The sequence below is a fragment of the Rhizobium sp. ZW T2_16 genome, assembly GCF_044987325.1.
In the GTDB taxonomy this organism is placed as follows: Bacteria; Pseudomonadota; Alphaproteobacteria; order Rhizobiales; family Rhizobiaceae; genus Neorhizobium; species Neorhizobium cellulosilyticum.
Genome location: NZ_JBJDRG010000007.1, coordinates 55,096 through 110,841, shown reverse-complemented (window position 1 = coordinate 110,841; position 55,746 = coordinate 55,096). Strand labels below are relative to the sequence as shown.

General features: G+C 60.2%; 56 protein-coding genes. 18 read left to right on the top strand and 38 right to left on the bottom strand.

The features are described from left to right. The first annotated feature begins 123 nt into the window (after positions 1-123). On the top strand, positions 124-1,059 hold the full coding sequence (locus ACI3K0_RS18300) for a tyrosine recombinase XerC (RefSeq protein WP_183828374.1): 936 nt from the start codon (positions 124-126) through the stop codon (positions 1,057-1,059). A 95-nt stretch (positions 1,060-1,154) separates the two neighbouring features. Beyond that, positions 1,155-2,222 (top strand): TraB/GumN family protein, encoded by a 1,068-nt coding sequence (locus tag ACI3K0_RS18295; protein ID WP_404945878.1) that lies wholly within the window; start codon positions 1,155-1,157, stop codon positions 2,220-2,222. Between the two features lie 12 nt (positions 2,223-2,234). Here the strand turns inward: ACI3K0_RS18295 and ACI3K0_RS18290 are convergent, their stop codons facing one another. The 15 genes from ACI3K0_RS18290 to sdhC all read right to left on the bottom strand — a co-directional run bounded on the left by ACI3K0_RS18290 (position 2,235) and on the right by sdhC (position 18,603). Then, on the bottom strand, positions 2,235-2,723 hold the full coding sequence (locus ACI3K0_RS18290; protein ID WP_404945877.1) for a cytochrome b: 489 nt from the start codon (positions 2,721-2,723) through the stop codon (positions 2,235-2,237). A gap of 110 nt (positions 2,724-2,833) precedes the next feature. Beyond that, positions 2,834-4,240: a dihydrolipoyl dehydrogenase gene (gene lpdA, locus ACI3K0_RS18285; protein ID WP_404945876.1), complete on the bottom strand. Its 1,407-nt coding sequence runs from the start codon at positions 4,238-4,240 to the stop codon at positions 2,834-2,836. Positions 4,241-4,302: 62 nt separating this feature from the next. Next, positions 4,303-4,947, bottom strand: coding sequence for a LysE family translocator (locus ACI3K0_RS18280; protein WP_404945875.1), 645 nt, complete (start codon positions 4,945-4,947; stop codon positions 4,303-4,305). Positions 4,948-4,959: 12 nt separating this feature from the next. Continuing rightward, positions 4,960-5,373, bottom strand: a complete 414-nt coding sequence (locus ACI3K0_RS18275) for an MAPEG family protein (RefSeq protein WP_148148162.1) — start codon at positions 5,371-5,373, stop codon at positions 4,960-4,962. Between the two features lie 37 nt (positions 5,374-5,410). Then, on the bottom strand, positions 5,411-6,646 hold the full coding sequence (odhB, locus tag ACI3K0_RS18270; RefSeq protein WP_404945874.1) for a 2-oxoglutarate dehydrogenase complex dihydrolipoyllysine-residue succinyltransferase: 1,236 nt from the start codon (positions 6,644-6,646) through the stop codon (positions 5,411-5,413). Between the two features lie 60 nt (positions 6,647-6,706). Further along, positions 6,707-9,706: a 2-oxoglutarate dehydrogenase E1 component gene (locus ACI3K0_RS18265; RefSeq protein ID WP_404945873.1), complete on the bottom strand. Its 3,000-nt coding sequence runs from the start codon at positions 9,704-9,706 to the stop codon at positions 6,707-6,709. Positions 9,707-9,919: 213 nt separating this feature from the next. Further along, on the bottom strand, positions 9,920-10,825 hold the full coding sequence (gene sucD, locus ACI3K0_RS18260) for a succinate--CoA ligase subunit alpha (RefSeq protein ID WP_183828398.1): 906 nt from the start codon (positions 10,823-10,825) through the stop codon (positions 9,920-9,922). A gap of 17 nt (positions 10,826-10,842) precedes the next feature. After that, positions 10,843-12,036 carry an ADP-forming succinate--CoA ligase subunit beta gene (gene sucC / locus ACI3K0_RS18255; protein WP_404945872.1) on the bottom strand — a complete coding sequence of 398 codons (1,194 nt, stop codon included), beginning with the start codon at positions 12,034-12,036 and terminating at the stop codon, positions 10,843-10,845. Positions 12,037-12,104: 68 nt separating this feature from the next. Beyond that, a complete protein-coding gene (gene mdh / locus ACI3K0_RS18250; protein WP_112509119.1) occupies positions 12,105-13,067 on the bottom strand; it encodes a malate dehydrogenase in 963 nt (320 codons plus the stop codon). Positions 13,068-13,242: 175 nt separating this feature from the next. Continuing rightward, the gene (gene zapE / locus ACI3K0_RS18245; protein WP_404945871.1) at positions 13,243-14,409 is read right to left on the bottom strand and encodes a cell division protein ZapE; all 1,167 of its coding nucleotides are present in this window, start codon (positions 14,407-14,409) and stop codon (positions 13,243-13,245) included. A gap of 24 nt (positions 14,410-14,433) precedes the next feature. Beyond that, positions 14,434-14,961 (bottom strand): protease inhibitor Inh/omp19 family protein, encoded by a 528-nt coding sequence (locus ACI3K0_RS18240; RefSeq protein WP_404945870.1) that lies wholly within the window; start codon positions 14,959-14,961, stop codon positions 14,434-14,436. Positions 14,962-15,171: 210 nt separating this feature from the next. After that, complete coding sequence (locus ACI3K0_RS18235; RefSeq protein ID WP_312406349.1) at positions 15,172-15,951, bottom strand: succinate dehydrogenase iron-sulfur subunit; 780 nt, start codon at positions 15,949-15,951, stop codon at positions 15,172-15,174. An 18-nt stretch (positions 15,952-15,969) separates the two neighbouring features. Next, positions 15,970-17,814 (bottom strand): succinate dehydrogenase flavoprotein subunit, encoded by a 1,845-nt coding sequence (gene sdhA / locus ACI3K0_RS18230; RefSeq protein ID WP_148148155.1) that lies wholly within the window; start codon positions 17,812-17,814, stop codon positions 15,970-15,972. A gap of 6 nt (positions 17,815-17,820) precedes the next feature. Beyond that, positions 17,821-18,201 carry a succinate dehydrogenase, hydrophobic membrane anchor protein gene (gene sdhD / locus ACI3K0_RS18225; protein ID WP_404945869.1) on the bottom strand — a complete coding sequence of 127 codons (381 nt, stop codon included), beginning with the start codon at positions 18,199-18,201 and terminating at the stop codon, positions 17,821-17,823. A gap of 12 nt (positions 18,202-18,213) precedes the next feature. Next, on the bottom strand, positions 18,214-18,603 hold the full coding sequence (gene sdhC, locus ACI3K0_RS18220; RefSeq protein WP_404945868.1) for a succinate dehydrogenase, cytochrome b556 subunit: 390 nt from the start codon (positions 18,601-18,603) through the stop codon (positions 18,214-18,216). 278 nt (positions 18,604-18,881) lie between these two features. On the opposite strand from sdhC, the gene ACI3K0_RS18215 reads away from it, so the two are divergent. Continuing rightward, entirely contained in the window at positions 18,882-19,364 is a 483-nt protein-coding gene (locus tag ACI3K0_RS18215) for a hypothetical protein (RefSeq protein ID WP_404945867.1), read from the top strand. 12 nt (positions 19,365-19,376) lie between these two features. Here ACI3K0_RS18215 and ACI3K0_RS18210 read toward each other — a convergent pair whose 3' ends face one another. The 6 genes from ACI3K0_RS18210 to tsaD form a co-directional block, all read right to left on the bottom strand. After that, positions 19,377-19,760 carry an ester cyclase gene (locus ACI3K0_RS18210; protein ID WP_404945866.1) on the bottom strand — a complete coding sequence of 128 codons (384 nt, stop codon included), beginning with the start codon at positions 19,758-19,760 and terminating at the stop codon, positions 19,377-19,379. An 891-nt stretch (positions 19,761-20,651) separates the two neighbouring features. Then, a complete protein-coding gene (locus ACI3K0_RS18205) occupies positions 20,652-21,296 on the bottom strand; it encodes a class I SAM-dependent methyltransferase (RefSeq protein WP_404945865.1) in 645 nt (214 codons plus the stop codon). 9 nt (positions 21,297-21,305) lie between these two features. After that, positions 21,306-21,746: an EVE domain-containing protein gene (locus tag ACI3K0_RS18200; protein WP_404945864.1), complete on the bottom strand. Its 441-nt coding sequence runs from the start codon at positions 21,744-21,746 to the stop codon at positions 21,306-21,308. An 8-nt stretch (positions 21,747-21,754) separates the two neighbouring features. After that, positions 21,755-22,057, bottom strand: a complete 303-nt coding sequence (locus tag ACI3K0_RS18195) for a YciI-like protein (RefSeq protein ID WP_404945863.1) — start codon at positions 22,055-22,057, stop codon at positions 21,755-21,757. A gap of 78 nt (positions 22,058-22,135) precedes the next feature. Next, positions 22,136-23,119 (bottom strand): NAD(P)H-dependent glycerol-3-phosphate dehydrogenase, encoded by a 984-nt coding sequence (locus tag ACI3K0_RS18190; RefSeq protein ID WP_404945862.1) that lies wholly within the window; start codon positions 23,117-23,119, stop codon positions 22,136-22,138. Then, on the bottom strand, positions 23,116-24,213 hold the full coding sequence (gene tsaD / locus ACI3K0_RS18185) for a tRNA (adenosine(37)-N6)-threonylcarbamoyltransferase complex transferase subunit TsaD (protein WP_183828423.1): 1,098 nt from the start codon (positions 24,211-24,213) through the stop codon (positions 23,116-23,118). The genes ACI3K0_RS18190 and tsaD overlap by 4 nt, the downstream gene beginning before the upstream one ends. Before the next feature lie 70 nt (positions 24,214-24,283). On the opposite strand from tsaD, the gene hemC reads away from it, so the two are divergent. From hemC to ACI3K0_RS18155, 6 genes are all read left to right on the top strand, one after another. Then, entirely contained in the window at positions 24,284-25,213 is a 930-nt protein-coding gene (hemC, locus tag ACI3K0_RS18180) for a hydroxymethylbilane synthase (RefSeq protein ID WP_404945861.1), read from the top strand. Positions 25,214-25,216: 3 nt separating this feature from the next. After that, positions 25,217-25,927 (top strand): uroporphyrinogen-III synthase, encoded by a 711-nt coding sequence (locus ACI3K0_RS18175; protein WP_404945860.1) that lies wholly within the window; start codon positions 25,217-25,219, stop codon positions 25,925-25,927. Between the two features lie 91 nt (positions 25,928-26,018). Further along, positions 26,019-27,329 (top strand): mitofilin family membrane protein, encoded by a 1,311-nt coding sequence (locus ACI3K0_RS18170; RefSeq protein ID WP_404945859.1) that lies wholly within the window; start codon positions 26,019-26,021, stop codon positions 27,327-27,329. Between the two features lie 14 nt (positions 27,330-27,343). Beyond that, positions 27,344-28,963: a heme biosynthesis protein HemY gene (locus tag ACI3K0_RS18165; RefSeq protein ID WP_183828434.1), complete on the top strand. Its 1,620-nt coding sequence runs from the start codon at positions 27,344-27,346 to the stop codon at positions 28,961-28,963. A gap of 23 nt (positions 28,964-28,986) precedes the next feature. Then, positions 28,987-29,469, top strand: coding sequence for a TerB family tellurite resistance protein (locus ACI3K0_RS18160; protein WP_404945858.1), 483 nt, complete (start codon positions 28,987-28,989; stop codon positions 29,467-29,469). A 3-nt stretch (positions 29,470-29,472) separates the two neighbouring features. Continuing rightward, the gene (locus ACI3K0_RS18155) at positions 29,473-30,255 is read left to right on the top strand and encodes a glutamine amidotransferase (protein WP_148147837.1); all 783 of its coding nucleotides are present in this window, start codon (positions 29,473-29,475) and stop codon (positions 30,253-30,255) included. A 28-nt stretch (positions 30,256-30,283) separates the two neighbouring features. Here the strand turns inward: ACI3K0_RS18155 and ACI3K0_RS18150 are convergent, their stop codons facing one another. Beyond that, positions 30,284-31,522: an MFS transporter gene (locus tag ACI3K0_RS18150; RefSeq protein ID WP_183686355.1), complete on the bottom strand. Its 1,239-nt coding sequence runs from the start codon at positions 31,520-31,522 to the stop codon at positions 30,284-30,286. 189 nt (positions 31,523-31,711) lie between these two features. Between ACI3K0_RS18150 and ACI3K0_RS18145 the strand changes: the two genes are divergently transcribed. Next, positions 31,712-32,002, top strand: coding sequence for a YggT family protein (locus ACI3K0_RS18145; protein WP_148147835.1), 291 nt, complete (start codon positions 31,712-31,714; stop codon positions 32,000-32,002). Next, the gene (locus tag ACI3K0_RS18140) at positions 31,999-32,307 is read left to right on the top strand and encodes a DUF167 domain-containing protein (protein ID WP_404945857.1); all 309 of its coding nucleotides are present in this window, start codon (positions 31,999-32,001) and stop codon (positions 32,305-32,307) included. Before ACI3K0_RS18145 ends, ACI3K0_RS18140 begins: the two co-directional genes overlap by 4 nt. Here the strand turns inward: ACI3K0_RS18140 and ppa are convergent, their stop codons facing one another. The 7 genes from ppa to ACI3K0_RS18105 form a co-directional block, all read right to left on the bottom strand. Then, the gene (gene ppa / locus ACI3K0_RS18135) at positions 32,308-32,841 is read right to left on the bottom strand and encodes an inorganic diphosphatase (protein ID WP_148147833.1); all 534 of its coding nucleotides are present in this window, start codon (positions 32,839-32,841) and stop codon (positions 32,308-32,310) included. Between the two features lie 134 nt (positions 32,842-32,975). After that, positions 32,976-33,485 (bottom strand): GNAT family N-acetyltransferase, encoded by a 510-nt coding sequence (locus ACI3K0_RS18130; protein ID WP_183828439.1) that lies wholly within the window; start codon positions 33,483-33,485, stop codon positions 32,976-32,978. A gap of 198 nt (positions 33,486-33,683) precedes the next feature. After that, complete coding sequence (gene typA / locus ACI3K0_RS18125) at positions 33,684-35,504, bottom strand: translational GTPase TypA (protein ID WP_148147831.1); 1,821 nt, start codon at positions 35,502-35,504, stop codon at positions 33,684-33,686. 124 nt (positions 35,505-35,628) lie between these two features. Next, positions 35,629-37,308 carry an ABC transporter permease gene (locus ACI3K0_RS18120; protein WP_404945856.1) on the bottom strand — a complete coding sequence of 560 codons (1,680 nt, stop codon included), beginning with the start codon at positions 37,306-37,308 and terminating at the stop codon, positions 35,629-35,631. A 130-nt stretch (positions 37,309-37,438) separates the two neighbouring features. After that, positions 37,439-38,398, bottom strand: coding sequence for an ABC transporter substrate-binding protein (locus ACI3K0_RS18115; protein ID WP_206828664.1), 960 nt, complete (start codon positions 38,396-38,398; stop codon positions 37,439-37,441). 28 nt (positions 38,399-38,426) lie between these two features. Further along, a complete protein-coding gene (locus tag ACI3K0_RS18110) occupies positions 38,427-39,521 on the bottom strand; it encodes an ABC transporter ATP-binding protein (RefSeq protein WP_404945855.1) in 1,095 nt (364 codons plus the stop codon). Between the two features lie 112 nt (positions 39,522-39,633). Beyond that, entirely contained in the window at positions 39,634-41,721 is a 2,088-nt protein-coding gene (locus ACI3K0_RS18105) for a M3 family metallopeptidase (RefSeq protein WP_183828453.1), read from the bottom strand. Between the two features lie 158 nt (positions 41,722-41,879). Here ACI3K0_RS18105 and ACI3K0_RS18100 point away from each other — a divergent pair, with 158 nt between their 5' ends. Next, positions 41,880-42,377 (top strand): MarR family winged helix-turn-helix transcriptional regulator, encoded by a 498-nt coding sequence (locus tag ACI3K0_RS18100; RefSeq protein WP_148147826.1) that lies wholly within the window; start codon positions 41,880-41,882, stop codon positions 42,375-42,377. 22 nt (positions 42,378-42,399) lie between these two features. Next, entirely contained in the window at positions 42,400-43,575 is a 1,176-nt protein-coding gene (locus ACI3K0_RS18095) for a multidrug effflux MFS transporter (protein ID WP_183828616.1), read from the top strand. A 53-nt stretch (positions 43,576-43,628) separates the two neighbouring features. Here the strand turns inward: ACI3K0_RS18095 and ACI3K0_RS18090 are convergent, their stop codons facing one another. The 3 genes from ACI3K0_RS18090 to ACI3K0_RS18080 form a co-directional block, all read right to left on the bottom strand. Further along, positions 43,629-44,852: an argininosuccinate synthase gene (locus ACI3K0_RS18090; RefSeq protein WP_183828456.1), complete on the bottom strand. Its 1,224-nt coding sequence runs from the start codon at positions 44,850-44,852 to the stop codon at positions 43,629-43,631. A gap of 111 nt (positions 44,853-44,963) precedes the next feature. Further along, positions 44,964-45,182: a type II toxin-antitoxin system RelE/ParE family toxin gene (locus ACI3K0_RS18085; protein WP_394353686.1), complete on the bottom strand. Its 219-nt coding sequence runs from the start codon at positions 45,180-45,182 to the stop codon at positions 44,964-44,966. Positions 45,183-45,254: 72 nt separating this feature from the next. Continuing rightward, positions 45,255-45,503, bottom strand: a complete 249-nt coding sequence (locus ACI3K0_RS18080) for a type II toxin-antitoxin system ParD family antitoxin (protein WP_183828461.1) — start codon at positions 45,501-45,503, stop codon at positions 45,255-45,257. Positions 45,504-45,605: 102 nt separating this feature from the next. Here ACI3K0_RS18080 and ACI3K0_RS18075 point away from each other — a divergent pair, with 102 nt between their 5' ends. Both ACI3K0_RS18075 and ACI3K0_RS18070 read left to right on the top strand, forming a co-directional pair. After that, positions 45,606-46,463 carry an SDR family NAD(P)-dependent oxidoreductase gene (locus ACI3K0_RS18075; protein ID WP_183828464.1) on the top strand — a complete coding sequence of 286 codons (858 nt, stop codon included), beginning with the start codon at positions 45,606-45,608 and terminating at the stop codon, positions 46,461-46,463. Positions 46,464-46,533: 70 nt separating this feature from the next. Then, positions 46,534-47,175, top strand: a complete 642-nt coding sequence (locus tag ACI3K0_RS18070; protein ID WP_183828467.1) for a LysE family translocator — start codon at positions 46,534-46,536, stop codon at positions 47,173-47,175. Between the two features lie 21 nt (positions 47,176-47,196). Here the strand turns inward: ACI3K0_RS18070 and ACI3K0_RS18065 are convergent, their stop codons facing one another. From ACI3K0_RS18065 to ACI3K0_RS18055, 3 genes are all read right to left on the bottom strand, one after another. Then, positions 47,197-47,991, bottom strand: a complete 795-nt coding sequence (locus tag ACI3K0_RS18065) for an ABC transporter ATP-binding protein (protein ID WP_183828470.1) — start codon at positions 47,989-47,991, stop codon at positions 47,197-47,199. Continuing rightward, positions 47,988-48,869: an ABC transporter permease gene (locus ACI3K0_RS18060; protein WP_206828672.1), complete on the bottom strand. Its 882-nt coding sequence runs from the start codon at positions 48,867-48,869 to the stop codon at positions 47,988-47,990. The genes ACI3K0_RS18065 and ACI3K0_RS18060 overlap by 4 nt, the downstream gene beginning before the upstream one ends. Before the next feature lie 100 nt (positions 48,870-48,969). Further along, entirely contained in the window at positions 48,970-49,923 is a 954-nt protein-coding gene (locus tag ACI3K0_RS18055; RefSeq protein WP_404945854.1) for an ABC transporter substrate-binding protein, read from the bottom strand. A gap of 263 nt (positions 49,924-50,186) precedes the next feature. On the opposite strand from ACI3K0_RS18055, the gene ACI3K0_RS18050 reads away from it, so the two are divergent. Both ACI3K0_RS18050 and ACI3K0_RS18045 read left to right on the top strand, forming a co-directional pair. Next, complete coding sequence (locus tag ACI3K0_RS18050; RefSeq protein ID WP_246436409.1) at positions 50,187-50,582, top strand: MarR family winged helix-turn-helix transcriptional regulator; 396 nt, start codon at positions 50,187-50,189, stop codon at positions 50,580-50,582. Beyond that, on the top strand, positions 50,579-52,447 hold the full coding sequence (locus tag ACI3K0_RS18045; RefSeq protein WP_183828483.1) for an FUSC family protein: 1,869 nt from the start codon (positions 50,579-50,581) through the stop codon (positions 52,445-52,447). The genes ACI3K0_RS18050 and ACI3K0_RS18045 overlap by 4 nt, the downstream gene beginning before the upstream one ends. A gap of 11 nt (positions 52,448-52,458) precedes the next feature. On the opposite strand, the gene rlmN is transcribed toward ACI3K0_RS18045, so the two are convergent. Both rlmN and ACI3K0_RS18035 read right to left on the bottom strand, forming a co-directional pair. Next, entirely contained in the window at positions 52,459-53,703 is a 1,245-nt protein-coding gene (rlmN, locus tag ACI3K0_RS18040; RefSeq protein WP_148147817.1) for a 23S rRNA (adenine(2503)-C(2))-methyltransferase RlmN, read from the bottom strand. 218 nt (positions 53,704-53,921) lie between these two features. Then, positions 53,922-54,425, bottom strand: coding sequence for an invasion associated locus B family protein (locus ACI3K0_RS18035; protein ID WP_183828488.1), 504 nt, complete (start codon positions 54,423-54,425; stop codon positions 53,922-53,924). Positions 54,426-54,678: 253 nt separating this feature from the next. Between ACI3K0_RS18035 and ACI3K0_RS18030 the strand changes: the two genes are divergently transcribed. Continuing rightward, entirely contained in the window at positions 54,679-55,239 is a 561-nt protein-coding gene (locus tag ACI3K0_RS18030; RefSeq protein ID WP_148147815.1) for a sigma-70 family RNA polymerase sigma factor, read from the top strand. Positions 55,240-55,258: 19 nt separating this feature from the next. On the opposite strand, the gene ACI3K0_RS18025 is transcribed toward ACI3K0_RS18030, so the two are convergent. After that, positions 55,259-55,651: a YkvA family protein gene (locus ACI3K0_RS18025; protein WP_148147814.1), complete on the bottom strand. Its 393-nt coding sequence runs from the start codon at positions 55,649-55,651 to the stop codon at positions 55,259-55,261. Between the last annotated feature and the right edge of the window lie 95 nt (positions 55,652-55,746).

Here is a 55,746-nt window from a genome sequence, read left to right as displayed (position 1 = left end):
CAGGGCAACCTTGTGGCAGCCCTGTATGATAAAACTTTGGCAGACGGCGCAGGCTTAGTATTTCCGTAACGCTGTCGGTAGCAATCTGGTGCTCCTTTCCACCAAAATCAACGGTCGAGACGCTTGAACGAACTGCTGATCATCGCCGCGCCCGATCTCGCCGCCAAGCGCCACGAATGGCTGGAAAGCCTGAAAAGCGAGCGCCGGCTGTCGCCCAACACGCTCGATGCCTATGAGCGCGACACACGGCAATTCCTTACCTTCCTGACCGGTCATCTCGCCGGCCCGCCGGCGATTTCCGACATCCACACGCTCCGCCCGGCAGACCTGCGTTCGTTTCTCGCCGCCCGTCGCCGTGATGGTTCAGGCTCCCGCTCGCTCGGCCGCCACCTTGCAGGCCTCCGTTCCTTCCTGAGCTACATGGAGCGTCAGGGACTGGTGAATGCCGCAGCAGCCGGTGCAATCCGAGCACCGAAACAGCCGAAATCGCTCCCCAAACCGCTGAGCGACCGGCAGGCGACAAGCCTCACCACGACCGAAACCCAGCTCCAGGACGAGCCCTGGATCGCCGCACGCGATGCCGCTGTCCTGGCGCTTCTCTATGGCTGTGGCCTGCGCATTTCCGAAGCACTCGGGCTTCTTCCCGGCGAGATCGAACCCGGCACGACAACGCTGCGCATCAAGGGCAAGGGCGGCAAGACCCGCATCGTGCCGCTTCTTGCCGTCGTGGCGGATGCCGTCACCCGTTACCGCGATATCTGCCCCTATCATCTGACCGACGAAAAGCCTCTCTTCCGTGGTGCGCGTGGCGGCCCGCTACAGCCGGCAATCATCCAGCGCCAGATGCAGAAATTGAGAAGCGCCTTTGGCCTGCCGGATACGGCGACGCCCCATGCGCTGCGCCACTCCTTCGCCACCCACCTGCTTGCCGGCGGCGGCGACTTGCGCACCATTCAGGAACTGCTCGGCCATGCCAGCCTGTCGACGACGCAGGTCTATACCGGCGTCGATACCTCGCGCCTGCTGGAAGTGTATGACCGCGCCCATCCTCGCGCTTAAGGCCGGGGCCTGTGAACCAATCGGTAACCAATCCCGTTAAGCAACTGTCGAAGCCGCGATGATACGTTTTGGACCGATTAATCCGGATCCGTGACATGAATTCTTCATTCCTCGACAGCCCCCTTTTCGAACGCCTGCAGGGTTTTGCGCTCTGGCTGCTCGCGTCACTGCATGTCGTGGCCCTCGCCTCGCTGATCCTCATACTCGGCATGCTCTCGTCTGCCGATGCACAGGACGCCGCCTGCCATGGGGTTAATCTCGTCGACGAGATGAGATCAGAAAATCCGGATGCTTATGCCAGGGCTCTTGCGGAGGCCGAAAAGGTCCCAAACGCCAAGGGGATTTTCTGGAAAATAGAAAAGCCGGGCGTCGCCACCTCCTATCTGCTCGGCACCATGCATGTCACCGATCCGCGCGTCCTCAAGATGCCGCCCGGAGCCGACAAGGCGCTCGCCGGTGCCGGAACAATCGTCATCGAATCCAACGAGATCCTTGACGACAAGAAGGCCATGGCCGGCATTCTCGCCAAGCCGGAACTGACCATGCTGACCAACGGCAACACGATCGAAAAGCTGATGAAGCCGGACGATCTTGCCGTGCTTGAAGACGGATTGAAGAAGCGCGGCGTGCCGCTGGCGACCGTCTCACGCATGCAGCCGTGGATGCTGATGTCGCTCGTGTCGCTGCCGGCCTGCGAACTCGCCCGCAAGGGAAACACAGCCTTCCTCGACAAGAGTATCGCACTGGATGCCGCAGCCGAGGGAAAACCGGTCGAAGGCCTGGAAACGCTCGCCGAACAGCTAACCGCCATGGCCTCGATCCCGACCGAGATGCACCTGAAATCGCTGGTCGAAACGATCAAGCTTGGCCCGAAAATGGATGACGTCTTCGAGACGATGACGCAGCTTTATCTCACTGGCGAGATCGGCTTCACCATGCCTTTCCTGAAGCAGGTCGCACCTGATGGAAGCGACAATGCCGGTTATACGGAGTTCGAGGAACTGATCGTCACCAAGCGCAACCACCTCATGGCCGAACGCGCAGCACCTATCCTCAGCGAAGGCAATGTCTTCATGGCCGTCGGCGCCCTCCATTTGCCCGGCAAGGACGGCTTGGTGGAACTTCTGCGCAAACAGGGCTTCACGCTTACACCTGCCGGCTGAACGAAAGCCGTCTTACCCGCTCGTCATCCGGCGCAAGATATTGGTCTTCCAGTAGAACTGATGCACCAGCACACCGAGTATGTGCAGACAGATCAGCACCCACAGGGCCGTCTTCATCCAGCCGATATGGGCGAATGCCGCCATGCTGTTCTTGAAATAGAAGGCCCCGATCCCGGCAAGCGGCATGATGATGAACATCGCGTAGAGCGACCAATGCGTGATCGTCGCCACGACGCGCGAAAAAGCAGGCTCCGCTTCCGGATGCGGCGGAGCGCCGAGCGCTATGCGAAGACAGAGCCGGGTCAGGGCCAGCGCCAGTATCGCAATCCCTACATAGGCATGGATATTGGCGGACGTCATGATCTCGGGCGGGATCGGCTTGTCGCCGAAATAGAGTTCCCCGAATGCCGTCATCGCATCGGAAAACAGGAGATTGAACAGGATCAGCACGGCCATCAGCCAGTGCAGGACGCGCTGCGACAGAGAGAATGCGGTCTTCATGTCCGTCACTTTCCTGAGAGAGCAATAAGACAGGGAGTTTAGGACAGATGCGGAAAAGAAAAAGGCGGGACCGAAATCCCGCCTTTCGCATCTCGAATTATTCGCACCGATTACATATGGATCGGCTTGGCAAAAGTCGAAAGAGCGGCTTCCTTGACGGCTTCCGACATGGTCGGGTGTGCGTGGCAGGTGCGGCCGAGATCTTCCGACGAGCCGGAAAATTCCATCAGCACGGTGATCTCGTGGATCATCTCGCCGGCGCCGAAGCCGACGATGTGACCGCCGAGAACCCGGTCGGTTTCCTTGTCGGCGAGGATCTTGACGAAACCGTCGGTCGCCAGCATGGCGCGGGCACGGCCGTTGGCGGTGAACGGGAACTTGCCGACCTTGTAGGCGATGCCCGCAGCCTTCAGTTCTTCTTCCGTCTTGCCGACAGAAGCGACTTCCGGCTGGGTGTAGACGACGCCCGGAATGACGTCATAGTTCACGTGACCACGCTGACCGGACAGGATTTCGGCGAGAGCGACGCCCTCGTCTTCAGCCTTGTGCGCCAGCATCGGGCCCTTCACCACGTCGCCGATCGCATAGATGCCGGCAACATTGGTCTTGAAGCCATGGTCGATCTCGACGCGACCACGATTGTCTAGCACGACGCCTGCAGCTTCAAGGCCCAGGCCTTCAGTGTAAGGCTTGCGGCCGGTGGAGATCAGCACGACGTCTGCCTCAACGGTAACCGCATCGCCACCCTTGACCGGCTCGTAGGTGACCTTGGCGCCGGTAGCAGTCTTTTCGACGGCCGTAACCTTTGCTTCGGTACGGATATCCATGCCCTGCTTGGCGATCATCCGCTGGAACTGCTTCGACACGTCGGCATCCATGGCGCCGAGCAGCTTGTCGAGATATTCGATCACGGTGACCTTGGCGCCGAGACGCATCCACACCGAGCCGAGTTCGAGGCCGATGACACCGCCGCCGACAACGATCATGTTCTGCGGAACTTTTTCCAGCGAAATCGCGCCCGTCGACGACACGATCACCTTCTCGTCGATCTCGACATTAACGCCCGGGATGCCGGCAACGTCGGAGCCGGTGGCGATGACGATGTTCTTCGTCTCAAGCTCCTGAACCTTGCCGTCTTCACCCGTGACGGAAACCTTGCCGGCGGCAACGATCTTGCCGGCGCCGATAAAGCCGTCGATCTTGTTCTTCTTGAACAGGAAGGCGACGCCATCGGTGTTCGACTTGATGGTCGCATCCTTGTGAGCCATCATCTTGGTGAGGTTCAGCGTAGGCGCTGCAACTTCCACACCCAGCGTATCGACGCCATGGGCGACCTGGTGGAACATTTCCGAAGCATGCAGAAGAGCCTTCGACGGAATGCAGCCGACATTCAGGCAGGTGCCGCCATAGGTGGCGCGCTTTTCGACGACCGCGACCTTCAGGCCGAGCTGTGCTGCCTTGATTGCGCAGACATAACCGCCCGGGCCACTACCGATAACGACGACATCATAAGCCATGTTCTAATTCCTGATTTCTGGTTTTGGCAGGCTCATTCCCGCCAGCGTTTCGAGAATGGCCCTCAGGCCGCTTTTTCAGTTGCGAGTTTAATTCCGAGCGCGATGAACACCACGCCGCTGGTCCGGTCGATCCACTTGCTGGCACGCGAAAACGCCGCCCGCATGCGCGGCGTCGTCATGAACGTGCTGACGCCGACGAACCAGATGATCAGGCAGGTCGCCATCACCAGCCCGTAGCCGAACTTGATCGCCATCGGCGTATGGGCGCCAACGACGGTCGAGAAGATCGACAGGAAGAAGAAGACCGGCTTCGGGTTGAGCGCGTTCGCGGCAAAGCCGAGCGAGAATGCCTTTAGCGCCGACTGGCCCCGCTTGACGCCATCAACCTGCCCATCCGCTGGAACGCTGATCTCGGTCCTGCCCGCCTTCAGCGCCTTCACACCGATATAGACCAGATAGGCGACACCCAGCCATTTAACGATGTTGAACAGATAGACCGACTGCGAAATGATCAATCCGAGACCGAGGATCGTGTAGCTGACATGGAACATCAGCGCCGTGCCGATGCCGAAGCTGGTGATGATCGCCTGCCGGCGGCCATGGACCAGCGCCTGCCGCATCACCATAGCAAGATCCGCCCCCGGCGAGACGATCGCAAAGGAGAAGATCGCCATCAGCGAGATCAGTTCGATCATATAGGCATGCATGTTGAATATCCCTCAGAGCAGCAGCGCGGCCATCATGATCAGCAGTCCGGCAAGGCTCAATAGCCAGACCATCGAGCGGACATAGGGAATGCCCGCCAGATAGAGCGGAACATAGGCAATCCGCGCGATCAGCCACACCCAGGCGCCACCGATGCCAAGCCCGGTCGGGTCGCCGATAAAGGCAAGCCCGAGAAGCAGGCCGATAAAGGCCGGATAGGTTTCCTGATAGTTCTTCGAGGCGCGCGCAGCACGCCCCGCCGCCGCATTCTTCGGTGCAATATCCTCGTCGCGTGGTCCGGCATTCCATTTGGAACCCAGTTCACGCGTGGCGAGAAATCCCTGCAGCAGAATATGAAAGAGCAGCAGGACCACACTCAGACAAAGCACGACCACAAGATGGGTTGCATTTGCCGAAGCGGGTTCCATGCTGCTCTCCTTAGTTCAGGATGTAAGGCTTGAAGTCTTAGAGATCGAGGACCAGACGTTCCGGATCTTCCAGGCTTTCCTTGACGCGAACGAGGAAGGTGACCGCTTCCTTGCCGTCGACGATGCGGTGATCGTAGGAGAGCGCGAGATACATCATCGGGCGGATGACGATCTGGCCGCCGACGACGACCGGACGCTCCTGGATCTTGTGCATGCCGAGGATACCCGACTGCGGCGCATTGAGGATCGGCGAGGACATCAGCGAACCGTAGACGCCACCATTGGTGATGGTGAACGTGCCGCCCTGCATGTCGGCCATGGAAAGCGAACCGTCACGAGCAGCCTTGGCGAGACGACCGAGTTCCTTTTCGACGCCGGCGATCGAGCGCTGGTCGGCGTCACGGATGACCGGAACGACGAGCCCCTTGTCGGTGCCGACGGCCATGCCGACGTGGCAGTAGTTCTTGTAGATGATGTCGGTGCCGTCGATCTCGGCGTTGACAGCCGGCAGTTCCTTCAGCGCGTGGGTCACGGCCTTGGTGAAGAAGCCCATGAAGCCGAGCTTGACGCCATGCTTCTTCTCGAACACGTCCTTGTAGCGGTTACGCAGGTCCATGACCGCCTTCATGTCCACCTCGTTATAGGTGGTCAGCATGGCGGCGGTATTCTGTGCATCCTTGAGACGCTTGGCGATCGTCTGGCGCAGACGGGTCATCTTCACGCGCTCTTCGCGCGGCGCATCCTCGGCCGAGGAAACCGCGCGCGGAGCAGCCGGAACGGCAGCCGGGGCCGGAGCGGACGGGCCCTTGGCGATGGCGGCGAGAACGTCGCCCTTCAGAACCTGGCCGCGCTTGCCCGAACCGTCGATATCGGCCGTCGAGATGTTGTTGTCGGCAGCAACCTTGGCAGCAGCCGGAGCAGCCGGCATCGACGATGCGGCAGCCGAGGGGGACGCAACTGCGGCAGCGGCCGGTGCGGCAGCCGGAGCAGCTTCTGCAGGCTTTGCAGCAGGAGCGGCGGCAGCCGTGCCAACAGCGCCTTCTGCGATCTGGCCGAGCAGCGCGTCGAGACCGACGGTTTCACCGTTCTGCGCAACGATTTCGGTCAACACGCCGGAAGCCGGGGCCGGAACTTCGACGGTAACCTTGTCGGTTTCCAGTTCGACCAGCGGCTCATCGGCCTTGACCGTATCGCCGACCTTCTTGAACCAGGTGCCGACGGTCGCCTCGCTGACGGACTCGCCGAGGGTTGGAACGCGGATTTCGGTTGCCATGATCTGTTTCCGTTTTTCTCAAGATTCGTTTCGAACAAATTAGGGGAGACGGCTGAAAAATCAGCCGCCGAGAGCGTCTTCGAGGAAGGCTTCCAGCTGTGCCAGATGCTTCGACATCAGGCCGGTCGCCGGCGATGCTGCTGCCGGACGGCCCGTGTAGCGGACGCGCTGATACTTGGCATCGATATGCGCCAGAACCCATTCCAGGTAAGGGTCGATGAACGACCAGGCGCCCATGTTCTTCGGCTCTTCCTGGCACCAGACCATTTCCGCGTTCTTGAAGCGCGACAGCTCGTTGATCAGGGCCTTGGCCGGGAACGGATAAAGCTGTTCGATACGCAACAGGTAGACGTCGTCGATGCCGCGCTTTTCGCGCTCTTCGAGAAGGTCGTAATAAACCTTGCCGGAGCACATCACGACGCGACGGATCTTGGCATCCTTCTGCAGCTTGATCGGGCCGTCCTTGATGACTTCGGCATCGTCCCACAGCAGGCGGTGGAACGAGCTTTCGCCCGCCAGTTCCGCAAGCGTTGAGGTTGCACGCTTGTGGCGCAGCAAGGACTTCGGCGTCATCAGGATCAGCGGCTTGCGGAAGTCGCGCTTCACCTGGCGGCGCAGGATGTGGAAGTAGTTGGCAGGCGTCGTGACGTTGGCAACCTGCATGTTGTCTTCCGCGCAGAGCTGCAGGAAGCGTTCCAGGCGAGCCGACGAATGTTCCGGGCCCTGACCTTCATAGCCGTGCGGCAGAAGGCAGACGAGACCGGACATGCGCAGCCACTTGCGTTCGCCAGACGAGATGAACTGGTCGAACACGACCTGCGCACCGTTGGCGAAGTCGCCGAACTGGGCTTCCCAGAGCGTTAGCGCATTCGGACGTGCCAGCGAGTAGCCGTATTCGAAGCCGAGAACGGCTTCTTCCGACAGCATGGAGTTGATCACTTCATACTTGCCCTGGCCCGGCTGCAGATTGGCAAGCGGGATGTAGCGTTCTTCGGTGTCCTGATCGTAGAGAACCGAGTGACGCTGCGAGAAGGTGCCGCGTTCGCAATCCTGGCCGGAAAGACGGATCTTCGTGCCTTCGACGCAGAGCGAACCGAAAGCAAAGGCTTCCGCCATCGCCCAGTCGAGGCCTTCGCCGGTCTCTACCATCTGCGCACGGTTTTCCATGAAGCGCTTGATCGTGCGGTGCGCGTTGAAACCTTCCGGAATGGTCGACAGCTTGCGACCGATTTCCTTGAGGCTCTTCATCGGCATCGAAGTCTTGCCGCGACGCTGCTCGTCGGCATCGTCGGCGGAACGCAGACCCGACCACTGGCCATCCAGCCAGTCGGCCTTGTTCGGCTTGTAGGCCTGGCCGGCTTCGAACTCGGCGTCGAGATGGGCGCGCCAGTCAGCCTTCATCTTGTCGAATTCGGCATCGGTGATGACGCCTTCGCCAGCCAGACGTTCGGCATAGATCTCGGCCACGGCCTTGTGGGCGCGGATGACCTTGTACATCTTCGGCTGGGTGAACGCCGGCTCATCGCCTTCGTTATGGCCGAAGCGGCGATAGCAGAACATGTCAAGCACGACCGGCTTGTGGAACTTCATCCGGTATTCGGTCGCAACCTTGGCGGCATAGGTGACCGCTTCCGGATCGTCGCCGTTGACGTGGAAGATCGGCGCTTCGATCATCTTGGCAACGTCCGACGGATAGGGCGACGAACGCGAGAAGCCAGGATTGGTGGTGAAGCCGATCTGGTTGTTGATGATGACGTGCATCGTGCCGGCAACGCGGTGACCGCGCAGACCCGACAGGCCGAGGATTTCGGCAACCACGCCCTGGCCCGCAAAGGCCGCATCGCCGTGCAGAAGCAGCGGCAGAACCTTGGAGCGCTCGGAGAGCGGGATGATGTTGTCCTTTTCCCAGACCTTGGCCAGCATGTCCTGCTTGGCGCGGGCCTTGCCCATCACGACCGGGTTGACGATCTCGAGGTGGGACGGGTTTGCGGTCAGCGACAGGTGAACCTTGTTGCCGTCGAATTCGCGGTCGGAAGAGGCACCGAGGTGGTACTTCACGTCGCCCGAACCTTCGACTTCGTCAGGCTTAAACGAACCGCCCTTGAACTCGTGGAACACGGCGCGGTGCGGCTTGCCCATGACGTTGGTCAGAACGTTCAGACGGCCGCGGTGGGCCATGCCAACGATGACTTCTTCAAGACCCAGCTGGCCGCCGCGCTTGATGATCTGTTCGAGTGCCGGGATCAGCGCTTCGCCGCCATCGAGGCCGAAACGCTTGGTGCCCTTGAACTTGACGTCGAGGAACTGTTCGTAGCCTTCGCCTTCGATCAGCTTCGAAAGGATCGCCTTCTTGCCTTCCGGGGTGAAGGCGACGCCCTTGTCCGGACCTTCGATCCGTTCCTGGATCCAGGCCTTTTCTTCCGGGCTCGACATGTGCATGAACTCGACGCCGATCGTCGAGCAATAGGTGCGCTCGAGGATCGCGATCATCTCGCGAACGGTCGCGTATTCCATGCCCAGAACGTTGTCGATGAAGATCTTGCGATCGTAATCGCTCTCTTCGAAGCCGTAGGACTTTGGCGACAGCTCGTTGTAATCCTCGACCGGGCTTGCGATGCCGAGCGGATCGAGCTTGGCGTGCAGGTGGCCGCGCATGCGATAGGCGCGAATCATCATGATGGCGCGCACGCTGTCGCGGCTCGCCTGATGGACGTCGGCTTCGTTGACGGTTGCACCCTTGGCGGCGGCGGCAGCTTCAGCCTTTGCCTTGACCTTGGTTTCGATTGCCTTTTCCACCACCGGCCAGTTGCCGTCGAGAGCGGAAACAAGGTCGCCGCCGGCAGCGATCGGCCAGTTCGAACGTTTCCAGGAAGCGCCCTGCGCTGCCTTCTTCACGTCTTCGGGGCTGTCGGCCAGGGCCTTGAAGAAGGCCTGCCATTCTTCAGAAACCGAATTCGGATCGGCTTCGTAATTGGCATAAAGTTGTTCGATATAGACGGCGTTCGCGCCATCTAGGAACGAAGTGATGAGAAACTGCTCGTTGGCTTCTTGCCGGGACATGGCCTATTGCGGGCGCCGCGCCCGCCTCCTCACGTGGTCGGAACCGAGGACCTCGCCGGCTCCGCATTCTCTGGTCTGTCGTCGTGTCTTGTCGCCGCTGCGACACCGTCTTTTGACGGGTGACCCGCAGGCAAAAAAGCTTCCGCCTGCGGGTTCTAAACCTTGAGGTCCATCGCCGCCTGTCTATCGGCGGCGAGTGACCGTTATGTGGCGTCAGCCCTTGAGGACTTCAACCAGCGTCTTGCCGAGGCGTGCCGGTGACGGCGACACCTTGATGCCTGCTGCTTCCATGGCTGCGATCTTGGATTCCGCATCGCCCTTGCCGCCGGAAACGACAGCACCGGCATGGCCCATGGTGCGGCCCTTCGGCGCCGTACGGCCGGCGATGAAGCCTGCCATCGGCTTCTTGCGGCCCTTCTTGGCTTCGTCGATCAGGAACTGGGCTGCATCTTCTTCAGCCGAACCGCCGATTTCGCCGATCATGATGATCGACTGGGTGGCTTCGTCCGCGAGGAACATTTCCAGCATGTCGATGAATTCGGTGCCCTTGACCGGGTCGCCGCCGATACCGACAGCCGTCGTCTGGCCGAGGCCTTCGTTCGACGTCTGGAAAACGGCTTCGTAGGTCAGCGTGCCCGAGCGCGAAACGATACCGACCGAACCCTTGCGGAAGATCGAGCCCGGCATGATGCCGATCTTGCATTCTTCCGGCGTCAGAACGCCCGGGCAGTTCGGGCCGAGAAGGCGCGACTTCGACTTGTCGAGCTTGGCCTTAACGCGCACCATATCCATGACCGGGATACCCTCGGTGATGCAGGTGATGAACGGAACTTCGGCTTCGATCGCTTCGATGATCGCATCCGCGGCACCTGCCGGCGGAACGTAGATCACGGTCGCATCAGCACCGGTGCGCTCCTTGGCTTCGGCAACCGAAGCGAAGATCGGCAGCGCCGTGCCGTCGACGCCCGACGACCAGGTTTCGCCACCCTTCTTCGGGTGGATACCGCCGACCATCTTGGTGCCGTAGTAAGCAAGCGCCTGTTCTGTGTGGAACGTGCCGGTCTTGCCGGTCAGGCCCTGAACGAGGATCTTGGTGTCTTTATTGACGAGAATAGACATGTATCAGGTTCCTCAGATTAGGCTTTGATCGCCGCAACGATCTTCTTGGCGGCATCGTCCAGATCGTCAGCAGCCGTGATAGCAAGGCCGGATTCGTTGAGGATCTTCTTGCCGAGCTCGACATTGGTGCCTTCGAGGCGAACAACGAGCGGAACCTTCAGACCGACTTCCTGAACAGCTGCGACAACGCCTTCGGCGATGACGTCGCAACGCATGATGCCGCCGAAGATGTTGACGAGGATACCCTCGACCTTCGGGTCAGCGGTGATGATCTTGAAGGCAGCCGCAACCTTCTCCTTGCCGGCGCCACCCCCGACGTCGCAGAAGTTGGCAGGCTCCTTGCCGTAAAGCTTGATGATGTCCATCGTCGCCATGGCGAGACCGGCACCATTGACCATGCAGCCGATATTGCCGTCGAGGGCAACGTAGGCGAGGTCCCACTTGGAGGCTTCGATTTCCTTGGAGTCTTCTTCGGTCTCGTCGCGCAGCGCCTTGACGTCGTCATGGCGGAACAGCGCGTTGCCGTCGAAGGACATCTTGGCGTCGAGAACGCGCAGGTGTCCGTCCTTCATGACGATCAGCGGGTTGACTTCGAGAAGAGCCATGTCCTTTTCGCCGAACGCCTTGTAGAGCGCCGGGAAGAGCGACTTTGCGTCTTCGGCAGCTGCACCCGAGAGTTCGAGAGCCTTGGAGATCTTGGCAACGTCGTCAGCCGTCACACCGGTTCCCGGGTCGATGGCGATCGTGTGGATCTTCTCAGGCGTGTCGTGGGCAACGGCTTCGATGTCCATGCCGCCTTCGGTCGAAACGACGAAAGCAACCTGACCGACGGAACGGTCGACCAGCAGCGAGCAGTAAAGTTCGCGGTCGATGTCTGCACCGTCTTCGATGTAGAGGCGGTTAACCTGCTTGCCGGCTTCGCCGGTCTGCGCGGTTACCAGCGTGTTGCCGAGCATGTCCTTGGCGTGAGCCACGACTTCCTCGATCGACTTGGCCAGGCGAACGCCGCCCTTGGCATCGGGCCCAAGTTCCTTGAACTTGCCCTTGCCGCGACCGCCGGCATGGATCTGGCTCTTGACGACGTAGAGCGGGCCTGGGAGCTGCTTGGCAGCAGCTTCGGCTTCTTCGACCTTGAGGATCGCGACGCCTTCGGCAACCGGTGCGCCGTAACCCTTCAAGAGAGCCTTGGCCTGATATTCATGGATATTCATGGGGCTTGATCCCTATTTGAATGACGTGAGCGCTGGCAAAAGCCAGCGCCGAACTTTTTGGAAGCTGATTACTTCAGCGAAGGAACGAGGGCGATGCAGGCTTCGCAGAGACCGGCAACGGCACCGACCGACTTCTGGAAGGCGGCTTCTTCGTCCTTGTTGAATTCGACTTCGACGATGCGCTCGACACCGCCGGCACCGAGAACGACCGGAACGCCGACATACATGTCCTTGACGCCGTACTGGCCGGAGAGGTGAGCAGCGACCGGCAAGACGCGCTTCTTGTCCTTGAGGTAGGATTCAGCCATTTCGATCGCCGAGGCGGCCGGAGCGTAATAGGCAGAGCCAGTCTTCAGCAGGCCGACGATCTCTGCGCCGCCGTCACGGGTGCGCTGGATGATCTGGTCGAGCTTCTCCTGCGTGGTCCAGCCCATCTTGACGAGATCGGTGAGCGGAACGCCGGCAACCGTCGAGTAACGGGCAAGCGGCACCATCGTGTCGCCATGGCCGCCGAGAACGAATGCAGTGACGTCCTGAACGGAAACGTTGAATTCTTCGGCGAGGAAGAGACGGAAACGGGCCGAGTCCAGAACGCCGGCCATGCCGACGACCTTGTTCTTCGGCAGACCGGAGAACTTCTGCAGCGCCCAGACCATCGCGTCGAGCGGGTTGGTGATGCAGATGACGAAAGCGTTCGGAGCATATTTCTTGATGCCTGCGCCGACCTGTTCCATGACCTTGAGGTTGATGCCGATCAGGTCGTCGCGGCTCATGCCCGGCTTGCGGGCGACACCGGCGGTTACGATGCAGACGTCGGCGCCTTCAATCGCAGCATAGTCGCTGGCGCCGGTCAGCTTCGCATTGAAGCCTTCAACCGGACCGGACTGAGCGATGTCGAGGCCCTTACCCTGCGGGATGCCGTCGGCGATGTCGAAGAGGACGACGTCGCCCAGCTCCTTCAGGCTGGCAAGATGCGCCAGCGTGCCACCGATCATGCCCGAACCAATAAGTGCAATCTTCTTACGCGACATGGAAATGCTTCCTCTTCAAATCCTGACCTGCGGCAAGTTAGCGCAGGCTCATCTTGCGGCAGCACGGATAGCCTCATCTGCCAAAAATGGCAAACGATTATTTTGAGACTATATTTTTCAATCGGTTAGATATGATTTGAGTTACGTAAACGTAAGAATTTATGCCATAAATATGTCAGACTTCCTGCCGCTTCTCATTATGGAGCAACAGATATTCCGCACTTCTCATCTCGAAAAGTCGCGAAACCGTGCGGTCGAATTCGAAACCTTCGGTGCCTCTACGCTCCGTCAGCAATGCGTCTGGTGTGACTGCAGCCGAAATGAAAAGCCGCACGGAATGATCGTAGAGCGCATCGACCAGATTGATGAACCGCTTCACTTCATTGCGCTTTTCCGCGCCGAGCTTCGGCACGTGATCAACAAAGACGACGTCGAAACGCGCGGCGATGGCCAGATAGTCCGAAGCGCCGAGCGGCTTTTCGCAAAGATCGGAGAATGAGAAACGCGCAGCCCTACCGACTGCCGCAGGCACATGAATGCTGCGCCCCTTCATCGGCAGTTCGACCGGCTCGGCCCTGTCACCATCGGTAACCTGATGCCATGCGGCCTCCATCGCCGCATCCGCACGCCCGTCGAGCGGTGTCAGATAAACGGGCAGATTGGCATTCTTCTGCATCCGGTAATCGGTTGGACTGTCCAGCGTCACCACATCGACATGGCTGCTTAGAAGTCCGATAAACGGCGTAAACAGGCCGCGATTGAGCCCGTCCTTGTAGAGATTTTCCGGCGCAACATTGGAGGTCGCGACCAGCACGCAGCCGAGATCGAACAGCTCGGTGAAAAGCCGCGCCAGGATCATCGCATCGGTAATGTCGGTCACGGAGAATTCATCGAAGCACAGAAGCTCGGCTTCCGCATAGAGTGCGGCGGCAACCGGCGGCACCGGATCAGCCTGCTTCGTCTCGCCCCGCTTCAGCTTCTGCCGCTGCTCGTGGATGCGGTTATGCACGTCGGCCATGAACTCATGAAAATGCGCCCGCCGCTTTTTCTGCGTGGGCGCCTTCTTGAAGAACATGTCCATGATCATGGTCTTGCCGCGGCCGACACTGCCATAGACATAAAGACCGCGCACCTTTTCCGCATGGCCATTGCCGCGACGGGCAAACAGCCAGCCAAGCGCACTCGACTTCTTCGCGGGTTTTGCCTCGCGCAACGCGACGAGCACGCGGTCGAGCCTGGCAGCGACCTCCATCTGCGCCTTGTCGGGCGTCAGAACGCCGGACGCCGCCAGAGCCTTGAGCTCTTCGCAGACGCTCGACGTATATTCTGGAATGGGTTCCACCGAGGGACGCCCCTTATGTCAGTATTAGCGGCTCAGACTGACCTGCTGGCCCGAATTCGTGGTACCGTCGAAGCGGTTGTCGGCGCTCTTGTAGACCCGACCGATCACATCGCCTGCACGGTTCTTGAACTGAACCATCTTGCCGGAGACTTCCCATGAGCCCATGGCCGTCAGCTCACCGGCGCAACCGCGGGTACCACCGCGCGAACCGCTGCCGAGATTGGTGAGCGTCAGGAACATGTCGCAGGATGCGCCGCCATTGGAAACGCGCCAGTTGCCGACCATCTGCTCCTTGGTGACATCGAGCGCGCTGGCGGGAGCGGCCGCGTTCGGGTTAGCCATGGCCATATTCTGACCACCCTGAGGTGCGGAAGGATATTGCGAAGCGCCACCCGGAGGCGGAAGTTGACCGCCCTGAACACCCTGAACGGGCTGGGCCTGAAGCGGAGCGGGCTGCGAAGGCAGATCACTATAAGGGCTGTAGGATGTCCGCTGGCAACCAGCCAACGCAAGGGTCAGTACCAGACCTGTTGCCACATATTTGAACTGCATCAAAAACTCCTGTCCGGATCATTTCACACTGCCCTACAACTTGGGCACGACAGTTTGGCCGGGAATATCGTAAACGACCTTGGTTAATCAAGGGTATCCAGCCAATCCGACATAATCGCGACGATCTGCACGGTCAATTCGGCGTGCGCACCGGGCAGCAAGACAAACCAAAGGCCGCAACGAAAGCTGCGGCCCTGGGCTTTTCAAAGACTAGACGCGGCGCTCGACCATCATCTTCTTGATCTCGGCAATTGCCTTGGCCGGGTTCAGACCCTTCGGGCAAGCCTGGGCGCAGTTCATGATCGTGTGGCAACGATAGAGCCGGAACGGATCCTCGAGATTGTCGAGACGCTCGCCCTTGGCTTCGTCTCTGGAGTCGATCAGCCAGCGATAGGCCTGCAGGAGAACTGCCGGACCGAGGTAACGGTCGCCGTTCCACCAGTAGCTCGGACAGGAGGTCGAGCAGCAGGCGCACAGAATGCACTCATAGAGACCGTCGAGCTTGAGGCGATCCTCATGGCTCTGCTTCCATTCCTTCGCCGGCGTCGGCGACACCGTCTTCAGCCACGGCTCGATCGAGCGATGCTGGGCGTAGAAGTTGTTGAGGTCCGGAACGAGGTCCTTCACGACAGGCATATGCGGCAGCGGATAGACTTTGACCGTTCCGGAAATGTCGTCCATGCCCTTGGTGCAGGCCAGCGTGTTCGTGCCGTCGATATTCATCGCGCAGGAACCGCAAATGCCTTCGCGACAGGAACGGCGCAGCGTCAGCGTCGGGTCGATCTTGTTCTTGATGTAGAGAAGACCGTCGAGCACCATCGGGCCGCAATCATCCAGATCGACATAGAACGTGTCGATGCTCGGGTTCTTGCCGTCGTCCGGGCTCCAGCGATAGATGCGATATTCGCGCAGGTTCTTGGCGCCTTCCGGCTTCGGCCAGACCTTGCCTTCGGACATCTGCGAGTTTTTGGGGAGAGCGAGTTCAACCATGGTTCTTTTCCCTCCGGATCAATAGACGCGAGCCTTGGGCTCGATCTTGTAGGGATCGATGCCTTCGGCGATCAGGTCCGTATGGACCGGACGGTAATCGAGCTTGACGTCACCCTTTTCGTTGACCCAAGCCAACGTGTGCTTGCGCCAGTTGACGTCGTCGCGGCCGGCGAATGCGCCTTCCGTGAAGTCCTCGCGGGCGTGGGAGCCACGGCTTTCCTTGCGGGCCTCGGCGCCATAGACGGTGGTGATCGCATTCGCCATCAGGTTATGCAGTTCCAGCGTCTCGACCAGATCCGAGTTCCAGATCAGCGAACGGTCGGTGACCTTGACGTCGGGCAGCTCGCTCCAGATCTGCGACATGCGCTTGCAGCCCGATTCCAGCGATTCCTGCGTCCGGAACACGGCGGCATCGTCCTGCATCGTGCGCTGCATCTTGTCACGCAGCACGGCCGTCGGCGTTGCGCCATTGGCGTGACGCAGGCCGTCGAAGCGGTCCATGATCTTGTCGCATGCGGCAACGTTGAGCGCCGGGATGGCACCTTCGCGGTCGATGACCTGACCGGCGCGGATTGCGGCGGCGCGGCCGAAGACCACGAGGTCGATCAGCGAGTTGGAGCCGAGGCGGTTTGCACCGTGAACCGAAGCGCAACCTGCTTCACCTACAGCCATCAGGCCCGGAATGATCCGTTCCGGATTGCTCGAGTCGGCGTTGAGCACTTCGCCCCAGTAATTGGTCGGAATGCCGCCCATATTGTAGTGAACCGTCGGCAGAACCGGGATCGGCTCGCGGGTCACGTCGACGCCGGCAAAGATCTTCGCCGATTCCGAAATGCCCGGAAGGCGCTCGTGCAGTACGGCCGGGTCGAGATGGTCGAGATGCAGGAAAATGTGGTCCTTGTTCTTGCCGACGCCACGGCCTTCACGGATTTCCATCGTCATGCAGCGCGAAACGACGTCACGGGAGGCAAGGTCCTTGGCCGAAGGTGCGTAACGCTCCATGAAGCGCTCGCCCTCGGAATTCACTAGGTAACCGCCTTCGCCGCGTGCGCCTTCGGTGATCAGACAGCCGGAGCCGTAGATGCCGGTCGGGTGGAACTGGACGAATTCCATGTCCTGCAAAGGCAGGCCGGCGCGCGCCACCATGCCGCCACCGTCGCCGGTGCAGGTATGGGCAGACGTTGCCGAGAAATAGGCGCGGCCGTAACCGCCGGTCGCCAGAACCACCATCTTGGCGGCAAAGCGATGGATCGTGCCATCATCGAGGTTCCAGGCAACGACGCCTTCGCAGCGGCTGCCGTCATCCGACATGATCAGGTCGAGTGCGAAATACTCGATGAAGAATTCCGCATTGTTGCGCAGCGACTGGCCATAGAGCGTGTGAAGGATGGCGTGACCGGTACGGTCGGCAGCAGCGCAGGTGCGCTGTACCGGCGGGCCGGCGCCAAAGTTCTGCATGTGGCCGCCGAACGGGCGCTGGTAGATCTTGCCTTCCTCGTTACGCGAGAACGGCACGCCGTAATGCTCGAGTTCGTAGACGGCCTTCGGCGCTTCCATGACCATGTACTGCATGGCGTCGACATCGCCGAGCCAGTCTGAACCCTTGACGGTGTCATAGAGGTGCCACTGCCAGCTGTCCGGCGTCATGTTCTGCAGCGACGCGGCAATGCCGCCCTGCGCCGCGACGGTGTGCGAGCGGGTCGGGAAGACCTTGGTGATGCAGGCGGTCTTGAAACCCTGCTCGGCCATGCCGAGCGTGGCGCGAAGACCGGCACCACCGGCACCCACGACAATCACGTCGTAGGAGTGGTCGACGTAATTATAGGCTTTGCCGTTCTGGGCGATAGGTGTGACGGATGCCATGATGGATTATCCTACGAACGCAATTTTCAGAACGGCGAAGAGACAGAGGCCACCGATCAGCATTGCAAAAAATGTATTGAGCATGACGGCCAGGAATTTCAGGCCTTCGTTATGCACATAGTCGACGATGATTTCCTGAACGCCGATGCGCATATGCACGAGACCGGCAATGATCATCAGGCCGAAAAGCACGGCGATGAGCGGGTTCGACAGCGCGCTGACGACTTCCTCATAGGGAGCGCCTGCATAGCGGATCAGGAAGATGATGAAGAAGATGGCGAGCGGCACGAGCGCCACGGCCGACATCCGCTGCATCCAGAAATGTTCGGTGCCGTCCTTTGCTGATCCGAGACCACGAACCTTGCCGAGGGGAGTACGCATATCCATGATGTTTCCTCCTCAGATGGCCAGGCCGATGATCCAGACCAGCACGGTCAGACAGATCGATACGATCGGCATGATCAATGCGACCTTGGTCGCGAAGTGTTTTTCAAAACCATGTCCCATGTCCCACACGAAATGGCGGATACCGCCGAGCATGTGGTGGATCAGGGCCCAGGTGTAGCCGAACAGGACCAGCAGCCCGATCCAGGTGCCGAACAGCCAGCTGATCCAGTCGAAATAGGGCTTGCCGGATGCAGCCGCGATCAGCCACCAGGCGAGCAGGATCGTGCCGGCAGCCAGAGCGCCACCGGTAATACGGTGGACGATCGACATAACCATTGTGGGGATTGGCTTGTAGATTTGCAGATGCGGCGACAGAGGCCGATTATTCGTTATATTCGCCATCATTACCTCGCGGCGTCGTCAAACGGGCCGGGCGCCCGGCAATGCACCATGCCGAGAAAATGTGCATTGCATCATCGGCGTGGTTTAATCTTGGAATTCCAAGACGACAAGATCAATTCCGACGTCGCGTGAATTTAATCGATTGTGAATTGCAAGAGGAAAAGCCTCGGACAAATCGCCGCGGCGCATTAACCATCAATTCCAAAGATTTGGGCGCCGACGTGCGCTGGCGCAGAGAACATGTTAACCTTTGATTAACCATGATCTCGGAGTTCGCCATGATCGCGAATCGCATAAAACCTGTTCTTTTTGCACTCACGCTATCCGGCGCCCTCGCCTCTGCAGCCTCCGCGCGCGATCGTTCTCCGGATTTTAACAGCGGCGAAACAGGTTACCGGGGCCATTATTACGGCCACGGGCATCATGGCCGACGCGGCGAGCTAAAGCTGTTTTCCGATCAGCGCCTGGGCGGCGCCAGCCGTATAGTGTCATCGGCACGAAACAGCCGTCCCGACAAAGGTTCCATTCAGACACTCGGCTCATTCGCTACTGTCTCGGGCTCGTCGATCATCTACACTGACGGCTATCGCGAAATATACGTCGGCGAGTATGCCTCGGAACCCTCGCGCTCAGGTCTTTCCTATCCCGCACCCAAGGCGAAGATCATCACCGTCACGGAAGAACTTGCCAACGGCAACTTCCGGCCGGTCAACGGCTGCAGTTACGAGATGGATGTCTGCGTCATCCGTGGGGAGAAGTGAGGCCGGATATCCTCACCTAAGCTGGGCTTCGATCGCAGCCTTGTCGATGACCGACCAGACCTGAGCGATCAGTCCGCCGGAAAATTGGTAGAAGACATTTTCGGAAAACCGGATACGACGACCATTGACAGGAAGGCCGAAAAGCTCGCCTGCAGGCGTACAATCGAAAACCAATCGGCTCGCCACTTTCGGGGCCTCGACTACCAGGAAGTCGATAGTGAAACGCAGATCCGGAATGGCGCGAAAATCTCCTACCAGCATCTCACGATAACCGGCAAGCCCGATTTGCCGTCCATTATGGACCGCATTCTCATCGACGAAATCGCCAAGACTTTGCCAATCCTGCCGGTTCAGGCAATCGATATAACCGCGATAGATTTCGGACAACTCACACATTCCTATCACTCCTTCCGCATATCTTCCGACCGGTGGCGAACGCGACAAGCAGACGGCCCGTTCCATCCGAGCGCTCACGGCGGATCGCAGGCCTTGGACATCAAGAACACATCGGCGACAGACAACACAGGCGGTAAAATACCCGGACCACGGGGATGATTTCACCCCTCCACCTCAATCTCATCAACGGCTTGAGCGTTGTTGCATCCCCGCCCTCCCGACCCGTGCCTACAATCCCCCGGCTTCCGTCGCCGGAGTGTTGCTCGAGACGTTCGCGGGCAGGCGGGAGCCGGCGCTTTCGTCTGATCCGTAACGTGCGGCAAGTGCGGAAGGAGTGAAACGCATGGGAGAGGGGCAACCTTTTCCCTATCAAGCCTCCCCCGGCAGCCATGCCGGGTTCGGTTGAGCCGTCCAAGTGTGGGAAACCACATGCAGCGAGGCGAGAGGATCACCCGTAGGGACCGGAAGTCCCGAGACAAGCCGAAGGCCACGCATATGCGGAGCCACATTTTATATTCCAAAGAGGTTCCGCATATGCGTGCGCTTCTCCGGAATGTTTTTTGACAGCCACGGCAGCGTGCTGCGCGGGGCAGGATTGGTACGTCTGGAACCTGACACCGTAATCGCTTGTGCATGGATCCTCGGATCGAGCCCGAGGATGACGGCCGATGGGTGGTGCAAAGGTGCCCAAAACATAACTCCCATGCCTATGAATACAGTAACCCAAGGCACGAGGCCTGTTTTGGCCTCCAACAGAAACCAAAACCTCGGTCATCCTCGGGCTTGACCCGAGGATCCAGACACAAGCAAGCCGCAATTCATCTGGTTGTCTCCATTGTCTCTCGGCAGGCGGATGAGGAGCAATCCACAACGATGCAGAAGAGGGAGGCCCTACCCGAACCGCCAGACCGTCGTCTTCTTGGCCTCGCTATCCTCCAGCGCCCGCGTCACTGGCACCTCGTAAACCGCAAGCTTCTCCAGCCGCTCCTTCGGCAGATAGCTCCGCCCCGGATCGCCGACCAAGACCACCTTGCCTGCATCGGCTAAGGCCGTGAACCAAGGCACCAGCGCCGCCGCGAAATCCCGGTCGTAGAAAACATCCCCCGCCAGCACGATCTCCGCATCGACCATCCGGTCGATCTGATCGTCATCGGTGAACCCGATCTCGACCCCGTTCTCGGCCGCATTCAGCGTCACTGCCGTCCGCGTCCATGGATCGATATCCGCCGCCAGCACATGCGCTGCCCCGGCCATCTTTGCCGCAATCGCCACCAGCCCGGACCCGCTGGCGAAATCCAGCACTCGTTTGCCGGCCACTGTTTCAGGATTGTCTAGAACATACCGGGCCAACCCCTGCCCGCCCGCCCAGGCAAAAGCCCAAAACGGCGGCGGCAGGCCGATTGCCTGCAGATCCTCCTCCGTCTTCAGCCACAGATCATGCGCCTCCGTTGCCAGATGCAGCTTTATCTCCGGCACATGCGGCGGCCGCATGAGATCGGTATTTTCGAGGATGAAGGCCTTCGGCTCGGTCTTCACACGGCGAACTCAGGCAGGCGATTTCGGTGGATTGTCGAGGCCGCCGAGGCGGCAGATCTCGAAATATTCCTCGTCCGTCACCGGCTGCACCGAAAGCCGCATGGAAGTGACCAGCGCCATCTTCTCGAATTTTGGGTTGGCCTTGATTTCCTTCAGCGTGATCGGCTTCGGCATATCGGCCACCGCGCGGATATCGACGCAATCCCATTTGGGATCGCCCTTGGCCGAACTATCCGGATGCGACAGCGCGCAGACTTCGACGATGCCGACGATATCCAACCCTTCGTTCGAATGGTAGAAGAACCCCTTGTCGCCGATCTTCATCGCCCGCATGTTGTTGCGCGCCAGATAGTTGCGCACGCCGGTCCATTCCTCGCCGACCTCGCCCTTGGCTTTCTGCTGTTCCCAGGACCAGACATTCGGCTCGGATTTGTAAAGCCAATAGGCCATCTATTGTCTCACTTCTGCTCGTTGGCCGGGTTGTTGAACACCCAGTTCCACGGCTTCACATCGACCTTCTCGAACAGACCGGCGAGATAATATGGATCGGCTTCCGCAATCGTCCGGGCGGCCGCGATATCGGCTGCCTCCACCACGACAAGGCTGCCATTCGGCTTGCTCTCGTCGTCCAGGAACGGGCCCGCAAACTTCAGCGTGCCTTCGGCATTGAGCTTGTTCAGATGTTCCACATGCGCCGGGCGGGTATCCATGCGAACCTGCAGGTGGCCGGGCTTGTCGGTGCAAAGAAAGGCAAACAGCATTGGGGTCTCCTGGCTAAGCAATTCCAGCAAAAGTGTGTAGCGGTTTTGCGTCCGGAATTGCGTGAAAACTAAAGTGGATTACTCGGCCTTGATCGGCCGGGTCATGAGCTGTTCCATCGCGGTCATCACATCGAGACGTCCGTCGATAATGGCCGCGACCGCATCCGTAATCGGCAGATCGACCGAAAATTTCCGACCGAGCCGGGCCGCGACCGAGGCCGCAAATGCACCTTCGACCAGCGGCCCACCGACGGTCTGCGCCGGCTCACCCTTTCCGATCGAAATGCCAAAACTCAGGTTGCGTGACTGATGGCTGGTACCGGTCAGCACGAGGTCGCCGAGCCCAGACAGGCCCCGTACCGTATCCGAGTTGCCGCCCATGGCTTCAACGAGCCGGGACATCTCGGCCAAGCCCCGGGAAATCAGCGCCGCACGGGCAGATTCGCCAAGCCCCGCGCCCTCGACGATGCCGCAGGCAATCGCCAGCACGTTCTTCAGCGCCCCGCCAAGCTGCACGCCGATCACATCCGACGAAGCGTAAAGCCGGAAACTGCGGCTGGAGAGAACCTGCGCAAGCCTTTCCGCCAGCACCGGGTCCTGCGCGCCGAGCGACATCGCCGTCGGCAGACCACGCGCGATATCGGCGGCAAAACCAGGCCCCGAAAGCACCGCCAGAGGCGTCTTCGGCAATTCCGCCGATATGACATCGGTCAGCAGCCGCTCGGCCCGATCGAGCCCCTTGGCGCAGATGACGACGGCAGCATCTTTCGACAGATAAGGCCCGTAATGACGCGCCGCATCGAGCTGCGCCCTCGACGGCACGGCGAAGAGAACGACATTCGCTTCCGCCACCGCATCCGGCTCGGCGGAAAATTGCAGCGCGTCCGGCAGGGGCACGCCCGGCAGTGCGGCATCATGCATGCGGTCGTCGCGCAGATCGGCCATCAGGTTCGGCTGGCGCCCGACCAGCGTCACCGGGTAACGACCCTCCAATGCGAACACGGTCGCAAGTGCCGTTCCGAATGCGCCTGCGCCGATGACGGCGATCCGCTCGTTGGTCATGCCTTCGCCCCTCGTTTGCCGGATCCGAGCAAAGTCTTCGCATCCTTGTCCAGCGGCCAGCGCGAACGCGGTGCCACATTGAGATCATCGGCCGGAAACTCTTCCGCCATCCGCTCCAGGCCCGCCCAGGCGATCATCGCGGCATTGTCTGTGCAGAGCCTCAGCGGCGGTGCGATGAAGCGGAACCCGTGCTCGAGGCAAAGCGCCTGCAGCGTGCGCCGGATTTCCTGATTGGCCGCAACACCACCGGCGACAACCAGCGCCGGCTCGGTTTCGAGACCTACAAACTCCTCACGGAACCGAAGCAGTCCGCGGCCGATGCGGTCCCGAAGCGTGCGCGACACCGCCTTCTGGAACGAGGCGCAGATATCGGCCACATCCTGCTCACTCAGCGGCGCGATCTCGGTCGCAGCCTGCCGTACGGCAGTCTTTAGGCCGGAAAAGGAAAAGTCGAGACGCGCCTCGCCTACCAGCGGACGCGGCAGCGAGAACCGGTCGGGATTGCCGGAAAGAGCAGCCTTCTCGACCGCCGGACCACCCGGATAAGGCAGGCCGAGCAGTTTCGCCGTCTTGTCGAAGGCCTCGCCCAGCGCATCGTCGATCGTCGTGCCCCAGCGCTCGTACTGGCCGACACCGCGGATCAGGATGAGCTGCGTGTGTCCGCCGGAAACCAGCAGCATCAGATAGGGGAAGGAAAGCCCGTCCGTCATCCGCGCCGTCAGCGCATGGCCTTCGAGATGGTTGATGGCGAGAAGCGGCTTGCCCGAAACGCGGGCGATCGCTTTTGCCGTCATCAGGCCGACCAACAGACCACCGATCAGGCCGGGACCGGAGGTCGCGGCAATCGCATCGACATCGTCGAGCGTCACGTTGGCGCGGCGCAAAGCTTCCTCGACCAGCTCGTCCAGCACTTCGACATGGGCGCGTGCGGCGATTTCCGGCACGACGCCGCCATAGGCCGAGTGTTCATCGAGCTGCGACAGGACCACATCGGACAGAATTTCACCGCGTCCGTCCTCATGGCGTGCGACGACCGCAGCAGCGGTCTCGTCGCAGCTTGTTTCAATGCCGAGGATGCGCAGATATGAGGTCATTGGCCCTTGTTCATTGCGATGCCGGATGATCCGGTTTACGAGAGCTTCCGGTAACAACGGAATGAGACGGATGCAAACAAAACCTTTCCGGATCGGTACGCGCGGCAGCCCGCTGGCACTGGCGCAAGCCCATGAAACGCGGTCACGGCTGATGGCGGCCCATGGCCTGCCGGAAGAGATGTTCGAAGTCGTCGTGCTGTCGACGACCGGCGACCGCATCACCGACCGCTCATTGAGCGAGATCGGCGGCAAGGGCCTGTTCACCCAGGAACTTGAGGAACAGCTCTCCTCCGGCGAACTGGATATCGCTGTGCATTCGTCTAAAGACATGCCGACGAAGCTGCCGGACGGATTGCATATCGCAGCCTACCTGCCGCGCGAGGATTTTCGCGATGCCTTCATCGGCCGCACGGCCTCGACGCTCAAGGCCCTGCCCGATGGCGCAACCGTCGGTACCGCCTCGCTGCGCCGTCAGGCGCTCATCCGCCGCCTTCGCCCCGATATCCAGCTGACGATCTTCCGCGGCTCGGTCGGCACGCGCCTGCGCAAGCTGGATGAAGGCCAGGTCGATGCTACCCTGCTCGCCTTTGCCGGCCTGAAACGGCTGTCGATGGAAGAGGTCGTGACCGAACTTCTCGATCCCACTGACTTCCCGCCAGCTCCCGCGCAAGGCGCGATCTGCGTCGAAAGCCGCATCGGTGACCCGCGCACGGATGCGCTGATCGCCCCGATCAACGACCACCCAACCTTTGACGCGGTAAGCTGCGAACGCGCCTTCCTGGCCGCGCTCGATGGCTCCTGTCGGACGCCGATCGGCGGTTATGCGATCTGTGACGGAGATCACCTGAAATTCTCCGGCCTGATTCTGACACCCGACGGTCGGCGCGAACATGCAATCGAAGTCGAGGGCAAGCGTGCGGATGCCGAGGCGCTCGGCCTTCGCGCCGGCGAAGCCGTCCGTGCCGCAGCCGGCCCGGGCTTCTTCGACAGCTGGAGCTGACCCTTGCGGGTCGTCGTCACCCGCCCGGAGATTTCGGCGGCAAAAACGGCCGAGCGGCTGAGGCTCTTGGGGCATGACCCCGTGCTTCTGCCGCTCAGCAAGGCAATGCATCACCCGCAAGTCGCGACCGATGCTCTGGCTTTGCCCCATTCGGCGCTGATCGTCACCAGCGCCGAAGCATTGCGGGCACTTGCGAATACTGATTACTCTTCGGAGATCGGTCGGAATATACAGCTCTTCGCAGTCGGAGAAAAAACCGCAACGGCAGCAAACGCGGCAGGCTTCGGCAACATCCATATCGGCGCCGGCAACGGCACCGGACTGGCCGACCTGATCGCTTCGACGCTCGACAAGCCGGACCTTCCGCTCCTTTATCTCGCCGGCAAACCGCGCGCCGGATCGCTGGAAGGCAGGCTCGAAGAACTGGGCCTGCCCGTACGCGTGGCTGAAATCTACGAAATGATCCCGGTCGAGTATCCACCGGAGGAATTTTACGAGCGGCTGCGTACCCGGCCTCCCCAAGCAGTGCTACTCTACTCCCGAGAAAACGCCCTCCGGTTTTTCGAGATTGTGGAGCGTCACGCGCTCTCTTTTACAGAAACAAAAATCCTCTGCATCAGCACCCGCACCGCCGATGCTGTGCCCGCGGCATTTCGCGCGCATCTCCGGATCGCCGAAAGCCCGGACGAAAACGCCCTGTTGGCGCTTCTTTAACCCGCGCCTGATCCTAATTCCCTTTGCGCCCCTTTCCTTAACCGGGGGCACCGACTAGGTTTTAGTGAACGCAGGCAGAAAAGAGGTCGAGATGGTATCCGAAAAACCACCGCGCCGGTCCAACCCGAACAAGGAACCGGTCACCATCGACCTGACGGCGGAGGAAACCGCCGCAGTGGCCGAGCCCGTTCGCGCCAATGACAGCGACGATGTGATCGACGCACGCGAGAACGACGCGGCCGAGACGCCGGTAGCGACGGATATCCCGGAAAAGACTGAAACGGTTGAGACTTCATCCGCGGAAGCCAAGGCTGAACCCGAGACCGCTACCCCCGAAACGCCACGTTTCGACGAGCCGGAACCCGAATCTGTGACGGCATCTGCCGAACCGGCGAAGGAAGAGATCAAGGAAGATCCGGCCCCCTTCCAGTCGACGGCCCGAACGGAAGACTATTCGATCCCGCCAGCCGCCCCGGCACCACCGAAGCCCGCAACCTCGACGCTGGTCGCATCCGGCATTTTCGGCGGCATCGTCGCTCTGCTTCTGGCCGGCAGCATGCAATATGCCGGCGTCCTGCCGGGCGGCGCATCCTCGTCTTCATCGAGCGACAGCGACGTTTCCACCGAGATCGCCTCGCTTCGTCAGGAAATCGCATCCCTCGCCAGCAGGCCAGTCGAACCTTCCGCCGATATCACAAGCCGTCTGGCTGCGCTGGAAAGCAGCGCCTCGACGGGTGGCGGCGGATCGACCGAGACGGATCAGAAGTTAGCCGCCCTCGAAGCTGAGCTTACCAGCCTGAAATCGGCAAATGCAGCGGCTGCCGCAACCTCGACACAACTGGCCGGCCGCCTGCAGCAGGCGGAAGCCCAGATCGCCGACAAAGGCCCCGAGCAGCAGGCCGCGCGCGCTGTCGCCGCAGCAGCCCTGAAGAGCGCCGTAGATCGCGGCGGTTCGTTCGAGGCAGAACTGCAGACCTACAAGACCGTCGCTGGCGACGATCCGGCAATTGCAAGCCTCCAGCCGTTCGCCGCCAAGGGCGTTCAGTCGCGCGTCGAGCTTCAGCGTCAGGTCTCCGGCGTGGCGGACAGCATGGTCGAGGCGGTCGCCCAGCCTGATCCCGATCAGGGCCTGGCCTCCCGGCTCTATTCGTCTGCCCTCTCCGTCGTGAAGGTGCGCAAGGTCGGCGACGTCACCGGCAACACACCAGAAGATATCGTCGCCCGTTTCGAGGACCGGCTTCGCTCTGGCGATTTTGCTGCCGCGGCCCGCGAATGGGAGACGCTTCCAGACGCGGCCAAGACGGCATCCCAGTCGTTCAAGCAGGAACTCGACGCCCGCATAGAGGTTGAAAATCTCGTAGGCGGCGCGTTGACCCGCGCGATTACCGGCACTCAAGGCTGAGGACGAAAAACGGAATGGTCAGACTTTTCATTTTCCTTCTCGTCGTTCTCGGTCTCGGCTGGAGCTTCGCATGGCTCGCCGATCGCCCCGGCCTGCTCTCCATCACCTGGCAGGACCACCTGATCGAGACGAGCCTGATGGTTGCCGCAACGATGGTCGTGGCGCTGATTGGCGCCGTCATGCTTCTGTGGTGGGTGATCGGCATCATCTGGACCTCGCCTTACTCGGTCCGCCGTTATTTTCGCGCCCGCAAGCGCGACCGAGGTTATCAGGCGCTGTCGACTGGCCTGATCGCGGCCGGCGCCGGCAACGCGCTTCTTGCCCGAAAGATGAGCATCCGTACCCGCAATCTGCTCAGCGCCGACCAGGAACCGCTGATCCACCTTCTCGATGCGCAGGCCGCTCTCATCGAAGGCAAATATGACGACGCCCGCGCCAAGTTCGAGAGCATGTCGAACGATCCCGAAACGCGCGAACTCGGCCTGCGCGGCCTCTACATGGAAGCGCGCCGCCTCGGTGCCAACGAAGCGGCCCGGCAATATGCCGAAAAGGCCGTCGAACACGCGCCTTACCTGCCCTGGGCGTCCCAGGCGACGCTGGAATCCCAGAGCCAATCCGGCCGCTGGGACGAGGCCTTGGAAACACTGGCGCAACAGCGTGCTGCCAATATCATCAGCAGGTCCGAAGCCGACCGCCTGAGAGCGGTTCTCCTAACCGCCCGCGCGGGCGAGCGGCTGGAAAGCGACCCGAGCGGTGCCCGCGAAGATTCCACCGATGCGCTGAAACTGGCCAAGGACCTCGTCCCCGCCGCCATCATCTGTGCCAAGGCGCTGCTGCGGCAGGAAAATATCAAGAAGGCCGCATCGGTCCTGGAAGGCGTTTGGAAGCTTTCGCCGCATCCGGATATCGCCCGCACCTATATCCGCGCCCGCAGCGGCGATAGCACGCTCGACCGGCTGAAACGTGCCGAAAAGCTAGAGGCCATGCGTCCGAACAATATCGAGTCGCTTCTCGCCGTTTCGCAGGCAGCGCTTGATGCTCAGGATTTTGCCAAGGCCCGGGCAAGGGCGGAAGCCGCGGCCCGTGTTGAACCGAGCGAGCGGGTCTACCTGCTGCTGGCCGATATCGAGGAAGCCGAAACAGGAGATCAGGGCCGCATCCGCCACTGGATGCAGCAGGCTCTTCGCGCTTCGCGTAATGCAGCCTGGGTTGCTGACGGCTTCGTTTCGGAAAACTGGCTTCCTGTTTCGCCGGTCACCGGCAAACTCGACGCCTTCGAGTGGAAAGTGCCATTCAGCCAGTTGGAAGGTCCGCTTGTCGAAGGCAAGGTTGCTGCGGACGAAGCGATTGCCGCTCTTCCGCCTGTCATCGTGAACGAGCGGCCACCGGTGGAAACGACAAGACAAAACGCATCCGCAGAGCCGACAATCGTCATAGAAAAGAAACCGGCAAAGCCGGCAGCCGAGCCTGCTGTTGCAGCAAAGACAACAGAGCCGGAGAAAGTCATACCAGCACCTGCTAAAACGCAAGAAAATGACGCCGAACCGGTTCCATTTTTCGGGCGTCCACCGGATGATCCCGGTGTGAAGGATCAAAACGCCGACCCGACCAAAACGCGGTTACGGCTGTTTTAAGGAAAGATGGAGAAGGCCTATCGATGTTGGACCGCATACAGGCCTTTCTCCATACCCTGACATCTCATGAAGACAAGGAATTTGCACCGGACGACCCGCGGGTCGCCTTCGTTGCGCTCTGTTTCCAAGTCATGGAGGCGGATGGTGCCATCTCCAAAAAGGAACAGCAAAAATTCCGTGAACTGATCCGCCAGCGGTATGATCTCAGCGAGGATAGGCTGAAGGCGTTGATCGAGACCGGCCACGAGGCGGGCCATGAAGCGGTTGACTATTACCGGTTCACTTCCGATCTAAGACGTCATCTCGTCAATGAAGACGACCGCGTCGAACTTCTCGGCATTCTCTGGGACATTGTCTATGCCGATGGTCAGAGAAGCGAGATCGAGGATCATGTGATTTGGAGGATCGCTGACCTTCTCGGTGTTTCTTCGCGGGATCGTGTGCTGCAGCGCCAAGAGGCAGCTGTGCGCCGCGCCGAAGAAAATGCGGAGGAGAGTAAGGACTAACTGATGCTCGTAATGCCTCCGCGAAAGACAGATTTCTTTCCCGTTCTCGTCGTTCTCCATCAGGAGCGCTCGTCGTCCGGCCGCGTTGGCCAGATGCTTCTTGAGAAGGGCTTTCCGCTCGATATCCGCCGTCCGGTTCTGGGCGAAGCATTGCCGCAAACGCTCGCCGGACATTCCGGCGCCGTCATTTTCGGTGGACCGATGAGCGCCAACGATCCCGACCCGTTCGTCAAGCAGGAGACCGACTGGATCGGTGTCCCCTTGAAGGAAAACAAGCCTTATCTCGGCATCTGCCTCGGCGCCCAGATGATGGTGCGCCACCTCGGCGGCAAGGTAGGCGCGAAACAGGGCGAGATCACCGAGATCGGCTGGTACCCCTTACGCCCGACCGAACATGGCCGGCTGCTGATGCAATGGCCGAAAATGGTCTACCATTTTCATCGCGAAGGCTTTGACGTTCCGCGCGGTGTCAAGCTTCTGGCGGAAGGTGACGCCTATCCCAACCAGGCGATCCGTTACGGCGACAATGCCTGGGGCGTGCAGTTCCACGCGGAACTGACCCGCGCGATGATGCAGCGTTGGGTCGTTCACGGCGCAGAGCGCTTCACCATGCCCAACGCGCAGCAGGGCAGCGAGCACCTCGAAGGCCGCATGATGTTCGATGCGCCGCTCAAGGCCTGGCTGTCGGAATTCCTCGATATGGTGTTCCTGAACAAAAAGGCCGTAGCAGCAGCTTCACCCCGATACGGCGCATCGATGCCGGCAACCGAAGTGGCGCAAAGCTGAGCTGCAGCGGGTGTCCGCAGCGACCGGATTAGTTGCGCTCCGGCGCTTCCAGCGTGTCGATCCTTCTGAGCTTCGAAAAGCCGAGCGCCCAGATGACGGTGACGGCAAGCGTGCCGACGCCGCCGATGACGACGGCGGGCACTGCGCCGATGAAATGCGCCATCGTGCCGGCGCGGAATTCGCCCAGCTCGTTTGAGGCCCCGACGAACACCATATTGACGGCGTTGACCCGCCCGCGCACCTCGTCCGGCGTCCAGAGCGCAATCAGCGTTTCGCGGACATAGACGGAGATCATGTCGGCCGCGCCCATGATCATTAGTGAAACGATCGAGAGCCATGGCGTCGAGGAGAGGCCGAAGATCAGCGTGCCGAGACCGAAAAAGCCGACGCCGACAAACATCGCAACCCCGGCATGATGCCGGATCGGGTGGAAGGCAAGCCAGACGGCAACGACGATCGCACCGATACCTGGTGCGGCACGCAACAGGCCGAGGCCCCATGGGCCAAGTTCGAGCACGTCACGTGCGAAGATTGGCATGAGCGCGACAGCGCCGCCGAGAAGCACCGCGAACAGATCGAGCGAGATCGCGCCGAGGACCACTTTCTCGCTGAAGATGAAACGGAACCCGGCAAGCAGATGGGCGACATCGACCTTGGCAGCCGAGGTCCGCTGCGCCGGCTTCGGGATCATGAAGACGAGAAGTGCGGCAAGCGTCAGCAATACGAACGCCACGATGTAGGCAGCCGTCGCATTCAGCCCATAAAGCAGGCCGCCGAAGACCGGGCCGAGAATGGAGGCCGTCTGCCAGGAAGACGAATTCCAGGCGATCGCATTGGCAAGGTCCTTCTCCGGCACGAGGTTCGGCCCGAGCGACTGCACCGCCGGCCCCATGAAGGCACGCTCGATGCCGAATACGACGAGGATGGCGAAAACCAGCCAGGGTGAAAAGGCACCGGCGACGGTCAGCCCCAGAAGCGCCGCCGCACAGCCTGCACCGATGACCATGCAGATCGCCATGATCATGCGCCGGTTATATCGATCGGCCACTGTACCCGTGACAAGGATAAGCAGCAGCGAAGGCAGGAACTGGAACAGCCCGATCAGACCCAGATAGAGCGGGTTGCGGGTTTCATCATACATCTGCCAGCCGACCGAAACGCTGATGATCTGGATGGCGAAGCCAGCGAAGAACCGCGACAGGAAGAACTTTGTGTAGGACGAATGGCGAAAAGCTGCAAAGCGGTCGTCAGAGGCAGGAATGGACATCACAAGCGACTTTCAGTGGACCGTCATGGACGAATTCGCGTTGCGCCACTGTTAAACATGCTGAAACTGCGGCGGGTGCGACACTTGCCCGTTAGTTCCCCAATGTCTACATGTCTGTCAACTTGGAATTTGTGGGCCGACCGCCGCGATCCTGAAGGATGGGGCCTGGCAACAAGATTGGAGACCTGAATGCTCGCCCTGTTTCAGACCATTGACCTGGCCTTGAACCTCTACACCTGGATATTGATCGCCAGCGCCATCTTCTCCTGGCTCTTCGCCTTCAACGTTATCAATTCGAGCAACCAGTTCGTCGATGCCATCGGCCGCTTCCTCTATAACGTCACGGAACCAGTCCTGCGCCCGATCCGTCGTGTCATGCCAAATCTCGGCGGAATCGACATCTCCCCGATCATTGTTCTGCTGCTGATCTTCTTCCTGCGTTCCTTCATGTGGACGACCCTCTACCCGATCTTCGCGTGAGTTCGATAAGCGTTCACGCCGACCATATAGGGCTGAGCATCAAGCTCACCCCGAATGGCGGCCGCGACGCGATCGATGGTATCGAGACGGATGCGGAGGGTAACGCGTTTCTCAAAGCGCGTGTCTCTGCGGTGCCGGAAGACGGCAAGGCCAACAAGGCGCTGATCGCACTTCTCTCAAAGAAGCTGCGCGTGCCGAAAAGCTCGATATCTTTCATCTCCGGTGAAACGGCGCGTAAAAAAATCCTCCGGATCGATGGCGACCCGGAGGATTTGAAAATGAAGATCGAAAGCCTGATTGGCTGATTACTTCTGGGCCTTGTAGCGGTCGATCGCCTCGACGATAAGGCGCTTTGCAACGTCGACATCCTGCCAGCCGCCGATCTTGACCCACTTGCCGGGCTCCAGATCCTTGTAGTGCTCAAAGAAGTGCTCGATCTGCTTCAGCGTGATTTCCGGCAGATCGGTGTAGTTCTTGATCTTGTCGTAGCGCTGGGTCAGCTTCGGAACCGGAACGGCGAGGATCTTTTCGTCCTTGCCGCCATCGTCTTCCATGATCATCACGCCGATCGGGCGAACGTTGATGACGCAGCCCGGAACCAGCGGACGGGTATTGCAGATCAGAACGTCGCACGGGTCGCCGTCTTCGGAAAGCGTGTGCGGGATGAAGCCGTAGTTACCCGGATAGGTCATCGGCGTGTAGAGGAAACGGTCGACGATCAGAGCACCGGCTTCCTTGTCCATCTCGTACTTGATCGGCTGACCGCCAACCGGCACCTCGACGATGACGTTGACGTCTTCAGGCGGGTTCTTGCCGATGGAAATTGCATCGATACGCATCGTGATCCTCAATTAGGTTCAATTCACCAAGCGTCGATAGCGAAAATCCGGCTCCAAGGCAATAAGCCATTGAATTGACGGGGCCGGCCACGCAAGGAGAGGAAAGTTATTCCTCGACACACCTTGAGGGCATATCAATTCTGCCAGACGAAGCCGACTTTCTTCAGCTGCGAACCACCGAAATCCTCCATCCCCTCAACGGCATCGTTGCCACCGTGACGGCGGAAGAAGCGGATCGCATGCTCGCTGTCTTCCAGGCACCAGACGACCAGGCCGCGGCAGCCCAGCGAGGTCAAAAGCTTGCGGCTTTCGCCGAAGAGCCGCCGTCCGAGCCCGATGCCCTGGAATTCCGGCCGCAGATAGATCTCGTAGATTTCGCCGTCATAGGGCAGCGCCCGGGCGCGGTTGAGGCCAACCGTCGCGTAACCGGCAATCTCGCCGGCGACGTCAACCACGAGAAGCGTTGCCGGCCCGTCCGTTGCCTTGCGCCACCATTTCTCGCCACGACGTTCCAGCATCTGGATCAGCGGCTTGTGCGGAATGAGACCCGCATAGGCCTGCACCCAGCTCTGCCGGTGTACATCCGAGATGGCTCGGGCATCCTGCGGATCTGCCCGCCGAACATCGATAGACAACGTCTTCATAACGCGACTTTAGGTCCTGCTATGCGGGCTCCGCCATCGGTCAATCATTAACCAGACGGATTGCCCACAGAGTTCTGATGGGGACAATGTCCATCGAGTTAACGCTTTTTTAACCTCGGTTACAAGCTGTGCGATTTGCAGGAACACAAAAAAGCCCGGCTTGCGGCCGGGCTTTTCACAACTAGATTTTAGGACGGCTTAAAGAGCTGCCTTCGACTTGTCGAAGCGCTTGCGGTCGTTGGCGTCGAGATAGATCTTGCGCAGGCGGATCGACTTCGGCGTGACTTCCATCAGCTCGTCGTCCTGGATCCAGGAGAGCGCGCGGTCGAGCGTCATGCGGATCGGCGGGGTCAGGCGGACGGCTTCGTCCTTGCCGGCCGAACGGATGTTCGTCAGCTGCTTGCCCTTGAGAACGTTGACTTCGAGGTCGTTGTCGCGGGTATGGATGCCGATGATCATGCCGGCATAGACCTTCTCGCCCGGCTCGATAATCATCGGGCCGCGGTCTTCCAGGTTGAACATGGCGTAAGCAACAGCTTCACCGGCCTGGTTGGACAGAAGAACACCGTTGGTACGACCGGCAATTTCACCCTTGTAAGGCTGATAATCGTGGAACAGGCGGTTCATGATCGCCGTGCCGCGCGTGTCGGTCAGAAGTTCAGACTGGTAGCCGATCAGGCCACGGGTCGGAGCGAGGAACTTCAGACGAACGCGGCTGCCGCCCGAAGGACGCAGTTCGGTCATCTCGGCCTTGCGCTCGGACATCTTCTGAACGACGACGCCGGAATGTTCTTCATCGACGTCGATGACGACTTCTTCGATCGGCTCCATCGTGGTGCCGTTCTCGTCCTTGTGCATGACGACGCGCGGACGCGAAACGGCAAGCTCGAAGCCTTCGCGACGCATGGTTTCGATCAGAACGGCGAGCTGAAGTTCGCCGCGGCCGGACACGTAGAACGAATCCTTGCCTTCGGCTTCTTCGATCTTCAGCGCAACATTGCCTTCGGCTTCCTTGAACAGACGATCACGGATGACGCGGCTCGTCACCTTGTCGCCTTCGGTGCCGGCAAGCGGGCTGTCGTTGACGATGAAGGACATGGTAACGGTCGGCGGGTCGATCGGCTGGGCCTGCATGGCCTCGGTCACCGAAGGATCGCAGAACGTGTCGGCAACGGTGCCCTTGGACAGACCGGCAATGGCGACGATGTCACCAGCGATCGCTTCGTCGATGGCAGTACGCTCGATGCCGCGGAATGCGAGGATCTTGGAAATACGGCCGGTTTCAACCGTCTTGCCGTCCTGGGACAGAACCTTGACGGCCTGGTTCGGCTTGATCGAACCGGAAGCGACGCGACCGGTGATGATACGGCCGAGGAACGGGTTGGCTTCGAGAAGCGTACCGATCATGCGGAACGGGCCTTCTTCGACTGTCGGCTCTGGAACGTGCTTGAGCACGAGATCGAGCAGCGGTGCCAGACCTTCGTCCTTCGGGCCTTCCGGGTTGACGTTCATCCAGCCATCGCGACCCGAACCGTAGAGGATCGGGAAGTCGAGCTGCTCGTCGGTGGCGTCGAGGTTTGCGAACAGGTCGAAAACTTCGTTGATGACTTCTTCGTGGCGGCCGTCCGGGCGGTCGATCTTGTTGATCGCAACGATCGGCTTGAGGCCGACCTTCAGCGCCTTGCCGACGACGAACTTGGTCTGCGGCATCGGGCCTTCAGACGAGTCGACCAGAACGATCGCACCGTCCACCATCGAAAGAATACGTTCGACTTCGCCGCCGAAGTCGGCGTGGCCGGGGGTGTCGACGATGTTGACGCGAACGCCCTTCCATTCAACCGACGTCGCCTTGGCGAGAATCGTGATGCCGCGTTCCTTTTCGAGATCGTTCGAGTCCATGACGCGTTCTGCAACGCGCTGGTTTTCGCGGAACGAGCCCGACTGTTTCAGGAGCTCGTCAACGAGCGTCGTTTTGCCATGGTCAACGTGCGCGATGATCGCGATGTTGCGAAGTGCCATATTAGAGGTTCTCTGAAGTTGGGGCGCAACAATCACGGGGCCACGCCAATTTCGTTGGCGCGCTCATACCCCGTTTTTTGCAAATGCGAAAGGGGGGCCGAGCGCAACGGCTTAATCCATGGGTCTATTCGGCGACGAGACCGCTCCTTCTCAACAATGCAAGCAGGAGAAGCGGCAGGAGAGTGGTAATGAGAATGGCGATGAAAGCCATGGCCATGCCGAGCCCGATCGACCCTTGTTCGAACTGACGCCAGATGAACGTGGCGATCGTCTGCATGCCGACCGGCGCGATGACGACGGACGCTACCAGCTCACGCGAGGCAAGCGCAAAGACGAGCAGCATGGCCGAAGCGAGGCTAGGGAAAACCAGTGGCAGGAGAATGCGGCGGAAGGCGGTAATGCCGGACGCGCCGAAGACGCGGGCGGCGGCTTCGAGATTGTCGCCGATCTGCTGGAAGGCGGCCGTGGAGTAACGCATCGTCTGCGGCAGCAAAATGCAGCAATAGGCAAGCAGCAGAATGAACGGCGTATTGTAGGGCGTCAGCGGCAACCACGGCATGTTCCAGGCGAGGATCAGGCCGACGGCGACGACGATGCCGGGAAGCGCATTCGGAATGATCGTCAGGCTGTCGATCGCTAGTCGCCCGCAGATTTTCGTCTTCACCACCGTATAGGCGGCCGTCACACCGATGAGACCCGTAGTCAGCGCCGTGCCGATACCGAGCGAAAAGCTGTTGGCAAGCGCACCGAGCGCCCCGGCACTGTTCCCGAACACCTGCAGGAAATTGTCGAAGCTCATGTTGTCGAGCGCCAGCCCGCCGGAAATCGTCCGCGACATGGCGGTTGCAAGGATCGACAGGAGCGGTACGCCGGTGGCAAGGAACGAGACGATGATGAAAGCCGTAAGTACCGGCCACTTCATCGCCCCGAGCGGTCGCTTGTCCTTGGCTGTCGGCTTGCCGTTGACCGTCTGGTAGGAGCGCCGCGACAGGATCCAGCGCTGGCCGAGGAAGGTCAGGAGCGAAAGCCCCACCAGCAGCAGCGACATGATCGAGGCGCCTGGCAGATCGATCGGCCAGTCGGAAATGCGAAGATCGATGCCGGTGACGAGAACCTGGAAACCGGCGCGGCGGCCAAGCGCTGCCGGCGTGCCGTATTCCTCGATCGCCGCGGCAAACACCAGCATCAGGCTGGCGGCCAGACCCGGAGCAGACAGGGGAAGCGTGATACGCCAGAAGGCGCGTGCCGGTGTTGCGCCGAACACGCGGCCGACATCCGCATAACGCGCACCGACAGCCTCCACCGTGCGCGACACGGCGAAATAGACGACCGGGAACGTGTTGAACGCCATGACCATGGTCATGCCGGCCAGAGAAAACAGGAAGGGCGAAAGATTGAAACCGACCAGCTGCTGCAGATACCCGCGCGGCTGCAGCGTCATGATCCAGCCGAGCGTCGCGATATAGGGCGGGATCATGAAGGGCACGAGAAGAGCCACGTCGAACAGCGCCGCCCCCGGCACGCGATAGAGCGCGCGAAACACGCCGAGCGGCACAGCCACCACAGCCGAAGCCAGCACGACGCAGAAACCGAGCAGGATCGTATTGCCGGCCATGCCGATCAAGGCACCGTCATTCAGCGTGGCGATAAAGGAGGAAAAAGGCTTCGCAAACGAGCCTTGGCCGAGCTCAGGAAAAACGCCCTGCATGACGACCGCTGCAAAGGGTACGGCAACGACGAGAAGCAGTCCTGCAATCGCCAGCCATGCCGCCGGGGCCGGTCCGCCAACGCTTTTTGCCGCCATCACTCAGTCCTTTATGTCCTGCCGCAGCATTCTTTAAGCCATAGGATGAGATGACCTGAAAAATGATGCGCGACGTTCAAAGTGAAACAACGCCGCCTGCTCCAAAGAGTAGACGGCGTCGCAGCGAAAATTACTTGCCACCAAAAATCTTGGTGATCTCGCCGAGTGTTTCCTTGCGCTTGCCATAGACCGCGGCGTTGTCGAACTTCAGCAGCTTCAGGTCGCTGATCAGCGGACGGTCGGCGGCAACGTCGCTGCGGGCCGGCATCAGCATCTGGGCGGCAACCATCTTCTGGCCGGCGTCAGACAGCATGTAGTCGATGAACTTCTTGGCCTCGTCCTGGTTCTTGGACCAGTTGAGGATCATCGCCGGACGCGGTGCAATGACGGTGCCGGAAGCCGGGAAGACGACCTCAACGCTTTCGCCCTTCTTGGCGGCAGCAAGCGTGATGTAATCGACCGCGCCGAAGACGGCAGCCTTGGCGCCCTGCAGAACCGGGTTCAGCGCTTCGGCATTGGCGCCGGCAATGATCGCGCCGTTAGCCTGCAAGTCCTTGAACAGCTTGAAGTCGTCCTGGCCGGCAAGGGCAGCCGTCAGCTCGAAGGACGAGCCGGACTGTGCCGGGTCGGGAATGTTGACCATGTCCTTGTATTCCGGCTTGGTCAGGTCAGCCCATTCGGACGGCTTCGGCGTGCCGCTCTTGGTGTTCCAGGCAATGCCGAGAGCTGAGATGCCCTGTGCGACGGCATAGTCGGACTTGAGGAAATCCGGAACCTTGGCAGCGTTGGGGCTGGAATACTTGACCAGCCAGCCGCGCTTTTCGAAGTCGGTCGCGGTATCCCAGGACGCCGAGATCAGAACGTCGACGACCGGGTTCGATGCTTCGGCCTCGATACGGGCCATGACCTTGCCGGTGGTTGCCTGGAAGACATTGACCTTGATGCCGGTTTCCTTGGTGAAACCTTCCGACATCTTGTCGATCAGGCTCTGCGGGCCGGCGGTGTAGACGGTGATGTCGGCATGCGCGACGCCGGCCATCAGGACGGCGGCAACGGCACCGAATGTAATGCTCTTCAACGACTTGAACATGTCCCAAAACTCCTGTTGGGGTGAATGCTTACAGATGCGGATGACGTGAATTTTCAAACCAGCGGATCTGGTCGAGATCGATGGAAAGGCCGACGCCATCGCCGGGCTTCAGCTTGTGACGGCTCAGGACCTGCAGCTCGACCTGATCGGCGCCGATCAGCGAAACGGTCGCCAGATGCCCGTCGCCGCGGAACTGCGAGCGCAGCACGCTGGCGGCCACCCGATCCTGCTGGATCTCGCCGGGCGTGATGGCCGAGACAGGGATGAGAATGCTGCGCGTGCCGGCCGAGCCATGATCGGCGCGCATCAACGCAACGTCGCTATTGCCGAAGAACCAGCAGGCATCGCGGTTTTGCAACTCGGCAATGCCACCTAGTCGCAGGAAGTCGGCAACTTCGGGGGTCGCCGGCTGCGCCACCAGTTCGTCCGGGCTCGCGAGCTGTTCGATCAACCCGCCGCGCATCACGGCGACCTGATCGGCAAGCGTCAGCGCTTCCGAGTGATCATGGGTGACATAGATGGCGGTGAGGCCGAGCGAGGCGATCAGTTCCGCCAGTTCGCCAACCATGTTTTCGCGCAATTCGCGGTCGAGATTGGAAAGCGGCTCGTCGAACAGGATAAGCTGCGGCTCGGCAACGATCGCCCGCGCGATTGCCACGCGCTGCTGTTGACCGCCGGAAAGATCGCTCGGCCGGCGGCCGGCATAGGCGGAAAGCCCGACGCGCTCCAAGGCATGCATGGTGCGTTGCTCGCGCTCGGCGCGACCGATGCCGCGCATCTCGAGCGGAAAGGAGACATTGCCGCCGACCGTCATATGCGGCCAGAGCGCGTAATCCTGGAAAACCATGCCTAGATTACGCTTTTCCGGCGGTGCGAACATGCCGCTTGCGGCATCGGCAACCACCTGCCCGGCGATCGAGACGGAACCCTTGCTTGGCGCAAGAAGCCCGGCCACCAACCGCAGGAGCGTGGTCTTGCCGCAACCGGAAGGACCGAGAAGCGCAAGCGTCTTGCCCTGCCCCAAAGCCACATCGATGCCCTTGAGTACCGGCGTTGCACCATAGTGCAGCTCCAGTCCGGCCGTCGATACGGCAACGTTGCGTGCAAGGCTATCAATTTTCATGGGAACCGGCGTCGGCAGAAGATGATGCCGGTTCCATAGTCAGCCTGCATGACAGGCGGGTTACATTTTTATGACACCAGGATGACAGTTGTTCGCGAAGAGCGGGATAAGATCAGGCGTCGCCGCCCGAAAGCTCCGCCACCATCGCCAATCCCTTTTTCTTCAGCATCGCCGTCGGATCAGGCAGCTTGCCGCGGAAGGCCTTGTAGGTGACTTCCGGATCAATCGAGCCGCCAACAGAATAAACGTTGTTCTTGAGCTTGCGCGCCATGACCGGATCGAACGGATTTCCGACCTCTTCGAAGGCCGAAAACGCATCCGCATCCAGCACTTCCGACCACATGTAGGAATAATATCCGGCTGCATATCCCTCACCGGAAAACACGTGCTGGAAATGCGGCGTTGCGTGGCGCATGACGAGCGAGGCCGGCATTTTCAACTCCGACAGAACCTCCGCTTGCACCGCCATCGGATCATCCGACGGAGCCCGCGTGTGGAACGCCATGTCGACCAGCGCCGATGCGGTGAACTCGACCGTCGCAAAACCGGCATTGAAGGTGCGCGCCGCCAGAACCTTGTCGAGCAGCTCCTTCGGCATCGGCTTGCCGGTCTCGTAATGCACCGCATATTTTTCGAGGATTTCCGGCACCGTCAGCCAGTGTTCGTAAAGCTGCGACGGCAGTTCGACGAAATCGCGCGACACGCCCGTGCCGGAGACGGACGGATAGGTGACATCCGACAGCATGCCGTGCAGCGCATGGCCGAACTCGTGGAAGAGCGTGCGGGCGTCATCGAGCGAAAGCAGAGCAGGCTTGCCTTCCGCCGGCTTGGCGAAATTGCAGACATTGTAGATGATCGGCAGCTCGCCCTTAGCACCATTCTTCAATGGCAGTTTGTGCTGCGACTGGAACGAACTCATCCACGCGCCGGACCGCTTGGAGGACCGGGCGAAATAATCGCCGAGGAACAGTGCCTTCAGCGCACCGCTCTCGTCGCGCAGCTCGAACACCCGCACATCCGGATGATAGGCGGCAATGCCTTTCAGCTCGGCCAGCGTCACGCCGAACAGCCGCTTGGCAACATCGAAACAGGCTTCGATGACCTTTTCCAGCTGCAGATAGGGCTTAAGCTCGGATTCGGAGAAGGAGAAGGTCCGCTCGCGCAGCTTCTCGGCATAATAACGCCAGTCCCACGGCATGACCGGGTGGTTCTTGCCCTCTTCCGCCACCAGCTTGCCGAGGCTTGCTTCTTCTTCCAGCGCCTTGGAACGCGCCTTGTCCCAGACCTTGTGCAGCAGGTCGTTCACGTTGTCGGCGGTCTTTGCCATCGTGTTGTCGAGTTTCAGGGCCGCAAAGTTTTCATAACCCAGAAGCTTTGCCTTTTCCGCACGCAGCGCCAGCGTCTCGCGAACGATCGCTACATTGTCCCGCGCACCACCGTTTTCACCGCGCGCCACCCAGGCCTTGAACGCCTGCTCGCGCAGGTCGCGCCGGGCCGAGAATGTCAGGAACGGCTCGATGATCGAGCGCGACAGCGTCACCATATAGCCGTCGGCCTCGCCGCGATCCCTGGCGGCAGCCGCCATCGCATCGCGCAGAAAATCCGGCAGGCCTTCCAGCTCGGCCTCGTCGGTCAGCTTCAACGACCATTCCTTCTCGTCTCCGAGAACATTCTGGCCGAACTGCGCACTGAGACCGGCAAGCTTTTCGCCGATCGAAGAAAGCCGGTCCTGCTCGGGCTTCTCAAGCTTGGCACCCGATTTGACGAAGCCTTTCCAGTGGCGCTCCAGCACCCGCTCCTGCTCGAGCGTCAAGCCAAGCTCCGCCCGCTTTTCCCACAAAGCATCGATGCGACCGAAAAGAGCGGCATTGGTGCCGATCTTCGAATAATGCCGTGACATTTTCGGCGCGATTTCCCGCTCCAGCGCCTGGATCGTCTCGTTCGTATGCGCGCCGGCCTTGCCCCAGAACAGGGAGGAGACGCGGGAAAGCTCGTCACCGGCAATTTCCAGCGCCACGACGGTGTTCTCAAAGCTAGGCGCTTCCGGATTGTTGGCGATAGCGTCGATCTCCGCCTCGTGGCTTGCCAGAGCCACCTCGAAAGCGGGAGCGAAATCCTCGTCTTTCACGAGATCGAACCGCGGCAGGCCTTCATGCCCGCTCCAATCGACAAGGGCACGGTTGACGGAAGCGTTGGCCATAAGGGAAATCCTTCTGCGATTCTGATTTGTTTCTGGTCTACAGGATAGGTTGTCGAGTGTCTGGATCAAGTACGACAAAGCGAAGCTTCACGCAGTCGTTCCACGCGGCGGCGAGCTTTTCCGTTTGCGGCCACGCGGAAAGATAGTAAGTCAACCTTATGAGCCTTCCAGTCAAAATCTCCCATGATGTGCCGCAAGGCGATATCCTGGGTCTGTTGATCGTCGATACCGCGCGTGCATTGCGAACGGCGTTTGAAAATCGCATCAACGCGGCAGGGCTGGGCCTCACCCCCGGCGAGGCAAGGGCGCTGATACACATCGCCGATCATGAAGGCAGCCGGCAGCTCGATATTGCCTCGCAGATGAGCGTCGAGCCAATGACGCTCTGCACCTATCTCGACAAATTGCAGACACTTGGTCTGATCGAGCGCCATAAATGCGCAGCCGATCGGCGCGCCAAGCGGATTGCCCTGACAAATACGTCGGATGACATGATCCGCAGGATCCGCGCCGAGCTCCACGTCATTCTCGACCATGCGACATCCGGCCTGTCTCTGGAGGCAAAAAGCCAACTGGAAGCGTCGCTTTCCGCGGTGAATAGGAATCTCCAGGAGACCTCTCCTCCCGCTCCAACGGGTGCCGATGAGCGACGCTGATACCGCCGCCCGCCCGACAATCATGACGGAGCGGCGCACGACCGTCATCGGTGCGCTTCTGACTGCAATCGGGCCAGTGTCGATGGCGGTCTACACACCCGCCATGCCGGAACTGGTTCGCGCTTTCGGCACGACGGAATCCGCCATCAAGCTGTCGCTCTCGCTTTATTTCGGCGGCTTCGCCTTAGCCCAGCTGCTCGCCGGCCCGGTGTCGGATGCCTATGGCCGGAAGAAAGCCTCGATCGCCTTCCTGATGATCTATGTCCTGGGCTCGCTGATCTGCGCCATGGCAATCGACGTCAACTGGATCCTGGCGGGACGGCTGATCCAGGGCATCGGCGCCTCTGTCGGTGTCACCGTTGCCCGCGCTGCCGTGCGCGACCAATTTGTCGGAGGGCAGGCCGCGCGGATCATGAACATGATCGGCATCATTCTGGCGATCGGCCCGGCGCTCGGCCCCACTATCGGCGGACTTGCCCTTTCAGCCTTCGGCTGGCAGTCGATCTTTCTGCTGCTGATCGCCTTCGGCGCGATCGCATTGCTGACCTGCATCTTCGCGCTGAAGGAAACGGCCATTCCTGATCGCTCGCGCCTGCAGCCCGTCACGCTGGTCAAAACCTATGCCGGCCTGATCACCGACCTGCGTTTCCTCTTCCCCTCGCTCATCCTCGGCGGCTCTATCGGCGCGCTTTATGCCCAGGGCACCATGCTGCCCTTCGTCCTGATCGATGTGGTCGGCCTCAGCCCGACGCAATTCGGCCTCGGCATGCTGGCGCAGACCGGCTCCTACCTGACGGGTTCGATCACTCTGCGCATGATCTCCGGCCGCATATCAGGCCCCGCAGCGGTTGCGATCGGCATCGGCTTCTGCGGAACAGGCGGCTTCCTGATGCTGTTGTCCGTACACCTGCTCGATCCGAACTTCCTGTCGATCATGGTCCCGGTCGGCATCTGCACCTTCGGCATCGCCTTTCTGACGCCGCATGTCGTCACCTCCGGCCTCGCCGCATTTCCGAAGGTCGCAGGCTCCGCCTCTGCGCTGATGGGCTTCATCCAGATGGGCGGCGGCTTCGTGGGCGGGCTGGTCGCTGCCACTTTCGCAAACCCGCTGACCTCCTTCGGCACGATCATCCCCATCATGGAATTCACCGCGGTCGCGGCCTACCTCGCCAACCGTTTCATCAGCCGCCGCCAATAAAAAACCCCGCTGCGATGACAGCGGGGCCTGATCTGACAAATCGGTAAGCCCGATTATTTCAGCTGGTTGCGCTTGGCGAGCGTGCGCAGGCGCAGCGAATTCAGCTTGATGAAGCCGGCTGCATCCTTCTGGTCGTAAGCGCCGTGATCGTCTTCGAAAGTGACGAGCTGGTCGGAATAGAGCGACTTGGCGCTTTCGCGGCCGATCACCATGACATTGCCCTTGTAGAGCTTCAGCGTCACTTCACCTTCGACATGTTCCTGGCTCCTGTCGATCAGGGCCTGCAGCATTTCGCGCTCCGGCGAGAACCAGAAGCCGTAATAAATCAGCTCGGCATATTTCGGCATCAGCTCATCCTTGAGGTGAGCAGCGCCGCGATCGAGCGTGATCGATTCGATTGCGCGGTGAGCGGCCAGCAGGATAGTGCCGCCGGGGGTCTCGTAGACGCCGCGCGACTTCATGCCGACGAAGCGGTTTTCAACGAGGTCGAGACGGCCGATGCCGTTGTCGCGGCCATAGTTGTTGAGCTGGGCAAGCAGGGTTGCCGGCGACATGGCGACACCGTTGATCGAGACCGCATCACCCTTGTTGAAGCCGATCTTGATCGTGGTTGCCTGGTCAGGAGCAGCTTCCGGCGAAATCGTGCGCATATGCACATATTCGGGAGCCTCGACGGCCGGATCTTCAAGAACCTTGCCCTCGGAGGACGAGTGCAGCAGGTTGGCGTCGACGGAGAACGGCGCTTCACCCTTCTTGTCCTTGGCAACCGGGATTTGGTGCTGTTCGGCAAAGTTCAGAAGATCGGTGCGGCTCTTGAAAGACCAGTCGCGCCACGGCGCGATGATCTTGATGTCGGGGTTCAGCGCATAGGCCGACATTTCGAAACGAACCTGGTCGTTGCCCTTGCCGGTCGCGCCATGAGCGATCGCGTCGGCGCCGGTCTTCTTGGCGATCTCGATCAGGTGCTTGGAGATCAGCGGACGGGCGATCGACGTGCCAAGCAGATAGACGCCTTCATAAACGGCATTGGCGCGGAACATCGGGAAGACGAAGTCACGGACGAATTCTTCGCGGACATCCTCGATGAAGATTTCCTTGATGCCCAGCATCTCGGCCTTCTTGCGCGCCGGCTCGAGCTCTTCGCCCTGGCCAAGGTCGGCTGTAAAGGTAACGACTTCAGCGTTGAGTTCGGTCTGCAGCCATTTCAGGATGATCGAGGTATCGAGACCGCCGGAATAGGCGAGAACGACCTTCTTTACGTCTTTCGGGAGTGCCATGATGAATATGTCCGTCTGCGGGTGGCGGCGGAGACAAATCCGCCGAAATTGGATCGCCGAAGTTTTTAGCGAGTTTCTGGAGCCGCGCAAGGAAAACCCGGAGAAACAACGTCAGAGATGACGCCGCACATTCATCCGCTGGTGAAGAACACGGATGATGAGCAACACGCTACCTCGCTGCCGATAGATGATCCGATGTGAACCCGTGGCGTAACTCATATAGCCTTTGCGAATATCGTCGATCGGCCTTCCGCGTCTCGCGCCGGCTACCAGACCATCCATGACCGAATCAGCTCGCGATAATAAATATCCGCCTAGGCGACGGACCATGTATCACGCGAGTATAGCCAGATATCTGTGAGATCCCGGCTTGCGCGTGGAGAAAGCCCGTATCCGGTCCGCTCAGCCGACATGTTTGCGATGCAACTCGGCGATGAATTCGTCGGGATCGAACGGCTGCGGCTCGCCCGAAGCCTCGCCTTCATCAATCGCCATCCGAAGCGCCTCGATCTCGTCCTCTTCGCTTTCCTTCAGAAGCCTCAGCGCCTCTTCGATCACTTCGCTTTCGGAAGCATAACGTCCGCCATCCACCTGCTTTTTGACATAGGCGGCCGTTTCTTCATCCACCCTGATCGATATGATCTCGCCCATCGGCCTGACTCCACTTCAATATCCCGTCATGTTGACGGGGTAGCGATAGATACCATATCCCCCCGGACCTTTGAACAGCAGCGTCATAGAGGAGACCGACCCATGACCGTTACTCATCCCGCTCTGAAAAAGGACAATGTCGCCGTCATCACCGGAGCCGCTTCCGGCATCGGGCTTGCTGCGGCGAAGGAATTTGCCCGAATGGGTCTCTCCGTCGTGCTTGTCGATTTGGAGGGCGAAAAGCTCGTTGAGGCGACCCGCGAAGTCACAGCACTTGCCGAGGGCGGCGAACATGACGTCGCGGCAATCGGCACCGATGTGTCGAAGCCGGACGAGATCGCAGCGCTCGAACGGGCCGTCATCCAACGTTTCGGCCGCGTCCATGTGCTGATGAACAATGCCGGCATACAGCCCGGCAGCAGCATTTTCGGCCCGCAGGCGAACTGGGAAAATGTGCTCGCCGTCAACCTGATGGGCGTCGTCAACGGCAGCCGCATCTTCGGCCCCGCGATGATCGCCCATGGCGAACCGGCGCTGATCATCAATACCGGCTCCAAGCAGGGCATCACGACGCCACCCGGCGATCCAGCCTATAACGTCTCCAAATCAGGCGTAAAAACCTTCACCGAAGCGCTGCAGCACGAGCTGCGCAACACCGAAGGCTGCCAGGTCTCGGCCCACCTCCTGATCCCCGGCTTCGTCTTCACTCCGCTCGCAGCTAATGGCCGGACGGAAAAACCGGAAGGGGCATGGACCTCGGAGCAGACGGTTGATTTCATGCTCGAAAGCCTCGGGCGCGGCGATTTCTACATTCTCTGCCCCGACAACGATGTCGATCGGGCCACAGACGAGCGACGCATGGCCTGGGCGATCGGCGACGTAATCGAAAACCGCCCACCGCTTTCCCGCTGGCACCCGGATTTTGCCGACGCATCAAAACAATTCATCAACAACCGCTGATTGATCGAATTGGCATAGGCTCGAAAGCCGGATAAACCGGACGAACAATTTCCGGCTTTCGAGAACGATCATGGAATTCCTGCCGAGCCTGCCGACACTCATCGCCTTCACCGCCGCCGGTCTTCTCCTGTCGATCACGCCAGGGCCGGATATGACATTGTCGATCAGCCGCGCGATCAGCGAAGGCCGCAAGACGGCGCTGCTCGTCGTGCTCGGAACGAACTTCGGCATCGTCTGCCACACGCTTCTGGTCGCCTTTGGGATTTCCGCGCTGATCACCGCCTCGCCGACCGCCTTCTTCATCCTGAAGACCGGCGGTGCTGCCTATCTTCTCTGGCTCGCCATCCAGGCAATCCGCTTCGGCTCCAGCCTGTCGGTCGAAAAGGTCGAGCGGCCGCAAAGCAGCCCGTTTGCCAGCATGTCGCTTGGCTTCTGGGTCAATATCCTCAACCCCAAGGTCATCATCTTCTTCATGACCTTCCTGCCGCAATTCGTCTCGGCGCAGGATCCGCATGTCACCGGAAAGCTGATCTTCTTCGGGCTTTATTTCATCGCCATCGGCATGCCGATCAACGTCATCGTCGTGCTGGCTGCAGACAGGCTTTCCGCCTGGCTGCAGGCCAATCCAAAAATCCTGCGCGGCATCGACTACACCTTTGCCGGCGTCTTCTCGATCTTCGCGGCAAAGATCTTCTTCACACAGGCACGCTGACAAATGACGCGCTGACCGGCATTAGCCGATCAGCAATGCGTCGTCGTCCAGCGTTTCGCCGCGCATCTTGCGGAACATGGCGATCAGGTCCTCGACCTGCAGGTCCTTGCGGCTTTCGCCACTGACATCGAGAATAATCTCGCCGCCATGCAGCATGATCGTGCGGTGCCCGAAATCCAGCGCCTGACGCATGGAATGCGTGACCATAAGCGTGGTGAGCTTGCGCTCCGAGACGACGCGCTGGGTAAGATTCATGATGAACTCCGCCATGCCCGGATCGAGCGCCGCCGTATGCTCGTCGAGCAGAAGCACATCCGAACCAGCCATCGTCGCCATGACCAGCGACACCGCCTGGCGCTGACCGCCGGAGAGAAGATCCATGCGGTCCTTCATCCGATTTTCAAGCCCCAAATTAAGTTCGGCAACCCGCTCGCGAAAGAGCTCGCGGCGGCGCGGGCCGAGCGCCGAGTGCAGGCCGCGGATCTCGCCACGGCGTGCCGCAAGAGCAAGATTTTCTTCGATCGACAGGGAGCCGCAGCTGCCCGCCAGCGGATCCTGGAACACGCGGGCGACCAGACCGGCACGCGCGGATGTCGACTTGCGCGTCACATCGGTCTTGCCGATCATCACCTTGCCTTCGTTGGCCAGCACGTCGCCGGCCAGAACCCCGAGCAGGGTCGATTTGCCGGCACCGTTAGAGCCGATCACGGTCACGAATGAGCCTTCCTCGATCGTCAGGTTGACGCCCTTCAGCGCCTCCTTCTGCAGCGGCGTGCCCTTACCGAAGGTGACATGGATATTGCTGAGATCGATCATGACGAAGCTCCCCGGCGCAGGCGCGGCAGAACGAGCGCCACGGCCACCAGAACGGCGGTGACGAGATTGAGGTCGGAGGCCTTGAGGCCAAGTGCATCCGTCGAAAGCGCCAGCTGGATGGCGATGCGATAGAGGATCGAGCCGACAACGCAGCCGATCAACGCCAAGAGGATGCCACGTGCGCCGAACAGCGTCTCGCCGATGATGACGGCGGCCAGACCGACGACGATGGTACCGACACCGGAGGTGACATCGGCAAAACCGTTGGTCTGCGCAAACAATGCACCACCCAGCGCCACAAGCGCATTGGAAAGCGCAAGACCGAGATAGACCTGCCAGCTCGTATCGATGCCCTGCGCCCGCGACATGCGCGGATTGGCGCCGGTCGCGCGCATGGCAAGCCCGGCATCGCTTTCGAGAAAGCGCCAGACGGCGATGACCGCGATCACCACCAGCACGCCGACGAACAGCGGCCGCACATATACTTCACGCAGGCCCAGGCCGAAGAACGGGCTCAGCATCGTATCGGCATTGATCAGCGCCACATTCGGCTTTCCCATCACCCGGAGGTTTACGGAAAAGAGTGCGATCATCGTCAGGATCGAGGCGAGCAGGTTGAGGATACGGAAGCGCACGTTGAGAAACGCCGTCACCGTCCCGGCAGCGGCACCGGCCAGCATGGCAGCCAAGGCCGCAATCCACGGATTGATACCAACAGTGATCAGCACGGCCGCAACTGCTGCACCGAGCGGAAACGACCCGTCGACCGTGAGATCGGGAAAATCGAGCACGCGGAAGGCGAGAAATACACCGATGGCGACAAAGGCGAAAACCAGCCCGAGTTCCACTGCGCCCCAGAAGGCGATCTGACTAAGCACCTTGTCGTGCTCCCCTTTTTATCCGTCGCGTTTCGCGCCGGTTGGTCGTCGGTCACACCGGATGACGATGATATCATCCGGTGCGTTGATGAGAGACGGCTTATTCGACCGTGCGCGTGGCGCGCGAAACAATGGCCTCAGGCAGCGTCACGCCCATGCGGGTTGCAGCACCCTTGTTGATGACGAGATCGGTACCGGCAGCAACGGTCACCGGAATATCGCCGGGAGCCTCACCCTTGAGGATACGGGCAACGATCACGCCGGTCTGCTTGCCGACATCGTAATAGTTGAAGCCGAGAGCGGCAACGGCACCACGATCGACCGAACCGGTATCGGCGGCATAAAGCGGGATCTTGGCTTCTTCGGCAACGCCGACGGCGGCTTCGAACGCCGAAACGATCGTGTTGTCGGTCGGGATGTAGAAGACATCGGCGCGGCCGACGAGACCGCGGGCAGCGCCCTGCACTTCAGCGGACTTTGTCGCAACCGATTCCACCACCGTCATGCCGTTCTTGGCAGCTTCTTCCTTCAGCGCCGCGAGGATCGAAACCGAGTTGGTTTCAGCCGTGTTGTAAAGGAAACCGATCGACTTCGCGTTCGGCGAGATTTCCTTGATCAGCTTGATATGCTCGGCAACCGGCGACATGTCCGAAAGACCGGTTACATTGCGACCGGGCTTGGCGACATCCTTGACCAGCTGCGCACCGACCGGATCGGAAACGGCAGTAAAGACAACCGGAATATCGCGAGTTGCGGAAACGACGGCCTGGGCCGAAGGCGTGGAGATCGGCACGATGACGCTCGGCTCTTCGCCGACGAACTGGCGAGCGATCTGCGCGGCCGTGCCGGGATTGCCCTGCGCGGACTCATACAGGAATTTCAGGTTCTCACCGTCCTTGTAGCCTGCCTCGGCCAGTGCTGCCTTCACGCCGTCACGAGCGGCATCGAGTGCAGGATGTTCGACGATCGCCGTCACGGCGACAGTGACGTCGGCAGCTTTTGCAGGCATGGCGAGAGCCGTCGCTGCAGCAAGGGCAAGAATGAAAGCGCGCATAGGTTTCCTCCGGGCGATTTTTAGCTTTTTGGCTTCTTAGGGAGCCGGGCAGCCGAAATCAACAAACACCTGACCGCAGCGACTGATCCGCGACACACCGACACCTGCTTTCGGCAGCCATGCAACAATTGCATCACACCAAGTCGGCAAATTCGCTTGCGTGAAAAATACTTTTAATCCAAATAATTTGAATGCACAGAAAATCAAATGATCCAAAAGCCGTATTCGGCGGCACCGTTGTCGTGTTTGCCAGAAGGTGGCGCATGTTCATCGATGAAAAGCTGGCGGAAAGCGGCCTGACGGACGCCAGCTGGACACCGCTGATCTACCTGCACCGGCTGGGTGACGGCCTGCTTCAGAAGGAACTCGCCGCCGCTTCCGGCCTCGACGAATCCAGCCTCGTGCGGCTGATCGATATCCTGTCGAAACGCGGCCTTCTCGAACGCCGGATCGATCCGGACGACCGCCGCGCACGCAGGCTCCATCTCACCGAAGAAGGCAGGAAGACGGCCTGTGCCATCCGCGCACAGCTCGTGGCGCTGGAAAAAGACCTGCTCGACGATTTCAGCGACGAGGACATTGCAGCCATGCTGCACATCTGCGAACGCGTCGAGGAGAAAATGGAGAAGGCTAAAGCCGGAATGAAGACTGAATCATGAGAGCGCTTTCCGCCATGTTCGATATCGACCCGGCCCGGTTACGCTTCACCGCGCGCACAGCGATCGCAGCCTGCTTGGCGCTGGTGATCGGCACTCTCATCGGCCTTGATCATCCGCAATGGGCAGCGATGACTGTCTGGATTACTGCCCTGCCGACACAGGGCCAGCGGCTGGAGCGGAGCCTGGCCCGTGTCGTAGGCACCATCGCCGGTGCGCTGGCAGGTGTCGGCCTTATGGTTTTGGCCGGCAATGATCCGCTTGGCATCATCATCGGGCTTTTGCTCTGGCTTGGATTGTGTTCAGGGATCGGGAACCTGATTACAGGCCCCGCGTCCTATGTCAGTCTTCTCGCCGGCTATTCCGCGGCGATGGTAGCACTCCTCGGCTACGGCCACGAAAGCTCGCTTTTACTGCTCGCGATCGATCGGATAGCAACAATCTGCCTCGGCGGCGCGGTGGGTACGATCGTCGCCCTGGCCTTTTCTCCCAAGCCTCAGCCAGTCGACATTTCCAAGCGTGTGAAAACAGTCATGTGCGAATGCCTCGACCATATAGTCGCGGGAGCAAGCGACAAGGCCGAACGCACACGCCTGATTCTGGAAATTACTGCACTGGATGAAAACCTCGACATAGCATCTGCCGGTTCGATTGGCGTTCGCCGAAAAGCCCGGGACATCCGCAGTCTCCTATCCGCTCTCACTGAACTGCTTCTGGATACACAATCGCCAAGCCATCCAAGCCCTGAAGGGGCACGGATGACACCTCTGGAGCAGAATGACATACCCGAACGATTGCAACTGATGGCAGACGAGCTGGAGGCGGATAAACCGTATCAGGCAAACCTGTTGAAAGCATTGGCGCCGCTCTGGCAGCGCGCGAACCGAACAGCGGCAACGATCGGTCCGGTAGCGGATCGCCACCGGCTTCCGCTTCCGCATCACGACTGGATAGGTGCCCGTTATGCGGCATTCAGATCAATGAGCGCAGTTGCGGCAACCGGGCTGGTTTGGATCCTCACGGGCTGGGCACTCGGACCCTACATGGTCATGGGCGCAGCAATTATGACCTCGGTCTTCTCGACCTTCCCGAATCCCGGTCTGCAAATGCGCTGGGTCGTCGGAGGCTCGATCAGTGGTGCCCTAGCTGCAGTGCTGGCTCATCTCTTCATTTTACCTATGGCAGGCAGCGTCACTATCGCCGCCCTGCTTACAATGCCTCTGATCCTTCTCGGCATGTTCGTCATGGCTCATCGCCGCGTCGGACTGGCTGGCATGGAATACAATCTCATTTACCTGCTGATGATGAATCCGACCGTGCCGGCGGATCCTGAGCTTGGTCATGTACTGTTGCAGGCCTCCGCTGTCCTGCTCGGCCCGGTCAGCGCCTATCTCGCCTTCGTCGCCCTGCCCGTCGACACCCGCCGCCGGCTGGATTTCGTCATCAGGCTGATGGTGCATGAGCTGACCGCCATAGCCGGGGGCGCATTCGACAAGCCCGGGCGCCACCTGCATTGGCGCATGCGCATCTATCATCGCCTTGTCACGCTCGTTCGCTGGAGCGAACGCAGCGGAAACGGAGGAGACTTTGCCGTGAATGGCGGCATGGGAACTCTGCTCATCGGAAACAGTCTACACGCAATCCGCAGCATGATGGAGGAGCCTGACGTTGATGCCGGCTCGAAACGCGCGCTTCGCGCAACGTTGTTAAGCGTTGCCCACCTGTCACGAAAACCCGATCGTGTCGTGAGAGCTTTCAAGAGGGCAGCAGCAAAACTGCAGGCGACATATCCGCAAGATGCCAGCCGATTGAGCGAGACGGCCGCTCTCGTCGCGGCCAATCAGGATTTCTTTCGCCGGGCTGGCTGAGCCCAAAAGGCTCAGTCGTCGTCCTCACCGTGGCCGGCGATCATCATCGCCTCGAAGGCCAGACGCTCGGTCTTGCGCATGCGTTCAGATTCCGACTTCAGCTGGCCGCAGGCAGCGAGAATATCGCGACCGCGCGGCGTGCGGATCGGGGAAGCATAACCTGCCGCATTGATGAAATCTGCGAACTTTTCGATCGTCGCCCAGTCGGAGCACTGGTAGTTGGTGCCCGGCCACGGGTTGAACGGGATGAGGTTGATCTTCGCCGGAATGCCTTTCAACAGCTGAACCATCAGCTTGGCGTCTTCCAGACTGTCATTGACGTCCTTCAGCATCACATATTCGAAGGTGATGCGGCGGGCATTCGACAGGCTCGGATAGGCGCGGCAGGCGTCGAGCAGTTCCTTCAGCGGATATTTCTTGTTGATCGGAACCAGCATATCGCGCAGCTCGTCGCGCACCGCATGCAGCGAAATCGCCAGCATGACGCCGATCTCTTCGCCCGTCCGGTAGATTTCCGGCACGACACCCGAAGTCGACAATGTCACGCGACGCTTCGACAGCGACAGACCGTCACCATCGGTAGCGATCAGCAGCGCGGTCTTGACGCTCTCGAAATTGTAGAGCGGCTCGCCCATGCCCATCATCACGATATTGGTGACCTTGCGGTCGCCTGTCGGAACGAAAGCGCCCGGCGGCGTGTCGGCGCCCGGAAAATCGCCCAGACGATCGCGCGCCAACAGAAGCTGCGACAGGATTTCTTCCGCCGTCAGGTTGCGCACCAGCTTCTGCGTGCCGGTGTGACAGAAGGAACAGGTGAGCGTGCAGCCGACCTGACTGGAAATGCACAACGTGCCGCGGCCTTCTTCCGGAATATAGACGGTCTCGATCTCGACCGGACGACCGGCACCGCGCGACGGGAAGCGCAACAGCCACTTGCGGGTGCCGTCATTCGAGATCTGCTCCTCGACGATTTCCGGGCGGGCAATAGTGAAATGCTCCTTCAGCATCTCACGCATGTCCTTGGCGACATTGGTCATCGCATCGAAATCGGAGACGCCGCGGATATAGAGCCAGTGCCACAGCTGGTTGACGCGCATGCGCAGCTGCTTTTCCGGCACGCCCTTCTCATGCAGGGCTTTCGCCATCTGCGGCCGCGTCAGGCCGATCAGCGAGGGCTTGGATGTGAAAAGATCCGGATTGGCAACCAGCGGCTTCTTGGCGATGGCACCGGGGGCAATGGCCTCTGTGACTGACATATTCTATCCCGTTCGAGCACATGCACATCGCCACCGCTTAGGTAGGCGGAAGGGCTGGGGCATGTCTGTGCGTGAAACCTGTATCGGTCGTGGCAACATCAGGCCCGACCATGTTGGCGCGGGCTTTAGCATCAAAATAGGCCGGCGTCACCCTGTCTTCAACAAACACTAAAGGCCGGTCGAACGACCGGCCTCCGCTTAAATCGACGGCGTGCCGCTTACTTGCAGGTTTCGATTTGCTTCAGTGCAGCCGAAATGCCCTGCAGAGAATAGGCGTAATTGGTTTTCGTGCCACGGCCGGAAACGGCGCTGACGCTCATATTGTGGCCGGTCTTCATCGCGTTGACGAGTGCCGGCTCTTCCGCCGCATTCTCGACCCAGGCAGCCTTTTCCTTGGTGAACATGGTAAAATTCTTGCCGTCGATGGTGACCGTCACCTTCGAATTGGCCTGCAGCGGATAACCGACCATTGCCTGCGGCTCATAGGAAACGCTCTGGCCCGGACGTTGCGACACGATGAAGAAAATGTCACCGTGATCGACGCTGGCAGGTTCCTTGGTGGTCGGAACGGAAAGGACATAGCAGACCGTGCTGTTGCCGGACTTGTACGAATAGGCACCCCATGCCTTGAATTGCTGGATGCGGGTCGGCGTCTGAGCCGAGGCGATGCCTGCGCTTACGAAGGTAAGAGCAAGGGCGAGTGCGACTGTGCGTGCGGACATGGTTTCCTGCCGAGTTTTGTTATACGTGACGCTTCAACGGTAAGGGTGGGTGAAGCGGGCCATGATCTGGTTCATTTTGACTTAATTCTGGTTACCAATCCGTCAACATTGGAATTGGTTGCGCGCTCGCTGTAATGTGCTGTCAATGACACAAGGAATAGGGCAACAGTTTGTCCTCTTCCAAACTCACGCAATGACATTAGTATGGTTGCATAGATGCGAATCTAGGCTTTGAAAGAATTGCGTAGTTTGGATGCAGGGTGACGATCGGGACTACTTTGCGCGCTTGACCAGGGCTGTCGCCATGGAGCGTGATCAGGCAGCCTTTGGCGTGCTCTTCGATCACTTTGCGCCCCGATTGAAAACCTGGCTGATGAGCCAGCGAATTCCCGTCGATGAAGCGGAAGAGCTTGTCCAGGAAGTGATGACCGTACTCTGGCATCGTGCGTCCCTCTACGACCCGCAAAAATCCTCGCTTTCTACCTGGCTGTACCGCATCGCGCGCAATCGCCGCCTGGATGCGCAGCGGCGCGCCAAGGGCAAGGATGCGCTCGGTGATGCGCAGTGGCAGATGATGGATATGCAGGCGACCGACTTGCTTGTCGAAGTCAAAGAACGCGACGCACGGGTGCGTGAGGCCCTGAGTAGGATACCGGGCGAACAGATGGAACTGGTCAAGGCCGCCTTTTTCCTCGGCCAAACTCACACAGAAATTGCCGAGGCTACCGGTCTTCCGCTCGGCACGGTGAAATCCCGCATCCGGCTTGCGTTCCGGCATTTGCGCCGCGCGCTCGAAGACGCGGTGCCGCCGTAAGACTGCATCTGGCCCCAGATCATGCCCGAGCTTTTGCGATATCGGGATCGTCGGCGAGAACCTGATCCGCCGCGTCATAATGGCGATCGGCGATATGGCCCTGTATCAATCTCAGCGCCGCCGCCAGTACCGCGACGTCATCGGTAAAGCCGACCATGACGAACATATCCGGCACCAGATCGAAGGGCAGCACGAAATAGGCGAGTGCCGCCAGAAGCACACCGCGCACTCTGGTCGGTGTCTTCGGATCGACAGCGCAGTAATAGGCAGCCACCAAATCCCGGCTGAACGGCACGAACTTCACCGCCCGCTTCAGCGTCGGCCAGAATTTTGCACGCACCTGCTTTTCGCGACGATCCTGGGTGTCATCGTCGCCGGGCAGGAGAATTTCACCGATCTTTACGTCGTCCATGAGCGCTCCGTTGGAGACCTTCATCGATTTCACGTTTTCTATATGGAGAGCGACAATGGTCTTTCAAAGGCGCCAGTATCTCAAAGGCGGCGGCC

Excerpts from the sequence above, each read along its gene's own strand:
- lpdA (WP_404945876.1), bottom strand. The coding sequence starts at position 4,240 with ATGGCTTATGATGTCGTCGTTATCGGTAGTGGCCCGGGCGGTTATGTC.
- ACI3K0_RS18085 (WP_394353686.1), bottom strand. The coding sequence starts at position 45,182 with ATGGTCCGTCGCCTAGGCGGATATTTATTATCGCGAGCTGATTCGGTC.
- tsaD (WP_183828423.1), bottom strand. The coding sequence starts at position 24,213 with ATGACCTCATATCTGCGCATCCTCGGCATTGAAACAAGCTGCGACGAG.
- ACI3K0_RS18095 (WP_183828616.1), top strand. The coding sequence starts at position 42,400 with ATGACGGAGCGGCGCACGACCGTCATCGGTGCGCTTCTGACTGCAATC.
- ACI3K0_RS18295 (WP_404945878.1), top strand. The coding sequence starts at position 1,155 with ATGAATTCTTCATTCCTCGACAGCCCCCTTTTCGAACGCCTGCAGGGT.
- ACI3K0_RS18195 (WP_404945863.1), bottom strand. The coding sequence starts at position 22,057 with ATGCTGTTTGCCTTTCTTTGCACCGACAAGCCCGGCCACCTGCAGGTT.
- sucD (WP_183828398.1), bottom strand. The coding sequence starts at position 10,825 with ATGTCTATTCTCGTCAATAAAGACACCAAGATCCTCGTTCAGGGCCTG.
- ACI3K0_RS18150 (WP_183686355.1), bottom strand. The coding sequence starts at position 31,522 with ATGTCCATTCCTGCCTCTGACGACCGCTTTGCAGCTTTTCGCCATTCG.
- ACI3K0_RS18075 (WP_183828464.1), top strand. The coding sequence starts at position 45,606 with ATGACCGTTACTCATCCCGCTCTGAAAAAGGACAATGTCGCCGTCATC.
- ACI3K0_RS18290 (WP_404945877.1), bottom strand. The coding sequence starts at position 2,723 with ATGAAGACCGCATTCTCTCTGTCGCAGCGCGTCCTGCACTGGCTGATG.
- sdhC (WP_404945868.1), bottom strand. The coding sequence starts at position 18,603 with ATGGCGAATATAACGAATAATCGGCCTCTGTCGCCGCATCTGCAAATC.
- ACI3K0_RS18035 (WP_183828488.1), bottom strand. The coding sequence starts at position 54,425 with ATGTCCGCACGCACAGTCGCACTCGCCCTTGCTCTTACCTTCGTAAGC.
- ACI3K0_RS18210 (WP_404945866.1), bottom strand. The coding sequence starts at position 19,760 with ATGTGTGAGTTGTCCGAAATCTATCGCGGTTATATCGATTGCCTGAAC.
- ACI3K0_RS18275 (WP_148148162.1), bottom strand. The coding sequence starts at position 5,373 with ATGGAACCCGCTTCGGCAAATGCAACCCATCTTGTGGTCGTGCTTTGT.
- ACI3K0_RS18130 (WP_183828439.1), bottom strand. The coding sequence starts at position 33,485 with ATGAAGACGTTGTCTATCGATGTTCGGCGGGCAGATCCGCAGGATGCC.
- ACI3K0_RS18240 (WP_404945870.1), bottom strand. The coding sequence starts at position 14,961 with ATGCAGTTCAAATATGTGGCAACAGGTCTGGTACTGACCCTTGCGTTG.
- ACI3K0_RS18120 (WP_404945856.1), bottom strand. The coding sequence starts at position 37,308 with ATGGCGGCAAAAAGCGTTGGCGGACCGGCCCCGGCGGCATGGCTGGCG.
- ACI3K0_RS18190 (WP_404945862.1), bottom strand. The coding sequence starts at position 23,119 with ATGACCAACGAGCGGATCGCCGTCATCGGCGCAGGCGCATTCGGAACG.
- ACI3K0_RS18115 (WP_206828664.1), bottom strand. The coding sequence starts at position 38,398 with ATGTTCAAGTCGTTGAAGAGCATTACATTCGGTGCCGTTGCCGCCGTC.
- ACI3K0_RS18145 (WP_148147835.1), top strand. The coding sequence starts at position 31,712 with ATGCTCGCCCTGTTTCAGACCATTGACCTGGCCTTGAACCTCTACACC.
- ACI3K0_RS18110 (WP_404945855.1), bottom strand. The coding sequence starts at position 39,521 with ATGAAAATTGATAGCCTTGCACGCAACGTTGCCGTATCGACGGCCGGA.
- odhB (WP_404945874.1), bottom strand. The coding sequence starts at position 6,646 with ATGGCAACCGAAATCCGCGTTCCAACCCTCGGCGAGTCCGTCAGCGAG.
- ACI3K0_RS18170 (WP_404945859.1), top strand. The coding sequence starts at position 26,019 with ATGGTATCCGAAAAACCACCGCGCCGGTCCAACCCGAACAAGGAACCG.
- ppa (WP_148147833.1), bottom strand. The coding sequence starts at position 32,841 with ATGCGTATCGATGCAATTTCCATCGGCAAGAACCCGCCTGAAGACGTC.
- ACI3K0_RS18160 (WP_404945858.1), top strand. The coding sequence starts at position 28,987 with ATGTTGGACCGCATACAGGCCTTTCTCCATACCCTGACATCTCATGAA.
- sdhD (WP_404945869.1), bottom strand. The coding sequence starts at position 18,201 with ATGGATATGCGTACTCCCCTCGGCAAGGTTCGTGGTCTCGGATCAGCA.
- ACI3K0_RS18105 (WP_183828453.1), bottom strand. The coding sequence starts at position 41,721 with ATGGCCAACGCTTCCGTCAACCGTGCCCTTGTCGATTGGAGCGGGCAT.
- ACI3K0_RS18065 (WP_183828470.1), bottom strand. The coding sequence starts at position 47,991 with ATGATCGATCTCAGCAATATCCATGTCACCTTCGGTAAGGGCACGCCG.
- rlmN (WP_148147817.1), bottom strand. The coding sequence starts at position 53,703 with ATGTCAGTCACAGAGGCCATTGCCCCCGGTGCCATCGCCAAGAAGCCG.
- sucC (WP_404945872.1), bottom strand. The coding sequence starts at position 12,036 with ATGAATATCCATGAATATCAGGCCAAGGCTCTCTTGAAGGGTTACGGC.
- ACI3K0_RS18030 (WP_148147815.1), top strand. The coding sequence starts at position 54,679 with ATGCAGGGTGACGATCGGGACTACTTTGCGCGCTTGACCAGGGCTGTC.
- ACI3K0_RS18055 (WP_404945854.1), bottom strand. The coding sequence starts at position 49,923 with ATGCGCGCTTTCATTCTTGCCCTTGCTGCAGCGACGGCTCTCGCCATG.
- ACI3K0_RS18280 (WP_404945875.1), bottom strand. The coding sequence starts at position 4,947 with ATGCATGCCTATATGATCGAACTGATCTCGCTGATGGCGATCTTCTCC.
- sdhA (WP_148148155.1), bottom strand. The coding sequence starts at position 17,814 with ATGGCATCCGTCACACCTATCGCCCAGAACGGCAAAGCCTATAATTAC.
- ACI3K0_RS18050 (WP_246436409.1), top strand. The coding sequence starts at position 50,187 with ATGTTCATCGATGAAAAGCTGGCGGAAAGCGGCCTGACGGACGCCAGC.
- ACI3K0_RS18100 (WP_148147826.1), top strand. The coding sequence starts at position 41,880 with ATGAGCCTTCCAGTCAAAATCTCCCATGATGTGCCGCAAGGCGATATC.
- ACI3K0_RS18200 (WP_404945864.1), bottom strand. The coding sequence starts at position 21,746 with ATGGCCTATTGGCTTTACAAATCCGAGCCGAATGTCTGGTCCTGGGAA.
- ACI3K0_RS18165 (WP_183828434.1), top strand. The coding sequence starts at position 27,344 with ATGGTCAGACTTTTCATTTTCCTTCTCGTCGTTCTCGGTCTCGGCTGG.
- typA (WP_148147831.1), bottom strand. The coding sequence starts at position 35,504 with ATGGCACTTCGCAACATCGCGATCATCGCGCACGTTGACCATGGCAAA.
- ACI3K0_RS18215 (WP_404945867.1), top strand. The coding sequence starts at position 18,882 with ATGATCGCGAATCGCATAAAACCTGTTCTTTTTGCACTCACGCTATCC.
- ACI3K0_RS18045 (WP_183828483.1), top strand. The coding sequence starts at position 50,579 with ATGAGAGCGCTTTCCGCCATGTTCGATATCGACCCGGCCCGGTTACGC.
- ACI3K0_RS18155 (WP_148147837.1), top strand. The coding sequence starts at position 29,473 with ATGCTCGTAATGCCTCCGCGAAAGACAGATTTCTTTCCCGTTCTCGTC.
- ACI3K0_RS18090 (WP_183828456.1), bottom strand. The coding sequence starts at position 44,852 with ATGGCACTCCCGAAAGACGTAAAGAAGGTCGTTCTCGCCTATTCCGGC.
- ACI3K0_RS18080 (WP_183828461.1), bottom strand. The coding sequence starts at position 45,503 with ATGGGCGAGATCATATCGATCAGGGTGGATGAAGAAACGGCCGCCTAT.
- ACI3K0_RS18070 (WP_183828467.1), top strand. The coding sequence starts at position 46,534 with ATGGAATTCCTGCCGAGCCTGCCGACACTCATCGCCTTCACCGCCGCC.
- mdh (WP_112509119.1), bottom strand. The coding sequence starts at position 13,067 with ATGTCGCGTAAGAAGATTGCACTTATTGGTTCGGGCATGATCGGTGGC.
- ACI3K0_RS18265 (WP_404945873.1), bottom strand. The coding sequence starts at position 9,706 with ATGTCCCGGCAAGAAGCCAACGAGCAGTTTCTCATCACTTCGTTCCTA.
- ACI3K0_RS18025 (WP_148147814.1), bottom strand. The coding sequence starts at position 55,651 with ATGGACGACGTAAAGATCGGTGAAATTCTCCTGCCCGGCGACGATGAC.
- ACI3K0_RS18235 (WP_312406349.1), bottom strand. The coding sequence starts at position 15,951 with ATGGTTGAACTCGCTCTCCCCAAAAACTCGCAGATGTCCGAAGGCAAG.
- hemC (WP_404945861.1), top strand. The coding sequence starts at position 24,284 with ATGCAAACAAAACCTTTCCGGATCGGTACGCGCGGCAGCCCGCTGGCA.